Genomic DNA, 47,240 nt, shown 5'->3' with positions numbered 1-47,240 from the left:
CACGTTCATCCCGGCCAGCACCCGGCCGTTCTTCATCCAGAACGCGATGAACTCCCGCTTGCCGACGTCCCCACGGATCACCACCTCGTCGTACGACCCCTCGGGCGCCCACCCCACCGACCCCAAGTCCCCGAAGTTCGGCGTCTACGAGGACGACAGGCCCGTCTTCGACTGGGTCCGCAAGGACGCCCCCGGCTCCCGCACCACCTTCGAGGCCCAGGTCATGGACTGGTCCGACGACGTGGCGTACTCCGTGCACGACGTGGAGGACGGCCTGCACGCCGGCCACATCGACCCCAACTGCCTGCACGCCGACCCCGAACGCCGCGAGATCTTCGCCGTGGCCATCGGCCGCTACGTCCCCGAGGACACCGACCCGGCCGAGCTCGCCGCCGCCCTCGACCGGCTCCAGGACGCACCGTGGTGGCCGCACGGCTACGACGGTTCCGCCGTCGCGCAGGCCCGCCTCAAGGACGCCACCAGCCAGCTCATCGGCCGCTTCTGCCTGGCCGCCGAGAGCGCCACGCGCGCCGCGTACGGCGACGGACGGCTCACCCGCTACGGCGCCGAACTCGTCGTACCGCACGAGACCCGTCTGGAGTGCGCGGTCCTCAAGGCCGTCGCCGACCGGTACGTCATGCAGCGCGCCGAGCAGGAGCGGCTGCGCGCCGACCAGCGGATCGTCGTCGCCGAACTGGCCGAGGCGCTCACCGCCCGCGCGCCCGAGGGACTGGACCCGCAGTTCCGCGCCCTGTTCGACGAGGCGCCCGACGACCGCGCCCGCAAGCGCGTGATCGTCGACCAGATCGCATCCCTGACGGACGCGTCGGCGCGCACCCTGCACACGCGGCTCACCGCGCGGGCCTGAGCGCGGTGCCCGTCACCCGCGCGCGACGGGTGAGACACCGGGGGCGAACGGGCACTCGAAAGTGACCCTGCGTGGCCTGATCGGGTCACCCCCTCTTCCCGCATCACGCTGCGTGCGGGACGCTCATGTGGCGGCACGCTTACGAGGAGGCATCAAGTGGTCGACGCGGATCAGACATTCGTCATCGTCGGAGGAGGACTCGCCGGCGCGAAGGCGGCCGAGACGCTCCGAGCGGAGGGCTTCACCGGGCGGGTGATACTGATCTGCGACGAGCGCGACCACCCGTACGAGAGGCCGCCGCTGTCCAAGGGCTTCCTCCTCGGCAAGGAGGAGCGCGACAGCGTCTTCGTCCACGAACCCGCCTGGTACGCGCGCAACGACATCGAACTGCACCTCGGCCAGACCGTCGATGCGATCGACCGTACGGCGAAGACGGTGCGGTTCGGCGAGGACGGCACCGTCGTCCACTACGACAAGCTCCTGCTGGCCACCGGCGCCGAGCCGCGCCGCCTCGACATCCCGGGCACCGACCTGGCCGGCGTCCACCATCTGCGCCGCCTCGCGCACGCCGAGCGCCTCAAGGGCGTCCTCAGCTCGCTGGGCCGGGACAACGGGCACCTCGTGATCGCCGGCGCCGGCTGGATCGGCATGGAGGTCGCGGCGGCCGCCCGTGAGTACGGTGCCGAGGTCACCGTCGTCGAGCCGGGCCCGACCCCGCTGCACGGCGCCCTCGGCCCCGAGCTGGGCGCGGTCTTCGCCGAGCTGCACCGTGAGCACGGGGTGCGGTTCCACTTCGGGCGGCGGCTGACGGAGATCGTCGGCCAGGACGGCATGGTGCTGGCCGCGCGCACCGACGACGGCGAGGAGCACCCCGCGCACGACGTCCTCGCGGCGATCGGCGCGGCCCCGCGCATCGGCCTCGCGGAGGCGGCGGGGCTGGAGATCGCCGACCGCGCCCACGGCCGTGGGGTCGTGGTCGACGAACGGCTCCGCACCTCCGACCCCGACATCTTCGCGGCCGGCGATGTGGCGTCCTTCCCGCACGCCCTGTTCGACACCCGGCTGCGGGTGGAGCACTGGGCCAACGCGCTCAACGGCGGACCGGCGGCGGCGCGGGCGATGCTCGGCCGGGACGTCACCTACGACCGGGTGCCCTACTTCTTCTCCGACCAGTACGACCTGGGGATGGAGTACAGCGGGTGGGCGCCCGAGGGGTCGTACGACGAGGTGGTGATCCGTGGGGACGTCGGCAAGCGGGAGTTCATCGCGTTCTGGATGAAGAACGGCCGGGTGCTGGCCGGGATGAACGTGAACGTGTGGGACGTCACAGAGCCGATCCAGCAGCTGATCCGGTCGAGGGCCCAGGTGAACACGGACGCCCTGGCGGACCCGCACGTCGGCCTGGAAAACCTGATCGCCTAGTCGTCTGCCGGGTTCGCTCGTGGTGCGGGTGCGGGTGAGCTGCGGCCCGTCGCGGTTCCCCGCGCACCTTCGGGCGTGAAGCTCGCCCCGGATGTGTCAGTCCACCACCGTAGAATCACCTCGTGGCAGGACGGATCAACGACGAGGACGTGAAGGCGGTACGGGACGCGGTCCCGATCGACGCCGTGGTGTCCGAGTACCTCCAGCTGCGCAGCGCGGGCGGGGGCAACCTCAAGGGGCTCTGCCCGTTCCACGACGAGAAGTCGCCGTCCTTCCAGGTCAGCCCGAGCAAGGGGCTCTTCCACTGCTTCGGCTGCCAGGAGGGCGGCGACACCATCACGTTCGTGATGAAGGTCGACCACCTCTCCTTCTCCGAGGCGGTCGAGCGGCTCGCCGCCCAGGCCGGCATCACCCTGCGCTACGAGGAGGGCGGCTACAACCCCTCCCATCAGCGCGGCGAACGCATCCGCCTGGTCGAGGCCCACAAGATCGCCGCCGACTGGTACGCCGAGCAGCTGGCGACCAGCCCCGAGGCGGACACCGGCCGCATCTTCCTCGCCGAGCGCGGCTTCGACCAGGCCGCCGCCGTCCACTTCGGCGTCGGCTACAGCCCCCAGGGCTGGGACCACCTCACCCGCTATCTGCGCGGCAAGGGCTTCACCGACAAGGAGCTGCTCCTGTCCGGGCTGTCGCAGGAGGGCCGGCGCGGTCCCATCGACCGCTTCCGGGGCCGCCTCATGTGGCCGATCCGCGACATCGCCGGGGACGTCGTGGGCTTCGGCGCCCGCAAGCTGTACGAGGCGGACAACGGGCCGAAGTATCTGAACACGCCCGACACGGCGCTCTACAAGAAGTCCCAGGTCCTCTACGGCATCGACCTGGCGAAGCAGCACATCGCGAAGAGCAGCCGGGCCGTCGTCGTCGAGGGCTACACGGACGTCATGGCCTGCCACCTCGCCGGGGTCACGACAGCGATCGCCACCTGCGGTACGGCCTTCGGCGGCGACCACATCAAGATCCTGCGCCGCCTGCTGATGGACAACGGCTCGGCCCGCGTCATCTTCACCTTCGACGGCGACGCGGCCGGCCAGAAGGCGGCCCTGCGCGCCTTCGAGGACGACCAGAAGTTCGCGGCGGAGACCTACATCGCCATCGCGCCGGACAACATGGACCCCTGCGATCTGCGCCTGGCGAAGGGCGACGAGGCGGTCTCCGACCTCGTCGAACCGCGCACCCCGCTGTTCGAGTTCGCACTGCGCCAGATCGTGGTCCGCTACGACCTCGACACCCCGGCCGGCCGCGCGGCCGCGCTGGACGAGGCGGCGCCGATCGTCGCCCGCATCAAGAACAGCGGCGCCCAGCACGAGGTGGCGGTCCAGCTCGCGGGCATGCTCGGCATCCTGGACACGCAGTTCGTGGTCAAGCGGGTGGCCCAGCTGGCGCGCTGGGCGCGCGAGCGCGGCGGCAGGGGCCAGGCGCCCACCTCCCGCGGCTCACAGCAGCAGTACGACGCCGCCCCGACGCCCCGCGCCTCCGGCCCGGCCCTGACCCTGCGCAACCCCGTCTACGCCACCGAACGCGAGCTGCTCAAACTCGCCCTCCAGCGCCCCGAGTTGGTCTCCCCGGCTTTCGACGCGTACGGCGTCGACGAGTTCACGGCCGTGCCCTACGCCGCCGTACGCCAGGCGATCATGGACGCGGGCGGCGCGGAGTACGGCATCAAGGACGGGCAGGAGTACCTGGTCCGCGTCCGCGACGCGGCCCCCGACGACCAGGTCCGCGCGATGGTCACGGAGCTGGCCGTCGAGGCGATCCTGCGCAGGACCGTCGATGAGAACTACGCCGGCGAACAGCTCGTCACCGTCCGCCGCCGTGCCGTGGAGCGCCGCGTCCGCGACGTCCAGAGCCAGCTCACCCGCCTCGGCGCGGGCGGCGACCCTGCCCAACTGGCCGCCGTGCAGAACGAACTGTGGGTGCTGCAGCAGTACGACCAGGCATTGCGGGGGCGGGGCGCGGCAGCGCTCTGAGCCGCGCCGCGCTTTCCCGTACGGCAGGGTAACCGCGGGGTCACGGACCGATTGCAAAAAGTCACCGCACGCCCCTCGTGGCGGCGATGTGTCGTACTCCACACTGGGTTCCGGTGCCTGAGTCCTCGGAGCGCGGCCGATCCGTTCCCCACGGGTCCCACACCCCCGCGGTTCCGCTCATCGCGTACGGGACGGACAGCGGCAAGGCCGCCGACTCCGCCCTCGAAGCAGCGCTGCCGTACGCCTCGGCAGCGATCATCCTGGAGGTCGCCCCCGTGCAGACCCAGACCCTCATTCAGACCGACACCGGTACGGACGGCGCGGAGCCGGACGCGGAGCCCGACGTTCTCGTCGCGGTGCCGCCGCAGAGCCGCGTCGTGCACCACCCCGAGTCGGAGCCGGAGGCCCCGGCCGAGCCGGCGGAGCCCCCGGCCGAGGCGCTGGACGCCCCCGAGGCCGCCGAGCCGGTGGAAGCACCGCTGCCGGCCCGCAGTCGCGCCGCCGACAACAGCGGTCCCTCCTCCGACCTGTTCCGCCAGTACCTGCGGGAGATCGGCCGCATCTCGCTGCTCACCGCGGCCGAGGAGGTCGACCTCGCCCGCCGCGTCGAGGCCGGCCTGTTCGCCGAGGAGAAGCTCGGCAGCACCCCCGACCTGGACAGCCAGCTCGCCCTCGACCTGGACCGCCTGGTCGTGATGGGCCGCATGGCCAAGCGCCGCCTCATCGAGGCGAATCTGCGGCTCGTGGTGTCCGTGGCCAAGCGGTACGTCGGCCGCGGGCTGACCATGCTCGACCTGGTCCAGGAGGGGAACCTCGGCCTGATCAGGGCGGTCGAGAAGTTCGACTACGCCCGCGGCTACAAGTTCTCCACGTACGCCACCTGGTGGATCCGCCAGGCCATGTCCCGCGCCCTCGCCGACCAGGCCCGCACCATCCGCGTGCCGGTCCATGTCGTCGAGCTGATCAACCGCGTCGTCCGGGTCCAGCGCCGCATGCTCCAGGAGCGCGGCTACGAACCGACGCCGGACGAGGTCGCCGCCCACCTCGACCTGGCGCCCGAGCGGGTCAGCGAGGTGCTGCGGCTGGCGCAGGAACCGGTGTCGCTGCACGCGCCCGTGGGCGAGGAGGACGATGTCGCCCTCGGTGACCTGATCGAGGACGGCGACGCGGCGTCGCCGGTCGAGTCGGCGGCGTTCCTGCTGCTCAGGGAGCACCTGGAGGCGGTCCTGTCCACCCTCGGCGAACGCGAGCGGAAGGTCGTCCAATTGCGGTACGGCCTGGCGGACGGCCGCCCGCGCACGCTGGAGGAGATAGGCCGGATCTTCGGCGTGACGCGGGAACGCATCCGCCAGATCGAGTCGAAGACTCTCAACAAGCTGCGCGACCATGCGTTTGCGGACCAGCTGAGGGGCTATCTGGACTGACGCCGTCCGCGGGCCGGTGGGGGCTGGTCGCGCAGTTGTCCGTGCCCCTCGGGTACGTGCGGCCGACGCCCCTTCAGGGGCGCGGGGAACTGCGCGACCAGCCACAACGGACCCGCAGCCGCCCCACGACACCACGTGGCACACCCGAACGCGACTCAGTCCACCTCGGCCACCGCCTGGGCGAACTGCGCCTTGTACAACCGCGCATACGCCCCGTCCGCCGCCAACAGCTCCCCGTGCGCGCCCTGTTCGACGATCGAGCCGTTCTCCATGACGAGGATCGTGTCCGCGTCCCGGATGGTCGACAGCCGGTGCGCGATCACGAACGACGTACGCCCGTGCGCCAGCTTCGCCATGGCCTTCTGGATCAAGACTTCCGTACGGGTGTCGACGGACGACGTCGCCTCGTCCAGCACCAGAATCACCGGATCGGACAGGAACGCCCGCGCGATGGTGATCAGCTGCTTCTCGCCCGCGCTGACCCCCGACCCCTCGTCGTCGATCACCGTGTCGTACCCGTCGGGCAGCGTGCGGACGAACCGATCGGCGTGGGCGGCCCGCGCCGCCTCCTCGATCTCGCCGCGGGTCACGTCCCGGGACGCCCCGTACGCGATGTTCTCCGCGATCGTGCCGCCGAACAGCCAGGTGTCCTGCAGCACCATCCCGATCCCGGCCCGCAGCTCGTCCCGGGACATCCGGGAGATGTCGACGCCGTCGAGGGTGATGCGCCCGGACGACACGTCGTAGAACCGCATCAGCAGGTTCACCAGCGTCGTCTTGCCGGCCCCCGTCGGGCCGACGATGGCGACCGTGTGCCCCGGCTCCACCGTGAGGGACAGGTCCTCGATCAGCGGCTTCTCGGGGTCGTACCGGAAGGACACGCCCTCCAGCGCCACCCGGCCCCGAAGCTCCTCCGGCCGCACGCCCGGCACGGGATCCGCCTGCTGCTCCTGCGCGTCGAGGAGCTCGAAGACCCGCTCGGCCGAGGCGACACCCGACTGCACGAGGTTCGCCATCGACGCCACCTGCGTCAGCGGCATCGAGAACTGCCGCGAGTACTGGATGAACGCCTGCACGTCACCGATCGACAGCGAGCCCGACGCGACCCGCAGACCGCCGACCACCGCGACCAGGACGTAGTTGATGTTCGACACGAAGAGCATCAGCGGCTGCATCACACCACTGTTGAACTGCGCCTTGAAGCCCGCCTCGTACAGCGCCTCGTTCTGCTCGGCGAACTGCCTGGCCGACTCCTCCTGCCGCCCGAACACCTTCACCAGGGTGTGCCCGGTGTACATCTCCTCGACGTGCGCGTTGAGCTTGCCGGTCGTGCGCCACTGCTGCACGAAGTGCGGCTGCGAACGCTTGCCCACGCGCGTGGCGACGACGAACGACAGCGGCACGGTCACCAGCGCGACCAGCGCCAGCAGCCACGACACCCAGAACATCATCGCCAGCACACCGATGATCGTCAGCACCGAGTTGATGAGCTGCCCCATCGACTGCTGGAGCGTCTGCCCGATGTTGTCGATGTCGTTGGTCGCCCGGGAGAGCACCTCGCCGCGCCGGCTCTTGTCGAAGTACGACAGCGGCAGCCGCGACAGCTTCGTCTGCACGTCCTCGCGCATCCGGTACATCGTGCGGTTCACGGCCCGGTTCACCAGCCGCGTCGCCACCGCCATCAGCAGACCGGCGACGACGAACACGGCCACCGCGAAGAGCAGTACGTTCCCCACCGCGCCGAAGTCGATGCCCTGGCCCGGCGTGAAGTCGGTGCTGCGCAGCATGTCGGCGATCTGCCCGTCGCCGCGCTCCCGCATGGCCGCCAGGACCTGATCCTTGGTCATCCCGGACGCGAACTGCCGCCCGACGATGCCCGCGAAGACCAGGTCGGTGGCCTCACCGAGGATCTTCGGCCCGGCGACCGACAGTCCCACGCTCACGACCACGCAGAACAGCAGCACGTAGATCGTCAGCCGCTCGGGCTTGAACCGGGCGACGAGCCGCCTGCCCGACACCTTGAAGTCCAGCGAACGCTGATCGGGACCGCCGCCGGCCATCATCCGTCCCATGGGCCCGGCCATCAGGCAGCCTCCGCTTCCGTCAGCTGGGAGAGCACGATCTCCCGGTACGTCTCGTTGTCCGCCATCAGCTCGTGGTGCCGGCCCGCGCCGACGACCCGGCCCTCGTCGAGCACGACGATCCGGTCCGCGTCCCGGATGGTCGCCACCCGCTGGGCGACGATCACGACGGTCGCCTCGGACGTCTCGCGCCCGAGCGCCGCACGCAGGGCGGCGTCGGTGGCGTAGTCGAGCGCCGAGAAGGAGTCGTCGAAGAGATAGATCTCCGGACGCTGGACCAGGGTGCGAGCGATCGCGAGCCGCTGGCGCTGACCGCCCGAGACGTTCGTCCCGCCCTGCGCGATGGGCGCGTCGAGCCCGCCCTCCAGCCGCGACACGAACTCCTTGGCCTGCGCCACCTCCAGCGCCTGCCACAGCTCCTCGTCCGTCGCGTCCGGATTGCCGTAGCGAAGGTTGGTCGCGACGGTCCCGGCGAACAGGTACGGCTTCTGCGGTACGAGCCCGACGGTCCTGGCCAGCACCTGGGGATCGATCGTCGCGACGTCCTCCCCGTCCACCAGCACCCGGCCGTCGGTCGCGTCGAACAGCCGGGGGACGAGCCCCAGCAGGGTCGACTTGCCGCTGCCGGTCGAGCCGATCACGGCCGTCGTCTCACCCGGCCGTGCGACCAGATCGATCGACTTCAGCACCGGCTCCTCGGCACCCGGATAGCGGAAGCCCGCGCCCTGGATCTCCAGGTGACCGTGCCTGCGCAGCTCCCGCACGGGCGCGACCGGCGGCACCACGCTGGAGGAGGTGTCCAGGACCTCCTGGATGCGCTCGGCGCACACCTCCGCGCGCGGCACCATCATGAACATGAAGGTGGCCATCATCACGGACATCACGATCTGCATCAGATAGGCGAGGAACGCGGTCAGGTCACCGATCTGCATCCCGCCGCTGTCGATGCGATGGGCGCCGAACCACACCACCGCGATGGACGACAGGTTCACCACCGTCATGACGATCGGGAACATCAGCGCCAGCAGATTGCCGGTGCCCATCGCCATCTCGGTGAGCCCCGTGTTGGCCTTGCCGAACCGGTGCTGCTCGTACTCGTCGCGTACGAACGCGCGGATCACCCGGTTGCCGGTGATCTGCTCGCGCAGCACCCGGTTCACCGTGTCCAGGCGCACCTGCATGGTCCGGAACAGCGGCCGCAGCCGCCGCACGATCAGGTACACGCTGATGCCCAGGGTGGGCACCACGGCCACCAGCACCGCGGACAGCGGCACGTCCAGACCGAGCGCCAGCACGATCCCGCCGACGCACATGATGGGCGCCGACACCATCAGCGTGAAGGTCATCAGCACCAGCATCTGCACCTGCTGGACGTCGTTGGTCGTCCGGGTGATCAGCGAGGGCGCGCCGAAGTGGCCGACCTCTCGTGCCGAGAACGACTGCACCCTGTCGAAGACGGCGGCCCGCACGTCCCGGCCGAGCGCCGCCGCGGTCCGGGCGCCGTAGTAGACGGCACCGATGTTGCACACGACCTGCGCCAGCGAGATGCCGATCATCAGGGCGCCGTAGCTGAGGATGTAGCCGGTGTCACCGGTGACGACACCCTCGTCGATGATGTCCGCGTTCAGCGTGGGCAGGTAGAGAGTGGCGCAGGTCTGCAGCAGCTGCAGCAGCACCAGCAAGGTGATGGGTTTTCGGTACGGACTGAGGTGGGTCCGCAGAAGTCGTATGAGCACGCTGCTTCTCTCGGAGTCGGCGATGGGGCCGCTTTGGTTGCCCCTGGCCCCTATCGTCGAACACTCCAGCGGTGTTACCTCAACCGATTAACCCGTCAGCGCCGCCCTGTACGGCCTTCCGGGTCCGGTTCCTACCGGGCTCTTACCTTCCGGGAGATCCGAAGCGCCCGGTTCCTACGACCGGAACGCCCCGGGATGCGTCTGCTCCCGCACCGACACGAACTGCTGGCGCACCGCCTGGCCCACCGCCAGCTCCTCGCCGGGATCCAGGACCTGCGCCGCCGCGCCCTGCCAGATCGGCGGGGTGCGCGGGTCGAGCGAGCCCTGCGACACACCGAGCGCCCAGGCCGCCTGGCGGGCGGCGCCGATCGCCGCGTAGTCCGCGGGCTGCGGTACGACGACCTGCGTCCCGAACAGCGCGGGCGCCGCCGCCTGCACCGCGGACAGCTCGGCGACCGCCCCGAGGAGGAAGACCCGCCGCACGTCGACACCCCGGCCGCGCAGCACGTCGAGCGCGTCCGCGAGCCCGCACAGCATGCCCTCGAACGCGGCCCGCGCCAGATGCTCCGGCTTCATCGACTCCCGCCGCAGCCCCGCCAGCGTGCCCGCGGTGTGCGGCAGGTTCGGCGTCCGCTCACCCTCCAGATAGGGCAGCAGCACCAGGCCGTGCGCGCCCGGCGTCGACTTCATCGCCAGGTCGGACAGGCCCTCCAGATCGGGCACGCCGAGCAGTTCGGCGGCGCCGCGCAGGGTGCGGACGGCGTTGAGGGTGGTGACGACCGGGAGGTGCATGCCGGTCGCGTCGGCCAGGGAGGTGATCATCCCGGAGCTGTCGACGAGCGCCTCGGGGTGGACGGCCATGACGGATCCGGACGCGCCGAGCGACACGACGGCGTCGCCCAGCCCGATGCCGAGCCCGAAGGCGGCGGCCATGGTCTCGCCGGTCCCCGCGGAGATCAGCAGCCCCTCCGGCGTCGTACCGGCCGCCTCGGCCGGCCCGATCACCTCGGGCAGCATCGCCTGGTGGCCGAGCGCCAGCTCGACGAGATCGCCGCGGTAGGTGCCGGTCGCCGCCGACCAGTAGCCCGTGCCCGAGGCGCCGCCCCGGTCTGTGGTCCTTCTCACGGGCCGGCCGAGCAGCTGCCACACCAGCCAGTCGTGTGCCTGCATGAGGACGGCGGTGCGTACCGCGTTCTCCGGCTCGGTCTTGGCCAGCCAGCGCAGCTTGGTCACCGGCTGCGGGGCCTGCGGCACACACCCCACGGCCTGAGCCCACGCCTCGCGCCCGCCCAGCGCGTCGATCAGATCCGCCGCCGCGACCTGGGCGCGCTTGTCGCCGCCCACCATCGCGGGGCGCACGGTGTTGCCCTGTGCGTCGAGCGGCACCACCGCGTTCTGCTGCGCCGACACGCCGATGGCCTGCACACCTTCGAGCAGCCCGCCGGTGGCCGCCTCACCGAGTGAGAGCAGCCAGGCCTGCGGGTCGACGTCGGAGGGACGCGCGCCGCCCTCCGGCGACTCCACCGGATGCGGGGCGTACCCCTGCCTGAGCACGGCGCCTGAATCCGTGTCGCAGACGACGATGCGCGTGAAATCGGGCGAACTGTCCAACCCGGCGACTATCCCCATGGCCCAAATTGTGCCTGAGTGCTGCGCCGGCTTGGGCCGTGGGCGCCGTAGGGGTGCGTGTTGGATTTCGGGTGCGGGTTGTGTGTGGCCTGTCGCGCGGTTCCCCGCGCCCCTGAGGGCGCGGCCGTCATCGGCATCCAGGACACGCCGCTAAGTGTTGCTGGTGCCCCAGTCGTCCTCCGCGCCTCCGTTGTGGGCGCTGCGCTCTCGTAGGGAGCGGACCCGTTGGGCCACGGTCTCGGGGACTCGGTCGCCCACCTTCTCGCTGACCGTGTGGTACGCCTTGCCCGCGAAGACGCGGCCCTGTTGTGCCGCCGACTCCGCGGTGTTGCGCACCGCGGGGTTCTGCGAGATCTCCCGGGCGGTCTTCTTCAGCTGCTCGTAGCGCTCGCGTCCGGCGCGTGTCCCGAGGACGTAACCGACGGCTACTCCGATGACGAACGTGAGCCGGTAGCGCATGGCTGCCACCCTTCCCTTTGAGTAGGTCCCTGGTGCGGCGTCGGTGCCGGAGGGAACCGATTGGCGGAGCACCCCCCTGCTTGCGCTAATGTATGTGTCGCAGCGAGCGCACGCCCCCTGGCGATTACCCAGGTAGGTACGTTCGATGCAACGAGGCATTCCTCCGTAGCTCAATTGGCAGAGCAGCCGGCTGTTAACCGGCAGGTTACTGGTTCGAGTCCAGTCGGGGGAGCTCGGTCCTCCGTAGCTCAATTGGCAGAGCAGCCGGCTGTTAACCGGCAGGTTACTGGTTCGAGTCCAGTCGGGGGAGCATGCTGAACGAGGACCCCCGTGGGGGTCCTTTTTCATGTCTGATCACCTGCAGCGGGAACCGTGCAGGTCGCGGCGGAGTCCTTCAGGGCATGCGAAGTCGACCATGCGAAGCAGGAGATCGTATGAGCGGCTATGCTGCGGCAGACGGCGCGCACACTTGTACGCGACACGCCGCTATGGGGCGGTAGCTCAGCCGGTTAGAGCAGCGGACTCATAATCCGTCGGCCGTGGGTTCGAGTCCCACCCGCCCCACCATTTGCTACGCGTGCAGAAACCTTCTGGCCTGCGAATACGCGGTTTTCGAGGGTGCGTGGCGTGCAGCGAACTCCGCTTCTTACAGGTCCAGGATGATGCCAGCACGGCTGTGACCTGTGATTTCGTCCCGAGCATGTGGGTGCCCCGCCCGTTGCCCTGGCTTCGCCCAGCGCGTTCGGCGCCACGTGCGTCGTCCGCCTCGTCTTTGTCCTCGACATGTTCGCCGTGTACATCGGCGTCTGCGTCTCGGTCACCCGCGGTCGACCGGCGTCCGCCTTATGGATGCTGAGGCGTTCACGGGCCCGTGGGCCGGCGGTCTCTTCCCGCACCCTCAGCCCGGCGCGTGAGTGCCGGCGTACTGCTGCGGCCCCTGCAGGGAACTGTGCAGGGGTCGCGGGTGCGTTCGGGTCCGGGGGCGGCTGCGGCCGGCGGCCAACGGGCGCCGCGCAGGCGCCTCAGACGCGTAGCCGTCGGGGCCGCGCTGCTCCTGGTCGCTGAGACCGCACTCGTCGCGGGCGCGACCGTCTCCACGAGCACCGCCTCCGCGAGCGGACCGGCGAAGGTTCAGCCGTCGCAGCCGTCGCAGACGGACATCTTCGAAGCCGACATGGCATGGGCCGCGAAGCGCGCCAAGGGCTCCAAGGCATGGGCCATCGTCGAGGCGAAGCGGACGAAGAAGAAGGTCGTCGTCTGTCGCTGACCACCGAACTGACCCCGGGCCCCGAGCGGGTGTGGCGGGACGGGAAGTGGCAGGCGGTCGACGCCACCCTGACCGCCGGTCCCGACGGCGCGGTCAGGGCTTCCAGTTGAGGTAGCGGGGTGGGCCCTCGTCCAGGCGGGGAACGTACCTGTACTGACGCGAGTACGGCATCGGGGATCCGGACTCCAGGGACTCGGCCATCAGCCGGAGCATCTCCCCGAGGTTCTGCCAGCGGACCGCGGTGACCTCGTTGCCCTCGTAGTCGACCTCGATGATGTTGCCCCAGGTGTCGCCGGGCCGGTGGTCGATGAGGAGGCTCTCCCCCGTGTTCGTACCGGCGATGGGCAGCCACAGCGGATCCGCCCACGGGTCCAGGATCCAGTTCTCGGGATCCTCCTCGCGCTGATCGTTGAACTCGTCGAGCATCTCGGCCATGTACTCCGGCCCGCCCTTGAGCGCGTCGATGCCGTAGGGGACATAGCCGCCCGGCCAGATCGGGGCGTCGTACATGGGGGCGCCGTCGTGGATGTGGAGCCACTGCACGAGGTGCGGATGGAGCGGGTAGGGGATTGCGTCCTGGACCGCGGCCCCTGCGCAGAACCGTGCAGGGGCGACGCGGCGAAGAGGACGCTGGGCGTGTTCGCCGCCCCACCAAGAGCAGGTCGGGCACGCGGCCCCGGCCGGTGAGGGTCAGGGCACCACGACGATCTTTCGTCCCTGGCCGGATGCGAAATGGGCCAGTGCCTCCGGGTACTGCGTCAGTGGCAGCCGATGGCTGATGAACAGCTGTGGATCGAGCACCCCGGTGGCGAACAGTTCGGCCGCGCGTTCGTAGCTGTGCAGCACCGCCATGGAGCCGGTGATGGTGATTTCCTGGTTGTAGATGCGGTACGGCGAAATGGTGGCCGTCGTCGCGTAGTCGGAGACGCCGAACTGGAGGAAGGTTCCGGCCTTGGCGACCCGGTCCAGGCCGTCCTGGATGGCGGCGGCGTTGCCGGTCGCGTCGACGACCACGTCCCAGCCGGCGGGGCGGCTCAAGTCCTCGGCCGACAGCGCGGTCTGGGAACAGCCCAGCTTCTGGGCCGTCGCCAGCCGTTCCGGGTTGATGTCGACGACGTCCACCGAGGCGGCGCCGGTGCGTTTGGCCAGCTCCAGCATCATCAGGCCCATCGTCCCGCTGCCGTAGATCAGCACATGGGAGCCGAGCCGGCTGCTGAGTACGTCGTAGCCGCGCACCGCGCAGGACAGCGGCTCGATCAGTGCCGCGTCCTGGGTGTCCACGTGGTCGGGCAGCCGTACGCAGTTGGCGACGGGCGCCAGGGCGTACTCGGCGGCGCCGCCGGACCGGGTCACCCCGATCGCCTGCCACCGGTCGCACAGGTTGTTGCGTCCGGTCCGGCAGTAGCGGCACTCGTTGCAGTACAGCGAGGGGTCCACGGCGACCCGGTCGCCGAGGGCGAGTTCGGTGACCTCGCTGCCGAGGCCCACGACCTCGCCGGCGAACTCGTGGCCCGGCACCACCGGCAGGGTCGGGGCGAACTCGCCCTGGAGGATGTGCAGGTCGGTTCCGCACAGTCCGCAGGCCGCGACGTCGATCACGACCTCGCGCGGGCCGGGAGTGGGGTCGGGCACCGTGGTGACGGTGACCTTGCCGGGGGCTTCGATGACAGCGGCTTTCACTTGACTGCTCCTAGGGAAAGGCCGCGGACCAGTTTGTCCTGGGCGGCGAAGCCTGCGATGAGGACCGGCAGGGAGACCAGCGTGGCGGCGGCGCACAGCCGGGCTAGGAACAGGCCCTCGCTGGTGATGAAGCCGACGAGGAAGACCGGCGCGGTGGACGCGTTCGTCGCGGTGAGGTTCACGGCGAACATGAACTCGTTCCAGCTGAAGATGAAGCAGATCAGGGAGGTGGCGGCCAGTCCCGGCATCGCGACCGGCGCTACGACCCGCCACAGCACGGTCAGCAGGCCCGCGCCGTCGACCTCGGCGGCCTCCAGGATCTCCTTGGGCACCTCGGCGAGGAACGAGCGCATCATCCAGACCGCGATCGGCAGGTTCATGGCGGTGTAGAGGACGATCAGCGTCCACACGTTGTCCAGCATCCCGGCGTCCTTGACGATCAGGTACACGGGCAGCAGGGCCGCGATGGCCGGCAGGAACTTGGTGGACAGGAAGAAGAACATCACGTCGGTCCACTTCCTGACCGGCTTGATGGACAGCGCGTAGGCCGCCGGCACCGCCAGCGCGAGCACCAGCACCGTCGAAATGACGCTCGCCATAGCCGAGTTGAGAAGGAACGGGGTGATGTCCCGGCTGAACAGCAGCTTGTACTGGTCGAAGGTGACGGGGGCGAGCGGGGAGGGCGGATTGGTCGCCGCGTCGGCTTCCTGGTGGAAGGACGTCAGTACCATCCACGCCACCGGCGCGAAGAACGCCAGCGTCGCGAGCCAGGCCACGAAGGTCCACAGCGGCGACAGCCGCGGCGCACCGCCGTGGTCGTCGCGGCGGCGGACGAGCTTCTTGAGCCTCGCCCCGGGAGCGGCGGCTGCCGCGTGTGCGGTCATCGGGACACCTCCTCGCGGAACAGCGACGCGATGGTGCGCAGCGCGAAAGTCGCGATCACGATCGAACCGAGTACGACGACCACGCCGGCGGCGGCCGCCTGGCCGTACTCGTACTTGCGGAACATGGTCAGGTAGATCTCGTAGGGCAGGTTGGTCGTCCGGGAGCCGGGGCCGCCCTGGGTGATGGTGTAGACCGCGTCGAAGGTCTGCACGACGTAGATCGTGCCCAGCAGGACGCCCAGCTCGATGTACTGGCGCAGGTGCGGCAGGGTGATGAAGCGGAAGGTCGCCATGGCCGACGCGCCGTCCATGCGGGCCGCCTCCAGGACGTCACCGGGCTGCGCCTGCAGACCGGCCAGGAGGATCAGCATCATGAACGGTGTCCACTGCCAGACCAGCGAGATCACGACGGCGGGCATGGGGTACGTGGACACCCAGTCGATCGTGGGGCCGTTCTCCGCGCCGAAGAAGCGGTACACGGCGTTGAGGGTGCCGTTGAGCAGTCCGTAGTCGGGGTTGTAGATGGCGTGCTTCCACAGCAGCGCCGCCGCGACCGGCATGACGAGGAACGGCGCGATGAGCATCGTCCGCGCCAGACCGCGGCCCAGGAACCGGCGGTCGAGCAGCATCGCCAGACCGAGGCCGAGGACCACGCTGATGAGCACCACCGACGCGGTGAGTACGACGGTGTTGAGCACCGCCGTGCGCAGCCGCTCGTCGGTGAAGACGAACCGGAAGTTGGACAGGCCGACGAAGTGCCGCTCGCCCGGCTTGAGGACGTTCCACTGGAGCGTGGAGATGACGAGCGTGGCCACGAAGGGCAGTTGGGTGACGACGATGGTGAAGACCAGCGCCGGCAGCAGCGGGATGCGGCGCCGCCACTTCCCGGCGCCCGCGGACGTGCGCCGGCGGCTGGGCGGTGGTGCTGTCTTGGGTGGAGCGGTGAGCGTGGTCATGGCTTTCCTCTGCCGGTGACGGCGGGGGTGGGGAGGGGGCCCGGCCGGCGCCGAGGCCGGCCGGGCGGTGAAGGTCGCCGGTGGTCCGACGGTCACCGGTAGTTCTTGGCGACGTCCTCGGCGAGCTTCTGGCCGTCGTCGAGTGCCTTGTCCACGCCGCTCTTGCCGGCGATGGCGGCGGAGATCTCCTGGGTGACCTTGGTTCCCAGGTCCTGGAACTCGGGGACGGCCACGTACTGCACGCCCACGGTCGGCCTGGGCTGGAGGCCCGGGTTCGCCGGGTCGGCTCCCTCGATGGACTTCAGGGTGATGTCACCGAACGCCGCGGCCGCCTTCTGGTACTCCGGGATCTCGTAGGTGCTGGCCCGCTTGCCGGCCGGGACGCGCGACCAGCCGAGCTTCTCGCCGACGAGCTTCTCGTAGTCCTTGCCGGAGGCCCACAGCATGAACTTCGAGGCGGCGTCGGCCTTCTTCGTGGTCTTGGGCATGGCCCACGCCCAACTCCACAGCCAGCCGCTGCTCTTGGTCTCGACGGTCGGCGCGTAGGCGTAGCCGACATGGCCGGCGATCTTGCTGGCGTTGGGGTCCTCCAGCGACCCGGCCGCGCTGGTCGCGTCGTACCACATCGCGACCTTCTTCTGGCTCATGGCGTTCAGGCACTCGGTGAAGCCGGCCTGTGCCGCTCCCGCCTCGCCGTGCTTCCTGACGAGGTCGACGTAGAAGTTCGTCGCCTTCTTGAACGCCGGGCTGTTGACCTCGGCCTTCCAGTCCTTGGTGAACCAGGTGCCGCCGAAGGTGTTGACCACGGTCGTCAGGGACGCCCCGAGTTCGCCCCAGCCGGCCAGACCGCGCAGACAGATGCCTCGCATGCCGGGTTCGGCGCCGTCGACCTTGGCCGCGATGTCGGCTATCTGCTGCCAGGTGGGGTGTTCGGGCACCGTGACGCCCTTCGCCTGCATGACGTCCTTGTTGTACATGAGGAAGGAGGACTCGCCGTAGAACGGCAGGGCGTAGAGCTTGCCGTCGGAGCCGGACAGGGAGGTGACCATCGGCTTCAGCAGGTCGGCCTTGTCGAAGCTCGTGTCCTTGTCGGCGTAGGAGCTGAGTTCGTGCAGCCAGCCGTTCTTCTCCCAGATGGGTACCTCATAGGCGCCGATGGTGGCGACGTCGTACTGGCCGGCCTGGGTGGCGACGTCCTGGGTCACCTTGTCGCGCAGCTCGTTCTCGGGAAGGATCGTGAAGTTCACCTTGATGCCGGTGTCCTTGGTGAAGGTGTCCTTCGTGAGCTTCGCGATGTCCTCCATCTGCGGATTGCCGACCATCAGCACGTTGATGCTCTGCCCGCCGCCGCCGGAGCCGCCGGAGCCCCCCGCCCCGCTGCAGGCGGCGAGCAGCGAGCCGGTGGCGGTGGCCGTGATGAGGATGTGGGTGATTCTTCGTGCGCGCATGACTGACTCCAGGGTGTTGCGAGGGCGTGGGGGACCAGGCCCCCGGCCTGCGAGGGTGGGATGGGGAGGAACTGCGGCTCAGACCCGGATGACCTCGGGGCCCAGCAGTGAGTAGCGGTGTGCTTCGGAGGCGGGCAGCCCGGTATCGGTGACGATCGCCTCGAACTCGGTGACGTCCGCGAAGCGGCAGAAGCTCACGCCACCGAACTTCGTATGGACCCCGGAGAACACCCGGCGCCGGGCGGCCCTGAGGACCTGGGCCTTGACCTCGCTGACCGCGGGGTCGGGCGTGGTGAGTCCGTGTTCGCGGGAGATGCCGTTCGCGCCGACGTACGCCAGGTCGATGACGAAGCCGGACAGCATGCGGGTCGCCCAGTGGTCGACCGTGGCCAGCGTCCCGCCACGGACCCGGCCGCCGAGCAGCAGCACGCTGATGTTCTCGGCCGAAGCCAGGTCACCGGCGGTGGCCAGCGAGGAGGTGACCACGGTCAGTGGCCGGTCGCGGGGGAGTGCGGCGGCGATGAGCTGCGGGGTGTAGCCCTCGTCGATGAAGACGGTCTCGGCGTCCCCGAGCAGTTCGGCGGCGGCGGCCGCGATCCGCGACTTCTCGGGGACGTGCATGGTCGTACGGAAGGAGAGGGTGGTCTCGAAGCCCGCGCTCTCCACGGGATGGGCACCGCCGTGGGTGCGGCGGACCAGCCCATGCCTTTCCAACAGGCTCAGATCGCGCCTCACGGTCTCCTTGGAGACCCCGAGGTCGGCTGCGAGTTCTCCGACATCCACGGATCCGGAACGGCGTGCCGTTTCCAGAATTCCGCGTCTTCGTTCTTCGGCGTCCACGGCGACACCTTTCGTTTCAACGCTCTGCGCGTGGCCAAATTTCTACAAGGCGATTGCGCGTACTGACAGGTTCGTCGTAGAGCGGTTCATGACCGAAAGCGCCCGTTTTTCGGACGGTAAAGTGCCTGGACAGTGCGGTGGGGGCGCTGTGGCGCGGGAGGACACTGCCCGTTCGCCGACCGAAGTGGATCCGCTTTATGCCCGCCTTTCCGAGTGGATCAGGAAACCGGCCCGGATCCGGCACGGAAATCCGGCCACCCGCGCGGGGATTTCATCGAAAAGGCGACGCGCAGCGCAATGTCACTGCGTCGACGGGCCCGGCGCCAGCAGCACGAGCGTGTCACCCGGCCCCGCCGGCGGTGTCCCGGCTTCCGTGACCGGATCGAGGCGACCGTCCGGGCGTACCACGAACAGCAGGTCGCAACCGGGCGGCAGCGCACCCTCGTCGGCGGGCCGCGACAGCACGGCCGCCCCCTCCTCGTACCGGCGGGCGAGGACCGGCCAGGTCAGATGCGCGCCGAACAGGACCTCGCCGCCGATGAACGGCGCCACCACGCCGTGGCTCTCGGGCGGTGCGCCGAGCTGGTGGACCGTACCCTCCACGCTGCCGCGCAGAATCGCCGCCGCCAGTGCGTTGAAGTCGTCCTCGGAGGTGAGGAAGAGCACCGTCGTGATGCCCTCCAGCTCCGCCCGCTCACCCGTGACGGCGGCGAGCAGCTCGCCGGACGCGAGCTCGATCCCGGCCTGCTCGATGCGTTCGCGCTGCTGCTCGTGCCCCGCCCACATCAGGACCTCCAGTCCCGCCGACTTCAGGGCCAGACCGAGGTCGATCACCCATGGGTCACCGCCGACCAGCAGCGGACGCGAGCGGGAGGGACGTACGACGTCCAGGCGCCGGGCCACGACGGAAGCGGTCAGGCCGTAGAGCGTCACCGTCGTCACGATGACCACGAACGTGGCGGGGAGGATCTTCGACGCGCCGCCGATCCCCTTGGCGGCGAGGGTGGCCGAGAACGTGGACGCCGTGGCGGCCGCCACGATGCCGCGCGGCGCCATCCAGCCGACGAAGCCCCTCTCGCCGCGTGTCAGGTCCGTGCCGAGGGTGGACACCGCGGCGACCAGCGGTCGGACGGCCAGCACCAGGATGGCGGCGAGCGCGAGGGCGGGCAGGCCCACGTGGCGCAGTGACTGCGGGGTGACGGTGGCCGAGATGGAGATGAAGAGCAGGCCGATGATCAGGCTGACCAGGGTCTCGAAGAACGGCCGGCGGACCGGGACGTCCATGCCGGGCAGGTTGGCGACGGCGAGCCCCATCAGCACGGCGGCGATGAGTCCCGCGTCGTCGCGCAGGACGTCGCAGAAGGCCGCCACACCGATGACCGCGGCGAGTTGAGCCGTGGTGCCGAGCACCTCGCCGAGCCGCAGCACACGGAACAGACCCCACAGCAGGGCCGCCCCGACCACTCCACCGGCCGCCCCGATGCCCACGCTGGCCAGAAAGCCCAGGGTTCCGCTGCCGACGTGGTGCTTCGCGTTCGCCACGACCTGGTGGAAGACCAGCGCCCCGAGAATGCCGCCGATCGGGTCGATCAGCGAGCCCTCCCAGACCAGGATGTGCTGGAGCCGGTCGTTCGGTCGCACGAAGCTGAGCAGCGGTCCGACGACCGTGGGCCCCGACACCACGAGGATCGCGCCGATCATGACGGCCGCCGACCGGGACATGTCCAGCAACGGCGCGGCGAGCAGCGCACCGAGAAGCCAGGTGATGAGGATCCCCATCCAGATCAGCCTGACGACGACGCGGCGGGTGTGCCCCTTCAGCCTCGCCAGGTTCAGCCCCAGGCCGGCGTGGTAGAGGATCACGGCGACGGCCAGTGACACCAGAGGCGAGAACGCCGACCCCAGCAGCCGCTCCGGGTTGACCTCGTCGATCAGCGCACCGGCGGCGAAGCCGACCGGCAGCAGCACGATGAGGGCGGGGATGCGCAGGCGGCTCGCCAGGACCTGTGACCCGACCGCCAGGACCAGGGTCAGGCCCACTCCCACGAGCACCTGGTTCGTCGTCACGGGTGACCCTTTCGGTTCCGCTTCAGGAGTGCCCGCTGCGCCGGCCGATGGAGCGCCAGACGGCCCGCTGGAATCTGAGAGCCAGTACGCCCACCAGGATCAGCAGCACGATGTTGAGGAGGAGCTGGATCAACGCTCCGCGCGCCTCGCTCCAGCTGGAGAACGCGCACGAGACGCCGACGTCGGCGGCGGCGGGGATGGTCGTGACCGAGATGAAGACGCCGAGCAGGGAGCTCGTGCGGGCCTGGGTCAGCGACATGATCCCCACCACGCCGGCCAGGACCGCGACGACGACGGAGAAGAAGTTGGGGGCGTCGATCAGGGTGGAGACCGGTCGGATGCCCAGCTCGAACGCCTTGGGCTGAAAGTCGAGCCCCCGGATCGCCCAGGAGAAGAGGAAGGTCACCGCGATGGCCAGCAGGAATCCCGCGGTCAGGGCGAACAGGCCCTGGCGGACCCTGGTGCGACTGCCGCGGTCGATGCCCAGCGCGACGCTGGTGATGGCGCCGTACTCCGGCCCGACGACCATCGCCGCGACGATCAGGATCTGCGAGTTGGTGATGATGCCGACGGCCCCGAGGACGCCGGCGATGGCCAGGTAGACGTAGAAGCTCGGGCGGTAGGTGCCCTCGGCGCGAATGCGCGCTTCGACCTCCTCCCAGACGGGCGCGTGAGCGAGCGCTCCGAGCTGCTTCTGCTCCGCCTCGGCCGCGGAACCGGACAGCGCCATCTCCACCGGCTCGATCACGATGGATCCGCGGCGGTCGAGGTCCAGCTCGCGCAGTTTGCGCAGTACGGCGTTGGCGGCGCCGGTCAGGATGTCGCACGTGATCGCGTCGCCGTCGGGGTTCTTCGCCAGTCCGTGCAGAACGACCAGGTTGAAGACGTAGCGGTCATCGCTGAGCAGCCCGACCGCCCGAGGAGTGAGATCGACCGGGCTCACCAGGCGGAGGTGAATCATCTCCATCCACGGCCTCCGTTGTTCACCGTCAGTAACCCCCGGTGGTGGAGGGGCAGCAAGCTGAGGGCGGCCGGCCGAGGGTGTACGCGACTGGGTCGACATGGCAGGGCCGATGGGATTACCGGATAGTGGACAAAGAGGCCTTTGCCGACATCCGGGAGCAGTAATGGACCGCTACCCTCCCATCGCCGAGCACGGCCTGGTGGGCGACCTGCAGACCGCGGCACTGGTCTCGTCGCAGGGCGTCGTCGACTGGTTCGCCGCTCCCAGATTCGATTCGCCCAGCATCTTCGCGGCCCTGCTCGACCACGACGGCGGCGGGTACCTGCGGCTGGCACCCGAACACCCCGCGGGGACGTGCAAGCAGCTCTACTACCCCGACACCGCCATCCTGGTGACCCGGTTCATGTCACCGGACGGGGTGGGCGAGGTGATGGACTTCATGCCCCCGGACCGCACGCGCACCGCCACCGACCGGCACACGCTGGTCCGCGTGATCCGTGCCGTCCGGGGGACCGTCGACTTCACGCTCGACTGCCGGCCGCGCTTCGACTACGGCCGCGCCGAGCACGAACTCGAACTCGGCCAGAACCACGCCGTGTTCCGGTCCGCCGGGATCGACGGGCACCTGCGGTGCACGTTCCCGCTGGAGCGCGACGGCAAGGACGTGCGCGGAAAAGTGACGCTGAAGTCCGGTGAATCCGGCGGCGCGGTATTCACCGTCTGCGCCTCGGGCGGCGCCGCGCCCGCACCCCCCACCGTCGACGGGCTCGACGAACAGGTCCAGGAAGTCTCCCGGTTCTGGCAGACCTGGCTGCGTCAGTCCCGCTACCGGGGACGCTGGCCCGAACTGGTGCACCGCTCGGCCATCACCCTCAAGCTCCTCACCTACGCCCCCACCGGTGCTCTGGTCGCGGCGGCCACCACGGGCCTGCCCGAGCAGGTCGGCGGAGAGCGCAACTGGGACTACCGGTTCACCTGGGTGCGCGACGGCTCGCTGTCCGTGCGGGCCATGCTGGACCTGGGGTTCGTCGAGGAGGCCACCGCCTTCGTCCACTGGCTGGCGGACCGGCTGCGGGAGCGCGAGGGCAAGGACGAGCCGCTGCAGACGATGTACCGCATCGACGGCAGCCCCGACCTGCCCGAGCAGACACTCGATCACTTCGAGGGCTACCGGGGTTCGTTCCCCGTACGCATCGGCAACGGAGCCGCCGACCAGCTCCAGCTCGACATCTACGGCGAGGCCCTGTACGCGCTGAACGAGGGACGCGAGATCGCGCAGCAGGCCAACTTCGAGGCATGGCAGGCACTCACCAGGACGCTGGACTGGTTCGCCGACGCCTGGGACCGGCCGGACGAGGGCATCTGGGAGACCCGCGGCGGCCGTCAGGACMTCACCTACAGCCGGGTGATGGCGTGGGTCGCCTTCGACCACGGGATGCGCCTGGCCGAGTACTTCCGCAAGCCCGCCGACCTGGAGCGGTGGCGCAAGGCCAGGGACGCCGTGTTCGACCAGGTCATGGAACGCGGCTGGAGCGAGAAGGAGCGCGCCTTCGTCCAGCACTACGACGGTGACGTCCTGGACGCCTCGCTGCTGCTCATGCCCAGGGTCGGGTTCATCGCTCCCCGCTCCAGGGCCTGGCTTTCCACCCTCGACGCGATGGACCGCAAGCTCGTCTCCGACAGCCTCGTCTACCGCTACGACCCGACGGCATCGCCGGACGGGCTGCGCGGCTCCGAGGGCACCTTCAGCCTGTGCACCTTCCTCTACGTCGACGCACTGGCCCAGGCCGGGCGGACGGAACAGGCCCGCTACACCTTCGAGAAGATGCTGACCTACGCCAACCCTGTCGGACTGTTCGCCGAGGAGGTCGGCCCGAGCGGGGAGCAACTGGGCAACTTCCCCCAGGCGTTCACCCACCTGTCGCTGATCATGGCCGCCAAAACCCTCGACGAGGCGCTCGACGCGGAGGACGGACGCTGACCCCATGGCCCCTCATGCCGGCCCCGCAGGACAGACGCGGTTGACCGCGGCCGAGTTCGAGGCGCAGTACCGGCGCCTGGCCTCGCGTGCCGCCTGGGCCGCCGGCGCCCGGGGTGCCCTGGAGGCACTGACTCCCGCCAGGGTGCTGGCCGCCACCCGCGAGGTCAGTACCGGCCGGACGGTCACGCTCGCCGCGCCGGTGGAGACGCAGACCGGCCCGGACAATCCGGAGCCGGCGAGGCACCGGATGAACGGTCAGCCGGAGGAACGCGCCTCGGACGGGCTCGACTTCGCGATGGACCGCTTCGCGATGAACGTGCACGGCGACGCGGACAGCCACATCGACGCCCTGTGCCACGTGATCTACGACGGCACCCTGCACGGCGGCGTGGCCGCGAGCAGCGTCACCTCGCGTGGCGCCACGGAGCTCTCCATCGAGGCGGCCCACGACGGGATCGTCGGACGCGGTGTGCTGCTGGACATCCCGCGCACGCGCGGCGTGGCCTGGCTCGAACCGGGCGACCATGTGAGCGCCGACGACCTCACGGCGGCCGAGACCGCAGAGCACGTCCGTGTGTCCGAGGGAGATCTCCTGTTCGTCCGGGTCGGTCACCGCCGACGCCGCGCCGAACTGGGCGCATGGCACGCGGCGCAGGCACGCGCCGGACTCCATCCGTCCGCGCTGGAGTTCCTGGCCGACCGGCGGGTCGCCGTGCTCGGCGGCGACGGGAACAACGACACCGCCCCCAGTTCCACCGAGGGCGTCGACTTCCCCGTCCATGTGCTGGCGGTCCACGCCATGGGTCTTCATCTGCTGGACTACCTGCAGTTCGAGGATCTGGCGCCGGCCTGCGAGGCGGAGGGGCGCTGGTCCTTCCTCTGCGTGATCGCCCCGCTGAGGCTGCCCGACGCCACCGGCTCACCGGTCAACCCGATCGCCGTCCTCTGAGGTGCGAACGAGGTGCGAATGAGGTGCGAACAACTCCCGGGATGCCCACGGTCGTCGTGGTCATGGGTGTCTCGGGATCGGGGAAGTCCACCGTGGGCAGACTGCTCGCGCACCGGATGACCCTGCCCTTCCTGGAGGCCGACGACCTCCACCCGCCCGCGAACCGCGCCAAGATGGCCGCCGGCCGCCCACTCGACGACGAGGACCGCCGGGCGTGGCTGCTGTCCCTCGCCGCATGGATCCGGCAGGCCGCCGACTCCGGCCGGGGCGGGGTGATGGCGTGCTCGGCGCTCAAGCACGAGTACCGGGATCTGTTCCGCAGGACGGGCGCGGACGTGTGGTTCCTGCACCTGGCGCTCGACCGGACGACCGCCCGCCGACGGGTCGCCGCACGCAGGGGCCATTTCATGCCCGCCGGGCTGATGGACTCCCAGTACGCCGCCCTTGAACCGCTGCGACCGGGCGAGCCGGGGCTCACCGTCGACGCGACGGCCGACCCGCAGGTCATCGTCGACGAGGCGGCGAACGCCCTGCGAGCGCTCGGGTGAACGGGCGCCGGTTCGGCTCCCGCCGAGTCGCCGGTACGGGGACCGCCCCTTAGCGTGAACGAAGGTACGGAATATTCCGATGTGCGCGGGCGCGTGCCCCCGAACGACTACTGGAACGGGACCTTCGCATGGCCGGCGATCAGCACTACGACGTCGTCATCATCGGTACGGGAGCGGGCGGCGGCACACTCGCCCACCGTCTGGCTCCCACCGGCAAGCGGATCCTGCTCCTGGAGCGCGGCGACTACCTGCCGCGTGAGCGGGACAACTGGGACTCCACCGCCGTCTTCGTCAAGGGCAAGTACCGTGCCCCCGAGTTCTGGTACGACAAGCACGGCAACGAGTTCCCCCCAGAGGTGAACTACTACGTCGGGGGCAACACCAAGTTCTACGGCGCCGCCCTGTTCCGGCTGCGGCCCGAGGACTTCGGAGAGTTGCGCCACCATGACGGCATCTCACCGGCCTGGCCGATCCGCTACGAGGATCTGGAGCCGTACTACACCCAGGCCGAACAGCTCTACCTGGTGCACGGCCGGCACGGCGAGGACCCCACCGAGGGCCCCGCCAGCGGTCCTTACCCGCACCCGCCCGTGGCACACGAGCCGCGTATCCAGCAGCTCAGCGACGACCTGGAGAAGGAGGGGCTGCATCCCTTCCATCTGCCCATCGGCGTCAACCTCACCCAGGACGACGACGGCCGGGCCACGCACTCCAGTGTCTGCATCCGCTGCGACCGCGTCGACGGCTTCCCGTGCCTCGTCGGGGCCAAGTCGGACGCGCAGGTCATCTGCGTCGATCCGGCGCTGAAGCACCGCAACGTCACGCTGATGACGGGCGCCAACGTACGACGCCTGGAGACCGACGCGAGCGGGAACACCGTCACCAGGGTCGTGGCCGAGCTCGGGGACGGAACGACCGAGCGGTTCAGCGCCGACATCGTGGTCGTCGCCTGCGGTGCGGTCAACTCGGCCGCGCTGCTGCTGCGTTCGGCCAACGAAAGGCATCCGAACGGCCTGGCCAACGGCTCCGACGTGGTGGGACGCCACTACATGCGGCACAACAATCTCGCCCTGATGGCGGTGTCGAAGGAGCCGAACCCCACGAAGTTCCAGAAGACCCTTGCCCTGCACGACTGGTATCTGGGCGCGGACGACTGGGACTATCCGCTCGGTGGCATCCAGATGCTCGGCAAGTCGGACGCCGACCAGATCCACGGCGAGGCACCGCGCTGGGCCGGCGCGGCCGCGCCCGACATGCCGTTCGAGGCGCTGGCCCACCACGCCGTCGACTTCTGGCTCTGCGGAGAGGACCTCCCGCTGCCCGAGAGCCGCGTCACCCTGGACGGCAACGACGCCATCCATCTGGCGCTCGACGAGAAGAACAACATCGCCGGGCTCAAGCGCCTCCAGCACAAACTGCAGGGGATGCTGAGCCGCTTGGGCATGCACGAGCACCATCTGCTGTCGCACAGCATCTACCTGCACAAGGGCATGCCCATCGGCGCCACGGCGCACCAGGCCGGCACCGTACGGTTCGGCGACGACCCGGCCGGCTCGGCTCTGGACATCAACTGCAAGGCCCACGAGCTCGACAACCTCTACGTGGTCGACACGAGCTTCTTTCCGAGCATCGGCGCGGTCAACCCGTCACTGACGGCCATCGCCAACGCCCTGCGCGTCGGCGACCAGATCGCCGCCCGGCTGCGCTGACGCCGCTACAGGTCGTCCCCGGGTGCCCGGGCGGCCCGGGTGTCGGCGTCGGTGAGCGGTTCGAGCCTGCCCAGGGTGTCGAGCCGGTAGAGCAGGACCAGCGCGGGGCCGACCAGCACGATCGCGATGAGGGTGACGAGGGCCAGCCAGCGCAGGGTGTGCGCGGCGCCGGCCGCCTGCTCCACCGTCAGCGAGGTGGGCAGCAGGTAGGGCCGCTGGGCGAGGCCCCAGGCGCAGACGACCAGGGCCACGCTCGCCACCGCCGTGTAGCGGCACCAGCGGTACTCCCGGCGCAACAGGAGCACAACCGTCGCGAGACCGCAGACCCCGGCCAGGATGACCAGGCACAGGCCCCATCCTCCGGTGAGGCCGTCCCAGACGTACCTGGCGTCACTGCGGGTGACGGGCAGGGCGATGAGTGCCAGGACGACGACGGCGCCGAAGGCCAGGAAGGCACGTAGCCGGAAGTAGTCCACGAGGTCGTCGGCACCGAACCGGCGGGCGTCGGCGCACAGGAACACCGCCCCGAGGAACGCGGTGGCCGCGACGGTCAGCAGACCCGTGAGGACGGAGACCGGGTTGGCCCAGGCGTCCGCGGAGGCGGTCGTCCCGACCTTCACCCGGCCCGCGGCGATCCCGCCCAGGACCGCCCCGAGGAAGAAGGGCGTGAGCAACGACGCGACGGCGAACATCGCACCGTAGAGCCGCCGTCGGGCCAGGCGCCGGGCGGGCTTGCGCAGGGCGAACCCGGCACCGCGCAGGACCAGGCCGACCGCCGCGAGCGTGAGCGGCAGCCACATCGCCTCGAAGATGGCCTGGAACACGGTCGGAAAACCGGTCCACATGACGACGAAGACGAAGATCAGCCAGACGTTGTTGGTCTCCCAGACCGGCGCCATGGCGTGATCGATGAGCCGGCGGGGCCGCTTGCCGCGATCGGCGCCGCCGGCCACGAGGTCCCAGAAGCCCGCGCCGTAGTCGGTGCCGCCGGCGCAGGCGTAGGCGGCGATCGCGAGGACCATGACCCAGGCGATGAGATCGGCCATCAGGACGCACCGCCCGAGGCGCCGTCGGATCCGCCCGCGCGCCCCGCCCCTGTGGGCTCGGGCTCGCTCCTGGGCCCGTACGGGGTGTCGGTCTCGGGCGGTGGTGCGGCGCCCGGTGCGGCCGGACTCTCGTCGGCGATGCGCCAACGGGTGCGCATCTTCAGCACGACCGCGAGGAACGAGGCGAAGACGGCCACGTACACGACGATCACGACGCCGAGCATCGCCCACAGCGATCCGGCGCCGGTGTCGGTCACCGCCTCCGAGACCCTCATGTGGTTGTAGACGATCCAGGGCTGCCGGCCGACCTCGGTGGCGATCCAGCCGCACTCGACGGTGATCAGGCACGCGACGCCGGCAACCGCCGCACAGCGGAAGAACCAGCGGCTGCGCGGCAGGTCCCGGTGGCGCAGCCAGCACCAGCCGTACCAGAGCGCGAGCAGGATCAGCAGGCTGCCGACGGTGGCCATGATGTCGAAGGCCCAGTGGGCGATGGTGGCCTGGACGGCGGTGGGGCGGTCGGAAGCCGGTACCGAGGTCAGTCCGGTGACCTGGGTGCTGGGCTTGAAGCCGGCGAGGATGGAGTCCAGCTGGGGGATCTTCAGTCCGCCGGCGATCGTCCCGTCGGAGTTCAGCCGCCCGAACAGGTACTCGGGTACATGGGTGTCCGTCTTCCAGACCAGCTCCATGGCCGCGAACTTGACCGGCTGCTTGTGGAACACGGAGCGAGCGGCCGAGTCACCGAGCATGAACTGCACCGGGGTGAGGATCGCCGCCACCGTGAAGGGGAGCGTGAAGCCCAGCCGGTGGTACCGGTCACGGCGCCCCCGCAGCCAGCCGACCGCGTACACACCGGCGACCACATAACCGGCCGTCAGGAACATCGCGACGACGAAGTGCCAGTACTCCGGGCCGAACATCGGAGTGAAGATCGACTGACGCACATCGACGTCGACAGGGTTGCCGTCGGCGTCGAGCCGGAACCCCTGCGGGGTGTTCATCCAGGAGTTCGCCGCGATGATGCCGAACGCCCCCATCAGCGCGGTCAGCGGCAGCGGCACCGCCAGCCAGAAATGGGTCCAGGGCTTGAGGCGGCGCCAGCCGTAGAGGTAGATCGCGATCAGGATCGCCTCCAGGAAGAACGCCCAGGCCTCGACGCCGAAGCCCAGGCCGAAGACGTCGCCCCAACGGCCCATCATGCCGGGCCACAGCAGCCCGAGTTCGAAGGACAGTACGGTGCCGGTGACGACGCCGATGGCGAACTGGACGGCCATCACGGCCGACCAGCGCCGCGCGAGCTGCAGGGCGACGGCGTCGTCGCGGCGCAGCGCCCGGTAGTGCATGAGCACCGTGATGAACGGCAGTGCCACACCGAACGGGACCAGCAGGATGTGCGAGGCCAGGGTGAACGCCATCAACTCCCGGGCCGGCAGGAGCTGGGGCGGGGTGGTCGCCAGAAGGGCCGCTGTGCTGAGCATGTGCGCCTCGAAGGTCTGCGGGGAACGGTCAGGCAGACGGCGAGGGCGCCTTCTGCTCGGGTGCCGGCTCGGCCGGTGCGTCGGCGTCGGACATGGCGAAGGCACGTTCACGCCGTGCGTTGGTGGCGAACGCGACGGACCAGCTGAGGACGGCTCCCAGCCGGCTGCGGAAGCCGGTGAGGAAGGCCACGTGGATGAAGAGCCAGGCGAGCCAGCCGAGGAAACCCGACAGGTGCAGCGGGCCGGTCTTGAGGACGGCCCGGCCCCGGGAGATATAGGCGGCGCTGCCGAGGTCCACGTACTTGAACGGCTTCTGCTTCTTCGTCCGGCCCTCCACGGCATGGCGCACGGACCGGCCGGCGTAGGCACCCGACTGCATGGCGACCTCGGCCAGACCCGGCAGCTTGTTCAGGCTCATCACATCGCCCGTGACCCGGATCTCCGGGTGGCCGGGGAGGGTCAGATCGGGCTCGACCGCAATGCGTCCCGCCCGGTCCTGGGTGGCGCCGGTGGCCCGCGCCAGCGCGGTGGCGACGGGCGGCGCCTCGACCCCGGCCGTCCACAGCACGGTGCGGGCCTCGTACCTGGTGACCGCGCCGTCCTTGTGCCGCACCATCAGACCGTGGGCATCGATGTCGGTCACTCTCGTGCCGAGGTGGAGCTCCACCCCCAGTCCCCGCAGGGTTCGGGCCGCGCGCTCGGCGAGGGGGCGGCCGAACGCGCCGAGCACCTCGTCGGAGCCCTCGAAGAGCAGCACCCGCGCCTCGGCGGAGTCGATCGTGCGGAACTCGCGCTCCAGTGTGTGGCCGGCGATCTCCCTGATCTGCCCGGCGAGTTCGACACCGGTCGGCCCGCCGCCGACCAGCGCGAAGGTGAGCCACTGCTGTCGTTCCCGGGCGCTGGTGGCCGTCTCGGCCATCTCGAACGCCTGGTAGATCCGCCGACGGATGTCCAGCGCGTCGTTCAGCGTCTTCATGCCCGGGGCGTGGGCGGCGAACTCGTCGTGGCCGAAGTAGGACTGCCGCATACCGACGCCGACGATCAGGTCGTCGTAGGGAAGCTCCATGGCCCTGCCGTCGGGTAGGCGCAGGTGGACCAGCCGGGCCTGCACGTCCACGTCGGTGGCTTCGGCGAGCAGGCAGCGCACGTTGTGGTGGCGGCGCAGAATGTCGCGCAGCGGCTGTGCGATCTGTCCCTCGGAGAGGATTCCGGAGGCGCACTGGTAGAGCAGGGGCTGGAAGAGGTGGTGGGCGCGCCGGTCGACGACGGTCACCGAGACCGGAGACCGGCGCAGCGCGCGGGCCGCGAACAGCCCCGCGAACCCCCCGCCGAGGATCACCACCCGGCGGGGCGTGACGTGATCCTGCATCGGGGATCAGCCCCCGGTGGCGAAGCCGGGGAAGAGCGTCATTCCGCCGTCGACGTAGAGCGTGGTGCCCACGACGTAGTCGAGCAGGTCGGACGCCACGGCGACGACGGCGTTGGCGATGTCGTCCGGGTCGCCGACCCGGCGGTAGGGGATGAGGCGCAGCAGGTCGGCCTCGGCTTCCGGGGTCGACCAGGCGTCCCGGTTGATGTTGGTGCGGATCGCGCCGGGGGCGACCGCGTTGACCCTGATGCGCTTGGGGGCCAGCTCCTGGGCGAGGGTCTGCATCAGCAGGCTGACGCCGCCCTTGGAGGAGGCGTAGTTCACATGCCCCGACCACGGAACGAGCTGGTGGACGGAGCTCATGCAGATGATCTTCCCGGCCGACCGGGACACTTCCTCCACCACTCCGCGCCGCATGAACTCCTTGACGGCCTCGCGCGCGCACAGGAACTGGCCGGTCAGATTGACGTCGATGACCTTCTGCCACTGGGCGAGCGTCATGTCCACCACGGCGGCGTCCCGTTGGAGCCCCGCGTTGGCCACCATGATGTCGATGGTGCCGAATTCCTCGATCATCCGCGCCACCATGGCGACCACCTGCGCCTCGTCGGAGACGTCGGCCTGGTGGGCGTAGGAACGGACCCCGAAGCCCTTGATCTGGTCCACGACCTGCTCGGCCTCGTCCTGACCGGCGACGTAGTTCACCACGACGTCCGCTCCGGCCCGGCCCAGGGCGACGGCGGTCGCCAGGCCGATACCCGAGTTGGCACCGGTCACCAGGGCCTTCTGGCCCCTCAGCAGCTGCGCGGACATCACCCGGCCGCTGTCCTCGACACTTCCTGCCGCCACGGTCTCTCCTTCGGCGTATCGGAACGCAAGCGCGCCCCGACATAAGCACCCGGCACCGCGGGGGCGGCAGACCGGCGCGCCACGCGGCCGTGTTCGGCGGGGCACGCCACACGATCGGCCCACGAGCCGGACCGGGCTCCCACCCGGGGCGTCACTCGCAGACGATCTCGTCGCGGGGGTCGTAGTGCGTGCGGAACGGCTCGCGCTTCACCACGTCGCCGCCGACGACGAAGACGCGTTGCACGGTGACGTCGAAGCCCTCCAACGGAGTCTGCGGGACGCACCGTTCGTCGGTGCTCACCTTGCGCTCCGGCTGCTTCACGTTCGTGCGAGGGCCCTTGACGGAGCCGATGTCGTCGTACTTGCGGGTGCCGAGGAAGGAGATGGTCACGGAGGAGGCGGTGGAGTGGGCCTGGATGTAGATGGCGTTGCCCGAGTCGTTGTTGAACTTCAGGTCCAGGCTGCCCCAGGCGACCGTCGCCTCACGGCCCTCCGGGTAGCGCTCGATGTAGAACGAGTGGGCGCCGTGCTCCACGGGCTTGACGCCGGCGAAGAACATCGCGTTGAAGACGGTCGTGGCCACGGCGGAGACACCGCCGCCCTGGGCCTTGGTGAACTCGTCGTTGAGGATCATCACGCCCTCGACGAAGCCGTTGGCCTCGGTGCGCTCGCCGACCGTCCTGTTGAAGCTCCAGGTCTTGCCCGGCATCACGACGGAGCCGTTGATCAGATCCACCGCCCGGCCGATGTTCCTCGTGCGGTACGGCGCCGGTTCGAAGTTGACGGTGAAGGAGGACATCTCCTCCCGCAGCCCCAGCCGCTCGACGTTCGCGCGGGTCACCTGCGGCTCGGCCACCAGCGTGGCGATCTCGCCGCTGCGGGCGGCGCCCCGCTGCGTGAGCAGCGGCAGTACGGCCTTGCCCAGCGCCTTGTCGGTGACGACATGGCCGGCCCGGCCGTCCTCGGCCACCCCGACCCGGTTGCCGACGAGACGCAGCTCGGCGTTGTGCGCCCGGGCGGGCAGGCCGGACAAGGGGCGGGCCACCGCGGGGTCGGCGCGCAGGCCCTCGGCGTCCAGCTTCGGCGTGAGCCGGCCGGCGCCGTCCGCGCGCATCGCCAGGTGCTCGCCCAGCACCGGCTGCTCGATCGTGAAGCGCCGGTCGGCCACGCTGAGGGTGACCGGCGCCGACATGGCCGGCTCGGCGAACTCGCTCATCGCCCGGCGCAGCTCCCGCTCGGTGACCTTGGGCTTGGTCTCACGGGTGGGCAGGGCCGTGACGGAGCTGCCGTCACCCTTGAGGAAGGCGGCGCGCAGGGGGTCGACGGCGGCGTCCGTGTCGAGCGCGTAGCCGCTGTGCGGGGTGACCGGCCGCGCCTGGCCGTCCTCGAACGTGACGGCGCCCTCGCGGACCTTCTGATCGAGCGCCTTCGCCATCCTCTTCAGGGTGGCGTGGGCCTTGTCCTCGTCGACGCGTACGGCCGGCTCGACCGCGCCGCCCGAGCTGAAGAGGCCGCCGATCACGCTGAACGGGTCGGCGTTCTCGGTGCGGCCCGCGCGGTCCACGGTCCTGTCGTAGTCGAAGGTGATGCCCACCTGCCGCGGTTCGACCGTGGTCCTGCGGTCACCGACCGTCACGGTCAGGTCGCGGGCGTCGGCCGGGCCCAGCCGGTCCTCCAGCCTTTTGACGGCCTCCGCGCGGCTCAGCCCCCCGATGTCCACGCCGCGCACCGTGGTGCCGTGCTCTATGTCCCCGCCCGCGACCAGTAGCCCGGCGAGATACAGGCCGCCGATGCCGACGGTGAGGGCGCCGCCGGCCAGGGCCAGGGGCGGAAGAGAGGTGATCCGGCGAGCCGAGAAGGTTCGCGGGACGGAGGGGGCGCGCAGGCGCATGGGTCTCCCGGGCGGGCGATCGACGGAGGCAAACACATCCAGCTAGCCATAATCGGGCGAAAACGCCTATGTCGTACGCCACGTATGTTTCGGATCACGCCTCGTGTCCCGCCCGGGAGCCCGGTCGGCCTCTCACGCCCCTGACGGCACCTGAGCCTTCTCGTCCTCCGCGTCCCTCTCGTCCGGCGTCGGCCCGTCCGCCTCCGCCTCTGCCCCTGCCTCTGCCAGCGTCTTGTTGCGGCGGACGGAGGCCAGGAAGGACGCGGCGATCAGGACGACGCCGATCAGGCCGGTGACGATCTCGCTGATCTGGTGCTGGATGGTGATCAGCAGGATCGCAGCGAGGGCGCCGATGGCGTAGTGGGCGCCGTGCTCCAGGTAGACGTAGTCGTCGAGGGTGCCCTTGCGGACCAGGTAGACCGTGAGGGAGCGGACGTACATCGCGCCGATGCCGAGGCCGAGCGCCATCCAGAAGATGTGGTTGGTGATGGCGAAGGCGCCGATCACGCCGTCGAAGGAGAAGGACGCGTCCAGGACCTCCAGGTAGAGGAAGAGGAAGAACGCGGCCTTCCCGGCGAGGGCGACCGCCGAGACCGGTTTGCCCTCGGCCCTGGCCCTCTCCTCCTCCTCGTGCTCGTGCTCCTCCTCCTGTTCGAGCCGGTCCTCGAAGTGGCCGGACAGGCCGCCGACCACGAGGTAGGTGATGAGCCCCGCGATGCCGGAGAGCAGGACGGTCGCGGACTTGTCCGCCTGGCCGGTGCTGACGTGGGCGTGGGTGGCGAAGGTCAGCGCCGTGGCCAGCAGGGCGACGAGCGCGAGGCAGACCGCCAGCATGTCGATCTTGCCGAGCTTCGCGAGCGGGCGCTCCAGCCAGGCCAGCCACTTGATCTCGCGGTCCTCCAGGATGAAGTCGAGGAAGATCATCAGCAGGAACATGCCACCGAAGGCCGCGATCGCCGGGTGGGCGTCGGTGACCAGGTCCTGGTAGCGGTCGGGGTCGTCCAGGGCGAGCCGGACCGCCTCGATCGGGCCCACCTTGGCGCTGATCGCGACGATCACGACCGGGAAGACCAGCCGCATGCCGAACACCGCGATCAGGATGCCGAAGGTGAGGAAGACGCGCTGCCAGAAGGCGTTCATCTTCTTCAGGATCCCGGCGTTGACGACCGCGTTGTCGAAGGACACGGAGATCTCCAGGATCGACAGGATCAGGACGATCCCGAACGCCTCCCAGCCCCACTGCCACCCGGCGAAGGCGAGGCCGAGCGCCGTGACGGCGAACGACCAGCCGAAGGTCCGCAGCACCATCAGCCCTCCGCCTTCACCGCGAGGACCGGGCAGTCCACGCCCAGCAGGATCTGCTGGGCCGCCGAGCCCATGATCAGCTTGCCGACGGCGCTGCGCCGGCGCAGGCCGATCACCACCAGCGACGCGTCCATCGTCTCCGCCAGGTCGATGATCTCCGCGGCGGCGTCGCGGGCGCCGAGGACCTGGCGGATGTCGAAGTCGATGCCGAGGGCGGCGAGGTCCTCGCGGACGTGGCTCAGATCGGGTTCCTGGGCGAAGCGGGGGTCGACCAGGGAGTCGCCCCGGGTGGTGTTCACCACCAGCAGTTTCTCGTCGCGGCGGCGAGCCTCGTCGATCGCCGCGCGCAGGGCCGCCTCGCCCTCGGGGGAGGGGACGTATCCCACCAGGATGGTCATGCTCGAACTCCCTCACGGGACAGGGGACGTTTGACGAACCGGCCTATCAGCGGCCACACCAGGACCAGCGTGACCGCGGCGTACACCGTGTACGACACCGGCCCGCCCAGCAGCCCCGACAGCTCGCCGCCGGACAGCTGGAGGGAGCGCCGGCCCTGCAGCTCCGCGCGCGGGCCCAGGATCACGCCGACGATCAGCGGCAGGACCGGCAGCCCGAAGCGGCGCATGGCGAAGCCGAGGAGGCCCAGGGTGAGCAGGATGGGCTGCTCTGACATCAACTGCCTGCAGGGATCCGCGCTGTTGAGCTGAGCCGGGAACTTAGCCGCCATTATACTTGTCACGTATGTATAGTGATCACGTGACTGTGGCCAGGAAGGTTCGCCGGTTCTCTGGCGGCGTGTACGACCTTGGGCTCCACCTGGTGTGGTGCCCAAAGTACCGCCGTCCGGTCCTCGGCGGGCGGGTCGCGGAACGCCTGGACGAGTTGATCCGGCAGAAGGCGGAAGAGCGCGAGTGGAAGATCATTGCGCTCGAGGTGATGCCCGACCATGTGCACCTGTTCGTCAAGCACGACGCGAAGTCGTCGGCGTCGTACGTTGCGAACCAGTTCAAGGGCTTCACCTCCCGCGTGCTGCGATCAGAGTTCCCGCACCTGAAGTCGCGGGTGCCCACGCTGTGGTCGTCGTCGTACTTTGCCGCCTCGGTCGGCGCCGTGTCGGCGGCCACAGTGGAGAATTACATCAACACCCAGTGGGAACGTCCCAGGAAGAAGGATGAGGAGGCGCGGGATTGATACGCGCCTATAAGTTCCTTCTTCGCCCCACAGTGCGCCAGGAGCAGGCACTGCGGGACATGCTCCGGGATCACTGTTCCCTCTACAACGGCGCACTTCAGGAGCGCCGGGACGCCTATCGGCACAGCTCGAAGACGAGCATCAAGTACGGCGAGCAGTCCGCTCAGCTCAAGGCGATCAGGGCATGCGACCCGGAGCGTCAGGGCCGCTGGTCATTCTCCTCGCAGCAGGCGACGTTGCGGCGGTTGGACAAGGCGTTCCAGGCCTTCTTTCGCCGCACCAAGGCCGGTCAGACCCCCGGATACCCGCGCTTCAAAGGTGTCGGGCACTTCGACACGGTGGTCTTCCCGAAGGATGGTGACGGCTGCCGCTGGGACTCCACGCCGCACGATATTCAGACCCGCGTACGCCTTCAAGGCATCGGGCATATCCGGGTGCACCAGCACCGGCCGGTGAAGGGCAGCGTCAAGACGGTCGGCGTCAAGCGGGAGGGTCGCCGCTGGTACGTCATCCTTGCCTGCGACCAAGTGCCTGCTGAGCCGCTTCCAGCTACCGGGTCGATTGTCGGCATCGATATGGGCACGGTGCACTTCTTCACCGACTCAGGCGGCAGCCACAAGGAGAACCCGCGCTTCCTGGAGTCGATGGCCAAGGAGCTGGCCGCCGCGCAGCAGCACCTTGCGACGTTCCCCAAGTGCACGAAACGACGGACGAAGAAGCACCGGGCCGCCGCCCGCAAGGTCGCGAAGATCCACGTAAAGATCCGGCGGCAGCGCCTTGACCACCACCACAAGACCGCGAACGAGCTGATCCGCGACCACGACGTGGTCGGCCACGAGCAACTGAACACAGCGGGCATGACCAAGGCGCCCGCGCCCAGGCCCGACCCCGAGCAGAACGGCGCGTTCCTCCCCAATGGGGCTGCCGCGAAAGCGGGCCTGAACCGCAGCATCCTGGATGCGGGTTGGGGGCTGTTCTTCGGAATCCTGGCGAACAAGGCTGAGAGCGCCGGTCGCCGAGTGATCCCGGTAAACGCCCGCAACACCTCCCGCACCTGCCCCGAATGCGGGCACGTCAGCGCGGAGAACCGCATCACCCAAGCGAAGTTCGAGTGCACAGCGTGCGGGTTCGCCGCGAACGCTGATCACGTGGGCGCGCTGAACGTCCTGCACAGGGCCGGGCTGGTCCTCTGCGCGGAGGCTTAGCCACCGACGCAGGAAGCGCGCGACTTAGTCGTGGGTGGAGTCACCTGCATGGCCATCTTGCTTGCTTTTGTGACTTTGCGTGGCGGTGTGGCGTCGCGCGCGCCGCCTCCTAATCATGGTTTCCAACACCCCGGCAGCGGATACGACCTCACCGCCCGCGCCGTCTCCCAGGTGATGCAGGACGCCGAGTTCGCCTTCGGCGTCCAGGTGTTCAACCTGCCCGGCGTCCGCGACATCGTGTGCCTGCAGCGCAGGGTCAACGAAAAGGGTAACGGTAAGCGGCCAGCAGCGTTGCGGATCTCGCATGCGCTGCCCGGCCGTGCGCGACCCCACCGCAGCCCGCGCCCACCGGATCATCCGCTCTGCGAACGCCAAGGCGTCCCGATCCTCGCCGACCGTGCCTACATGGGAGTCAGACTGCGGGTGGCGACCCCCCTTAGACGCCCGCCGGCCGCGGCCTCGCACCGACACAGCAAACCGTGCGATTGTGTCGCTGTGGGGCTAAGTGCAGCAGATCGATCGCGTATTGCCGCGCTCAATCAAATTAGCCTTGACATAAGTTGCGGACGTGAGCTCAAGGAACCTGCCTTCTGTGAAGTCCTTGTTGCAAACTCCCCAGTTCCCCGACCCCAATTTGTTGACACACGAACCCGTTCTGCCGTTACTGCCGTCGGGATATCCCCATTCGGCCACCGCGGAATATCCATCCTTCACGGTGTCCTTGATGTACAGTAGATCACCTTCGGGCTTGAAGCAAGAATATGCACCTGTGAACGCATCGGCATCCGTGCAGTAATAGGTTCCAGTCGGTCCACCGGATGCTGCGGCAAGGTCAACTTCGCCACCGTGATACTCAGCGAAGGCTGCGGTGGAATTCATTAGAGTCAGTGCCGCGCCAGCCATGGCGGCTAGAGCAAGTAGCCTTGGTTGGGATATACGCATGGGGAATCTCCTTTGTTGAAGTTCGCCATGCAGATTGCCGCAGCACCTCTGGGCTGTCAATGGATAATCAATCCGTTAGGGTCTTTGTCTATTTTCTCCGGATTCGCCTTGCTTGCCAACTTTAGAGGTGATATGTCAAAGTGTGATCCAATAATTCTTGAGCGAATCTGAGTGCCCATGCACGTCTTCCGCTGCTATGGTCAGTCACCAATCACATCAAGTGAGGGAGGAAGTAGTTGATATCTCCGCTTCATCGCAGATTGCGCGGGCGTTTCGGTGTCGTACTCGCCGCTGTGGCTGCTCTGGTGGTGTTCGGTGCCCCACCCGCATCCGCGAATAGCTTCGACGGGCCCTACTATAATTCCCTTAAAGGTGGCGATTACGAAGGGTACTACAGCTGGTCCGACGGCAATAACACCGTCACAGTCAGCAACATAAGCAATGGGCACCATGTTCGGGTAAGAGTGCAGGCGTATGTGAATGGGGCTTACTATAGCTATCTGGATAAGTACAATAACGACGGCACTACGCTGAAGTCTTATGTGCCTGACGCCATGCCTAAAGTTAAGATGCGAATCTCTCTCTGCTATTATAGTTCCAGTTGGAATTACCTCGGTGGCTGCACCTATCACTACGGTTACAATACGTAGCCGCCTTAACCTCGGTATTTCATGACGGCTCGTCAGTTCATCTGGCGGGCCGTTCCGGTTTGTTGGGTACTTTCGGGCAGGGCGGGTGCCCGGCTGTCGCGTCGGGTTCCACGGCTCCGGTCAGGGTTGTGCTGTTCGCAGGGGCAGACGGGAGGCTCGTGGTCGGCCGGGGTTCGGGAGGGCTTCCAGTCCAGGCGAGGACGTCGGTGAAGGACCGGTGCCCCGTGAGGCGGACGATGTGGCGCGGTCCGGTGGTGGCGAGTTGGGCGGCGGCGGAGAACAACTGCTTGCGCAGGCGGCGGGGTTCCCGTCGGCGGGCGATGCTGTTCGGGATCGCCGAGGGCGTGGTGGCCCTCGACCCGCACCAGCGGCTGACCCTGGTGAACGCGGTCGGCCGCAGACTGCTCGACCTCCCCGAGAACTGCGTCGGGATGAGCCTCGCCGACCTGGAGATCGAGGGGCGCCTGTACGACGTCCTGGCCGGAACCGCGCCCGAGGCCGAACCCGGCGAGGACCTCGCGCGGCGCGACGAGGTCGTCGTACGCCGCGGCCGGGTCCTGGTGATGAACCGGATGGACGTCACCAAGGACGGCCGCCGCCTCGGCTCGGTGACGACCCTGCGCGACCGCACCGAACTCGCCCAGCTGGAACGGGAGTTGGGATCCTTCCGCAGCACCACCGAGCTGCTGCGCGCCCAGGCCCACGAGTTCTCCAACCAGCTGCACACCATCTCCGGGCTCATCCAGATCGGCGAGCACGACGAGGTCGTACGGTACGTCCGCGCCCTGCGCAAGCACCGCGAGTCGCTCGACGTGAGCATCACCAGCCGGGTCCGGGACCGGGCCGTCGCCGCGCTGCTCATGGCCAAGTCGGCGCTCGCCGCGGAACGCAAGGTGCGCCTGAAGATCTCCGAGCGCACCTCCCTGGACCGGCTGGAGCCGACGGACTCCGCGGACGTGGCGACCGTGCTCGGCAACCTCGTGGACAACGCGGTCGACGCGGCCACGAGCGGCTCCCGGGCGGGCGACGGCGACCCCGACGCGTGGGTGGAGGTGGAGCTGCGCCAGGACGCCTCCAGCGTGGAGATCGTCGTACGGGACTCGGGGCCCGGCGTGGCGCCCGAGCTCGCGCAGGAGGTGTTCTCGCACGGGTTCACCACCAAGGCCGCGCAGGGCGGTGACCGGGGGATCGGCCTGGCGCTGACCCGGCTGGTGTGCAAACGCCGGGGCGGTGAGGTGTCGGTCGCCAACACGCTGGCGGGCGCCATGTTCACCGCCCGGATGTCCGTCGGCCGACCGGCCGACCGAGCGACGGAGACAGTCCGATGATCGATGTGCTGATCGTGGAGGACGACTTCATGGTGGCGCGGATCCACCGCGGATTCGTCAACGATGTCGACGGGTTCCGGGTGATCGGCACCGCGAACTGCGGCGAGCAGGCGCTCACGGCGGTCGGCGAGCTGCAACCGGACCTGGTGCTGCTCGACCTCTACCTGCCCGACATGTTCGGCCTGGAGATCATCCCCCGGCTGCGTACCGCCGGGCACGACTGCGACGTCATGGTGATCAGCGCGGCACGCGAGTCCGAGGCGGTCCGGGGCGCCGTACGCCAGGGCGTCGTCGACTACCTGCTGAAGCCCTTCGACGCGGAGGACCTCAGGACGCGCCTGGAGCAGTACGCCGCCCGGCGCAGCAACCTCCACGCCGCGGTGGTCAGCGGACAGTCCGACGTCGACCGGGCGCTGGCCCGGGGCGCGGCGCCGACCGCGGCGCCGGCGGCCCTGCCCAAGGGCATGAGCGTGGAGACCGCCGAACTCATCGAACGCGAGCTACGGGCGGCCGAGGGCACCCTCTCCGCCGCCGAGTGCGCGGCCCGCTCCGGGGTGTCCCGGGTCAGCGCCCGACGGTACCTGGAGCACTTCAGCGTCACCGGCCGCGCGGAGGTGTCCCTCAGGTACGGGCAGGCGGGGCGGCCGGAGCGGCGGTACAGCTGGGCTGCCGACTAGGTGTTTCCCGTCATCCCGGTTTCCTGTCACCCCGGCTTCCCGTCATCCCGGCTTCCTGTCACCCCTCGACGGGGCCGGTCAGCTGGACGATGTCGTCGGACGCGAGGTCGTGCAGCCTGGTGGCCAGGTCCTCCAGGGCTCGGCCGGCGGCGAGTTCGTCGCCGATCCCGGGCACGGGCCGGTCGATCGGATTGCGGTGGGCCACGCCCCGGCCGGTGACGGCCAGCATGTCCTCGGGCGTGTCCTGAGTGGTCAGCACGGCCTCGGCGCGGGTGTCGTCGCCGTCCTCGATGATGTGGATCCGGACGGTCCAGTGTTTGTCTTCCATCGAGATCACCTCCGTACACCGGTGGGCGGCCCGGGGCCCTACTGACGAGCGTGCGCCTGTTCGCGGGGCGGGTCCAGCGCGGGGCGCCGGGTGGCGTGCGCGGTGGTACCCCGAGGTGAGTCGGGGGCGTCCTCCTCCCTTGGAAGTAGCCCGGCAGGCATCCGCTCCTGCCGCGGAGGCATGACAAGTGCCTCCGTGGGCACGATGTGCCGAAAGGTTGCGGAGAGAAGGCTGGTCGCAACGGACTTGAGATACGAGGAGGGCGCCATGAACCGCCAGACCCACGTTCGCGTTCGTGTCACCCGCCGGCCCGCCGCTCCCCGTGACACCAGGGGCGAGATCGACCGGCGCACCCCCTCGGGGCGGATCCTGCCGTACTGACACCGGGCCGGCGGGCCCTCGCCGACGTAGCGTGAGGGCATGCGGGTGCTGGTCGTCGAGGACGAGGAGCGGTTCGCCGCCGGGCTCAGGGACGGGCTGGAGGCCGAGGGCTTCGCCGTCGACATCGCGCTCGACGGCGTGGACGGGCTGTGGCTGGCCCGCGAGAACAGTTACGACGCGATCGTCCTCGACGTCATGCTGCCGAAGCTCAACGGCTACCGCGTCTGCCGGACCCTGCGCGCCGAGCGCTGCTGGACGCCGATCCTCATGCTCACCGCCAAGGAGGGCGAGTGGGACGAGATCGAGGGCCTCGACACCGGCGCCGACGACTATCTGACCAAGCCGGTCTCCTACGCCGTACTCCTGGCCCGGTTGCGGGCACTGCTACGGCGCGAGGCACGGGAGCGGCCCGCCGTGCTCGCCGCCGGTGATCTGCGGCTCGACCCTGCCGCCCGGACCGTCAGCCGGGCCGGCCACGACATCGAGGTCACCGCGCGGGAGTTCGCGGTGCTGGAGTTCCTGCTGCGGCGGTCCGGGGAGGCGGTGACGAAGCGGACCATCCTCGACCACGTGTGGGGCGACGACTTCGAGGGCGACCCGAACATCGTCGAGGTGTACGTACGGCGGCTGCGCAACAAGGTCGACCGGCCCTTCGGCCGGCAGTCGCTGCTGACGTCGCGGGGGCACGGGTACCGGCTCGTGCCCGATGACGGGTGACGGGAGCTCTGGCGCCCGATGACGGACGAACGGTACGAGCACCGGCTGCGGGCGGTACGGGTCCGGGCCACGGCCGTCGCCGTGCTCGCCGTGGCCGTGGCCCTGGTGGCCGCCGGGATCGGGCTCGTCGTGGGGCTGCGCGCCGAGCTCAGCGCGGACGTCCGGGACGCCGCCCGGGCCCGGGCCTCCGACGTGGCCCGGGTCATCGAGGCGGGACGCGGGGTGCCCGCGCCGACCGTGTCCGCGCCCGACGAGGAGTTCTTGCAGGTCGTCGACGCGGACGGCGCCGTCGTCGCGGCCAGCGAGAACGTGGCGGGACAGCCGGCGCTGGCCCGCCTGGACCCCGGCGAGAGCGCCTCCGTCCACACCCCGCTCGACGAGGACCCCTTCATGGTGGTGGCGGTCGGCGCCCGGGACGACGGCCGCGAGCTGGTCGTCCTTGCGGGGCGGGACGCCGCGGGCGTCTCCGACGCCACGAACACGGTCACCTGGCTGTTGCTCATCGGCCTGCCGGTCCTGCTCGTCCTCGCGGCCGCCGCCACCTGGATCGCCGTCGGCCGCGCCCTGCGCCGCGTCGCCCGCGCCGAGGCGGCGCAACGCCGGTTCGTCTCCGACGCCTCCCACGAACTGCGCTCACCCGTGGCCACCGTCCGCCAGCACGCCGAGGTCGCCCTCGCCCACCCCGAGCGCAGCGACACCGGATCCCTGGCCGGGACCGTGCTCGACGAGGCCGTACGCATGCAGCGCCTCGTCGACGACCTGCTGCTGCTCGCCCGCGCCGACGAGAGCGCGCTGCTGCGGGGCGGGCGGCGGCCGGTCGACCTCGACGACCTGGTCCTCGCGGAGGCGGGGCGGCTGCGCTCGGCCTCCCCCGGCATGCGCGTCGACAGCACGGCGGTGGGCGCGGCCCGGGTGACCGGCGACGAGGACGCGCTGGGGCGTCTGGTGCGCAACCTCGGCGAGAACGCGGCGCGGCACGCCCGCACGCGGGTGACGTTCGCGCTGACGGACGCCGGGGACGGGTGGGTACGGCTGCTGGTGGAGGACGACGGCCCCGGAATTGCGGCCGCCGACCGGGAGCGGGTCCTCGACCGCTTCGTGCGCCTCGACGACTCCCGTGCGCGGGGCGCGGGAGGCGTCGGAGACGAACCGGCGTTGCGCCGCCTCGGCGCGGGCGACGCGGCGCAGGGCGCGGCCGACGGCGATCCAGGTGGATCCTGCGATGGCTGTTCATGGCGGCCTCCTCGATGCCGGTCCGCCCCGGTCTCGACGCCGGTCCGATACGCCGAGGGTCCCCCGCGACCGCTGAACATCCCCTGAWCCGGAGTTGATCCGCCGTCGCCTCCACCTCCCCCGGCCCCCGCTTCAGGATCGCCGCCGCCAGTTCCGGGGCGATCACCGAGAAGTAGCTGTCGGGTGTGGCCCAGGTGTTGCCCGGTGCCGCGAGGGCCAGTGCGCCGCCCGAGCCGCCCTCGCCGATGAGGAGGGTGGTGATCGGTGTGCGTGCGGACGCCACCGCCCCGAACAGGTCCGCGATGGCCGCCCCGACCCCCTGCCGCTCCGCCTCCGCGTCATTCGCGGCGCCCGGCGTGTCCACCAGCGTCAGCACCGGGATCCCGAGCCGGTCCGCGAGGCGGATCAGGCGGGCGGCGGTGCGGTAGCCGGCGGGGCGGGTGGCCGTGCCGGTCTGCGCGGCGTAGGCGACGCTGCGGCCGTCGTGCTCCCCGAAGCCGCACAGCATGCCGTCGGGGTCGGTACCGCCGCAGCGGTCGCCGCTGATCGCGACGCGGTGGGTGAAGTAGGCCGACAGGTAGGCCTCCGCGCGCGGACGCCGGGGCGCGCGGGCGCTGCGGACGGCGTCCCAGCCGGTGGCGGGGAGATCCGACACGCCGAGGGCGGCGGGAAGCGGCGCCGGCCCGTCGGCCGGGGTGGCTGCCGGGCCGGGCCTGCCGTCTGCCCCCGGAGCCGTCGCCCCCGGCGTCGGTTGACGCGGCTCGGCTGTCCCACCGGGCGTCGCGGACGGTGGCCGGGTCTGGGACGGTCGCCGCGTCGCGGACAGCGGGCGTCGGTCCGTCGGGGGTACGCCCGCACCCCCCGTCGGCCCCGCCAGCAACCGCAGCCACACCCCGAGTACCTTCCGCACCTCCCCCGGCCGCACCACCGCGTCCACCGCCCCCGCGGCCACCTGCGCCTGCGCCGTGTACGCCGCCGGGTCCGCGTCGGGCGGGCGGACGCGGGAGCCCGCGAAGCCGACCTGGGCGTCGGGGAGGGCGAGGATCACGTCGGCGCCGGCGCCGAGGGTGGCCCAGCCGCCGCCCGTCGTCGGGTCCCGGAGTACCGCGATCTGAGGCAGGCCCGCCTCGCGCGTGAGCGCGGACTGCCGTGCCACGCGCTGGAGTTGGGTGAGGGCGAGCATGCCCTCCTGCATACGGCTGCCGCCCGTCGCCACCAGCGGCACGACGGGCAGGCGGCGGGCGCGGGCGTATGTGTACGCCGCCTCCAGCCGGTCCCCGGTGCGTTCGCCCAGCGAGCCGCCCAGGAAGCCGAACTCGAACGCGATGAGGACCGCGCGCGTGCCCTCGATCGTGGCGGTGCCGCAGACCACCGACTCCTCCTCGCCGGTGCGCTGGACGGCACGGGCGCGCGAGGCGTCGTAGCCGTGCCAGCCGAGGGGGCCGTCCGGCCCGGAGTCCCGTTCCGGGTAAGGGAGTTCGGTGAAGGAGGAGCCGTCGGTGATCAGGGCGATGACCTGCCGTGCCGCGAGCCGTTCCGTCATGAAGTCAGCGCCCGCTTCATGATCTTCCCCATGTCGTTGCGGGGGAGGGCGTCCAGGTAGTGGACCCTGCGCGGGCGCTTGTGCGGCGCCAGGCGGGCGGCGACATGGTCCGCCAACTCGGCCGCGGAGGGCGGGGACTGGGGGTCCGCCGGGACGATCCACGCCACGATCCGCTCGCCCAGGTCCGCGTCCGGCTCCCCGGTCACCGCCGCCTCCCGCACCCCCGGGTGTTCGAGGAGCGCGTTCTCGATCTCGCCCGCCCCGATCTTGTAACCCCCGCTCTTGATCAGGTCGGTGGCCTTGCGGCCGACGATGCGGACGTACCCGTCGGGCTCGCGCACCGCCATGTCACCGGTCCGGAACCAGCCGTCCGTCGTGAAGGCGGCGGTCGTCGCGTCAGGGCGGTTCAGGTACTCCGTGAAGAGGTTCGGGCCGCGCACCTGGATCTCGCCCACGGTCTCGCCGTCGTACGACGCGATCGGCGACCCGTCCTCCTCCACCAGCCGCAGCTCCACGCCCGGCAGCGGCACGCCGACCGTCCCGGCCCTGGCCTCGCCGTCCGCGCGGACGCTGGTGTTCATCAGCGTCTCCGTCATGCCGTACCGCTCGACGACCCGCTGCCCGGTCGCGGCCGTGATCCGCTCGTGGTCGTGCACGGGAAGCGCCGCCGAGCCCGAGACCAGCAGGCGGGCCTTGCCCAGCGCCTGCGCAAGCCCCGGGTCCTCGGGGAGGGCCTGGGCGACGCGGTGGTACATCGTCGGCACGCCGAACATCATCGTCGCGCCGTCGTTCAGCTCGCGGGTCACGCCCTGCGTGCTGAAGCGGCCCAGGTGGCGTACCGAGCCGCCGCGGCGCAGCGGGCCGAGGATGCCGAGGACCAGGCCGTGCACATGGAACAGGGGCAGGCCGTGGACCAGTACGTCCTCGCCGGTCCACTGCCAGGCGTCGGCGAGCGCGTCCAGCGTGTGGGCGACGGCCCGGCGGGGGATGACGGCGCCCTTGGGCGGGCCGGTGGTACCGGACGTGTAGACGATCAGGGCGGGATCCTCGCCGGACGCCTGCCGGTCGGGGAGCGGGCCCACGCCCCGCACGTCGACGTCGACGCGCTCCAAGTCGCCCAGCGCGGCGGGCAGTTCGTCCCCCGCGGCGGCCAGCACCACCGTCGGCGCACAGTCGGACAGGATGTGCCCGAGCTCCTTCTCCCCGGACTTCGGGTTGAGCGGTACGGCGGCGACACCGGCCTCCAGCGCCGCCACCACCGCCACGGCGGTCTCCAGCGCCGGCGTCGCCCAGACGGCCACGCGGCCCGCCCCGCCGATCCGCGCCGCGAGCGCACCGGCGGCGGCGCCGAGCTCGCCGTACGTCAGGGAGCGGTCGCCGAACCGCAGTGCGGCTCGCTGTGCCGGAGCGCCCGTCAGGGCCGGGAAGAGAGAGGACACGCGTCGTACTCCTTAACTGTTCAACGGACACCGAGTGTTGTCGTCCACCAAGTGTTGTCGTCCACCGGCCTACCCCCAGCCCGGCACGACCAGCACCAGCCACACCACCGCGGGCACGACCGCCACCACGATCCCTCCGTACACCATCAGCTGCCGGAAGAAACGCTCACGGTCCACGTCCGGTGCCGCGGCCAGCACCAGCGCGCCGTTCGTCGAGAAGGGGCTCACGTCCACGACCGTCGCCGACACCGCGAGCGCGGCCACCATCCCGACCGCCCCGATCTCGCCCTGCGCCAGGAACGGCACGGCGAGCGGGATGAGCGCGCCCATGATGCCGACGGACGAGGCGAACGCCGAAACGATCGCGCCGATGTAGCAGAGCAGTACGGCGGCCAGCAGCGGTACGCCGATGCCGCTGACGCCCTCGCCGGCCCAGGTGATGGTGCCCATCTCGTCCAGTACGCCGACGTACGTCAGCACACCGCAGATCAGCAGCACCGTCGGCCAGGCGATCTCGCCGACCGCCTGGCGGCTGTCCTGCGGCCAGGCGGTGCTCAGGACGACGGCGAGGGTGATCGCGGTCAGACCGGCGTCCAGGTCGAAGACGAGGACGGCGATGACGAGGGCGACGAGGGAGACGAGGGTGGCGCTGCTTGGCCATGGGGCGCAGGGCGTCGGTCACGGGGTCCCCCTTCTCGTCCGGAGCGTAACACCTGGCGGGTGCGCGGT

The 47,240-nt window shown here is 70.1% G+C and carries 35 protein-coding genes, 3 tRNA genes and 6 pseudogenes; 18 read left to right on the top strand and 26 right to left on the bottom strand.

Annotated elements, in window-relative coordinates; translation table 11 throughout:
• The 4 genes and pseudogenes from EAO75_RS34325 to EAO75_RS34310 form a co-directional block, all read left to right on the top strand.
• A pseudogene (locus EAO75_RS34325) lies at positions 1 to 868 on the top strand (deoxyguanosinetriphosphate triphosphohydrolase); the annotation flags it as partial.
• A 156-nt stretch (positions 869 to 1,024) separates the two neighbouring features.
• Positions 1,025 to 2,290 carry an NAD(P)/FAD-dependent oxidoreductase gene (locus EAO75_RS34320; RefSeq protein ID WP_147999071.1) on the top strand — a complete coding sequence of 422 codons (1,266 nt, stop codon included), beginning with the start codon at positions 1,025 to 1,027 and terminating at the stop codon, positions 2,288 to 2,290.
• Between the two features lie 122 nt (positions 2,291 to 2,412).
• Positions 2,413 to 4,317: a DNA primase gene (dnaG, locus tag EAO75_RS34315; RefSeq protein WP_147999070.1), complete on the top strand. Its 1,905-nt coding sequence runs from the start codon at positions 2,413 to 2,415 to the stop codon at positions 4,315 to 4,317.
• A 113-nt stretch (positions 4,318 to 4,430) separates the two neighbouring features.
• Positions 4,431 to 5,741, top strand: coding sequence for an RNA polymerase sigma factor (locus EAO75_RS34310; protein ID WP_147999069.1), 1,311 nt, complete (start codon positions 4,431 to 4,433; stop codon positions 5,739 to 5,741).
• 155 nt (positions 5,742 to 5,896) lie between these two features.
• On the opposite strand, the gene EAO75_RS34305 is transcribed toward EAO75_RS34310, so the two are convergent.
• The 4 genes from EAO75_RS34305 to EAO75_RS34290 all read right to left on the bottom strand — a co-directional run bounded on the left by EAO75_RS34305 (position 5,897) and on the right by EAO75_RS34290 (position 11,646).
• A complete protein-coding gene (locus EAO75_RS34305; RefSeq protein ID WP_147999068.1) occupies positions 5,897 to 7,825 on the bottom strand; it encodes an ABC transporter ATP-binding protein in 1,929 nt (642 codons plus the stop codon).
• Entirely contained in the window at positions 7,825 to 9,558 is a 1,734-nt protein-coding gene (locus EAO75_RS34300) for an ABC transporter ATP-binding protein (RefSeq protein ID WP_147999067.1), read from the bottom strand. Before EAO75_RS34300 ends, EAO75_RS34305 begins: the two co-directional genes overlap by 1 nt.
• Before the next feature lie 174 nt (positions 9,559 to 9,732).
• On the bottom strand, positions 9,733 to 11,187 hold the full coding sequence (locus EAO75_RS34295; protein WP_147999066.1) for a xylulokinase: 1,455 nt from the start codon (positions 11,185 to 11,187) through the stop codon (positions 9,733 to 9,735).
• A 150-nt stretch (positions 11,188 to 11,337) separates the two neighbouring features.
• On the bottom strand, positions 11,338 to 11,646 hold the full coding sequence (locus EAO75_RS34290) for a YtxH domain-containing protein (protein WP_107906708.1): 309 nt from the start codon (positions 11,644 to 11,646) through the stop codon (positions 11,338 to 11,340).
• 159 nt (positions 11,647 to 11,805) lie between these two features.
• Between EAO75_RS34290 and EAO75_RS34285 the strand changes: the two genes are divergently transcribed.
• From EAO75_RS34285 to EAO75_RS46190, 4 genes are all read left to right on the top strand, one after another.
• Positions 11,806 to 11,878 (top strand) — tRNA-Asn (locus tag EAO75_RS34285).
• A 5-nt stretch (positions 11,879 to 11,883) separates the two neighbouring features.
• Positions 11,884 to 11,956, top strand: a tRNA-Asn gene (locus EAO75_RS34280).
• Between the two features lie 180 nt (positions 11,957 to 12,136).
• Positions 12,137 to 12,213, top strand: a tRNA-Ile gene (locus tag EAO75_RS34275).
• A 343-nt stretch (positions 12,214 to 12,556) separates the two neighbouring features.
• Positions 12,557 to 12,913: a hypothetical protein gene (locus EAO75_RS46190; RefSeq protein WP_222724014.1), complete on the top strand. Its 357-nt coding sequence runs from the start codon at positions 12,557 to 12,559 to the stop codon at positions 12,911 to 12,913.
• 93 nt (positions 12,914 to 13,006) lie between these two features.
• On the opposite strand, the pseudogene EAO75_RS34270 reads toward EAO75_RS46190, so the two are convergent.
• The 8 genes and pseudogenes from EAO75_RS34270 to EAO75_RS34235 form a co-directional block, all read right to left on the bottom strand.
• Positions 13,007 to 13,486, bottom strand: a pseudogene (locus tag EAO75_RS34270) (SMI1/KNR4 family protein); the annotation flags it as partial.
• Positions 13,487 to 13,603: 117 nt separating this feature from the next.
• On the bottom strand, positions 13,604 to 14,593 hold the full coding sequence (locus EAO75_RS34265) for a zinc-dependent alcohol dehydrogenase family protein (RefSeq protein WP_147999064.1): 990 nt from the start codon (positions 14,591 to 14,593) through the stop codon (positions 13,604 to 13,606).
• Complete coding sequence (locus EAO75_RS34260; protein WP_147999063.1) at positions 14,590 to 15,477, bottom strand: carbohydrate ABC transporter permease; 888 nt, start codon at positions 15,475 to 15,477, stop codon at positions 14,590 to 14,592. Before EAO75_RS34260 ends, EAO75_RS34265 begins: the two co-directional genes overlap by 4 nt.
• On the bottom strand, positions 15,474 to 16,433 hold the full coding sequence (locus tag EAO75_RS34255; RefSeq protein ID WP_147999062.1) for a carbohydrate ABC transporter permease: 960 nt from the start codon (positions 16,431 to 16,433) through the stop codon (positions 15,474 to 15,476). The genes EAO75_RS34260 and EAO75_RS34255 overlap by 4 nt, the downstream gene beginning before the upstream one ends.
• A 92-nt stretch (positions 16,434 to 16,525) precedes the next feature.
• The gene (locus EAO75_RS34250; RefSeq protein ID WP_147999061.1) at positions 16,526 to 17,881 is read right to left on the bottom strand and encodes an ABC transporter substrate-binding protein; all 1,356 of its coding nucleotides are present in this window, start codon (positions 17,879 to 17,881) and stop codon (positions 16,526 to 16,528) included.
• A 78-nt stretch (positions 17,882 to 17,959) separates the two neighbouring features.
• Entirely contained in the window at positions 17,960 to 18,721 is a 762-nt protein-coding gene (locus EAO75_RS34245) for a DeoR/GlpR family DNA-binding transcription regulator (protein WP_147999060.1), read from the bottom strand.
• 300 nt (positions 18,722 to 19,021) lie between these two features.
• Entirely contained in the window at positions 19,022 to 20,788 is a 1,767-nt protein-coding gene (locus tag EAO75_RS34240; RefSeq protein ID WP_147999059.1) for a cation:proton antiporter, read from the bottom strand.
• A gap of 22 nt (positions 20,789 to 20,810) precedes the next feature.
• Positions 20,811 to 21,755 (bottom strand): DUF389 domain-containing protein, encoded by a 945-nt coding sequence (locus EAO75_RS34235; RefSeq protein WP_147999058.1) that lies wholly within the window; start codon positions 21,753 to 21,755, stop codon positions 20,811 to 20,813.
• Between the two features lie 160 nt (positions 21,756 to 21,915).
• On the opposite strand from EAO75_RS34235, the gene EAO75_RS34230 reads away from it, so the two are divergent.
• The 4 genes from EAO75_RS34230 to EAO75_RS34215 all read left to right on the top strand — a co-directional run bounded on the left by EAO75_RS34230 (position 21,916) and on the right by EAO75_RS34215 (position 26,939).
• A complete protein-coding gene (locus tag EAO75_RS34230; protein ID WP_147999057.1) occupies positions 21,916 to 23,733 on the top strand; it encodes a glycoside hydrolase family 15 protein in 1,818 nt (605 codons plus the stop codon).
• Between the two features lie 4 nt (positions 23,734 to 23,737).
• Positions 23,738 to 24,682, top strand: a complete 945-nt coding sequence (locus EAO75_RS34225) for a cyclase family protein (protein WP_147999056.1) — start codon at positions 23,738 to 23,740, stop codon at positions 24,680 to 24,682.
• A gap of 41 nt (positions 24,683 to 24,723) precedes the next feature.
• Positions 24,724 to 25,230: a gluconokinase gene (locus EAO75_RS34220; protein ID WP_147999055.1), complete on the top strand. Its 507-nt coding sequence runs from the start codon at positions 24,724 to 24,726 to the stop codon at positions 25,228 to 25,230.
• A gap of 128 nt (positions 25,231 to 25,358) precedes the next feature.
• Positions 25,359 to 26,939: a GMC oxidoreductase gene (locus EAO75_RS34215; protein WP_147999054.1), complete on the top strand. Its 1,581-nt coding sequence runs from the start codon at positions 25,359 to 25,361 to the stop codon at positions 26,937 to 26,939.
• Between the two features lie 5 nt (positions 26,940 to 26,944).
• Here EAO75_RS34215 and EAO75_RS34210 read toward each other — a convergent pair whose 3' ends face one another.
• From EAO75_RS34210 to EAO75_RS34175, 8 genes and pseudogenes are all read right to left on the bottom strand, one after another.
• Positions 26,945 to 27,985, bottom strand: a complete 1,041-nt coding sequence (locus tag EAO75_RS34210) for a cytochrome d ubiquinol oxidase subunit II (RefSeq protein ID WP_147999053.1) — start codon at positions 27,983 to 27,985, stop codon at positions 26,945 to 26,947.
• Positions 27,985 to 29,463, bottom strand: a complete 1,479-nt coding sequence (locus EAO75_RS34205; RefSeq protein WP_147999052.1) for a cytochrome ubiquinol oxidase subunit I — start codon at positions 29,461 to 29,463, stop codon at positions 27,985 to 27,987. Before EAO75_RS34205 ends, EAO75_RS34210 begins: the two co-directional genes overlap by 1 nt.
• A 28-nt stretch (positions 29,464 to 29,491) precedes the next feature.
• Entirely contained in the window at positions 29,492 to 30,832 is a 1,341-nt protein-coding gene (locus tag EAO75_RS34200; protein WP_147999051.1) for an NAD(P)/FAD-dependent oxidoreductase, read from the bottom strand.
• Between the two features lie 6 nt (positions 30,833 to 30,838).
• Positions 30,839 to 31,645: an SDR family oxidoreductase gene (locus tag EAO75_RS34195; protein ID WP_148000446.1), complete on the bottom strand. Its 807-nt coding sequence runs from the start codon at positions 31,643 to 31,645 to the stop codon at positions 30,839 to 30,841.
• 187 nt (positions 31,646 to 31,832) lie between these two features.
• Complete coding sequence (locus EAO75_RS34190; RefSeq protein WP_147999050.1) at positions 31,833 to 33,572, bottom strand: VanW family protein; 1,740 nt, start codon at positions 33,570 to 33,572, stop codon at positions 31,833 to 31,835.
• Positions 33,573 to 33,704: 132 nt separating this feature from the next.
• Complete coding sequence (locus EAO75_RS34185) at positions 33,705 to 34,880, bottom strand: DUF475 domain-containing protein (protein WP_147999049.1); 1,176 nt, start codon at positions 34,878 to 34,880, stop codon at positions 33,705 to 33,707.
• A complete protein-coding gene (locus EAO75_RS34180) occupies positions 34,880 to 35,275 on the bottom strand; it encodes a universal stress protein (RefSeq protein ID WP_147999048.1) in 396 nt (131 codons plus the stop codon). The genes EAO75_RS34185 and EAO75_RS34180 overlap by 1 nt, the downstream gene beginning before the upstream one ends.
• A pseudogene (locus EAO75_RS34175) lies at positions 35,272 to 35,535 on the bottom strand (tripartite tricarboxylate transporter permease); the annotation flags it as partial. The gene EAO75_RS34180 and the pseudogene EAO75_RS34175, both read right to left, overlap by 4 nt.
• A gap of 83 nt (positions 35,536 to 35,618) precedes the next feature.
• Here EAO75_RS34175 and tnpA point away from each other — a divergent pair.
• On the top strand, positions 35,619 to 36,068 hold the full coding sequence (tnpA, locus tag EAO75_RS34170) for an IS200/IS605 family transposase (protein WP_261989550.1): 450 nt from the start codon (positions 35,619 to 35,621) through the stop codon (positions 36,066 to 36,068).
• Positions 36,065 to 37,273 carry an RNA-guided endonuclease InsQ/TnpB family protein gene (locus EAO75_RS34165; protein WP_147999047.1) on the top strand — a complete coding sequence of 403 codons (1,209 nt, stop codon included), beginning with the start codon at positions 36,065 to 36,067 and terminating at the stop codon, positions 37,271 to 37,273. The genes tnpA and EAO75_RS34165 overlap by 4 nt, the downstream gene beginning before the upstream one ends.
• A 24-nt stretch (positions 37,274 to 37,297) precedes the next feature.
• Here the strand turns inward: EAO75_RS34165 and EAO75_RS46185 are convergent, their stop codons facing one another.
• Both EAO75_RS46185 and EAO75_RS46180 read right to left on the bottom strand, forming a co-directional pair.
• Complete coding sequence (locus EAO75_RS46185) at positions 37,298 to 37,648, bottom strand: hypothetical protein (RefSeq protein ID WP_187284701.1); 351 nt, start codon at positions 37,646 to 37,648, stop codon at positions 37,298 to 37,300.
• Positions 37,649 to 37,774: 126 nt separating this feature from the next.
• The gene (locus tag EAO75_RS46180; RefSeq protein ID WP_187284700.1) at positions 37,775 to 38,215 is read right to left on the bottom strand and encodes a hypothetical protein; all 441 of its coding nucleotides are present in this window, start codon (positions 38,213 to 38,215) and stop codon (positions 37,775 to 37,777) included.
• Between the two features lie 961 nt (positions 38,216 to 39,176).
• Here EAO75_RS46180 and EAO75_RS34155 point away from each other — a divergent pair.
• Together EAO75_RS34155 and EAO75_RS34150 are read left to right on the top strand one after the other, a co-directional pair.
• A pseudogene (locus EAO75_RS34155) lies at positions 39,177 to 40,193 on the top strand (sensor histidine kinase); the annotation flags it as partial.
• Positions 40,190 to 40,870, top strand: coding sequence for a response regulator (locus tag EAO75_RS34150; protein ID WP_147999046.1), 681 nt, complete (start codon positions 40,190 to 40,192; stop codon positions 40,868 to 40,870). The pseudogene EAO75_RS34155 and the gene EAO75_RS34150, both read left to right, overlap by 4 nt.
• A 58-nt stretch (positions 40,871 to 40,928) precedes the next feature.
• On the opposite strand, the gene EAO75_RS34145 is transcribed toward EAO75_RS34150, so the two are convergent.
• A complete protein-coding gene (locus EAO75_RS34145; RefSeq protein WP_147999045.1) occupies positions 40,929 to 41,198 on the bottom strand; it encodes a DUF1876 domain-containing protein in 270 nt (89 codons plus the stop codon).
• Positions 41,199 to 41,618: 420 nt separating this feature from the next.
• Here EAO75_RS34145 and EAO75_RS34140 point away from each other — a divergent pair, with 420 nt between their 5' ends.
• Complete coding sequence (locus tag EAO75_RS34140) at positions 41,619 to 42,296, top strand: response regulator transcription factor (RefSeq protein ID WP_147999044.1); 678 nt, start codon at positions 41,619 to 41,621, stop codon at positions 42,294 to 42,296.
• A gap of 18 nt (positions 42,297 to 42,314) precedes the next feature.
• Positions 42,315 to 43,616: a sensor histidine kinase gene (locus EAO75_RS34135; RefSeq protein WP_222724013.1), complete on the top strand. Its 1,302-nt coding sequence runs from the start codon at positions 42,315 to 42,317 to the stop codon at positions 43,614 to 43,616.
• Here EAO75_RS34135 and EAO75_RS34130 read toward each other — a convergent pair.
• The 3 genes and pseudogenes from EAO75_RS34130 to EAO75_RS34120 all read right to left on the bottom strand — a co-directional run.
• Positions 43,612 to 45,072 (bottom strand): annotated as a pseudogene (locus EAO75_RS34130) (carboxyl transferase domain-containing protein); the annotation flags it as partial. The gene EAO75_RS34135 and the pseudogene EAO75_RS34130 sit on opposite strands and share 5 nt — an antisense overlap.
• Complete coding sequence (locus EAO75_RS34125) at positions 45,069 to 46,511, bottom strand: acyl-CoA synthetase (protein ID WP_147999043.1); 1,443 nt, start codon at positions 46,509 to 46,511, stop codon at positions 45,069 to 45,071. The pseudogene EAO75_RS34130 and the gene EAO75_RS34125, both read right to left, overlap by 4 nt.
• A gap of 69 nt (positions 46,512 to 46,580) precedes the next feature.
• Positions 46,581 to 47,159: pseudogene (locus tag EAO75_RS34120) on the bottom strand (SLC13 family permease); the annotation flags it as partial.
• Between the last annotated feature and the right edge of the window lie 81 nt (positions 47,160 to 47,240).

The organism is Streptomyces sp. UW30 (assembly GCF_008042075.1).
Classification (GTDB): domain Bacteria; phylum Actinomycetota; class Actinomycetes; order Streptomycetales; family Streptomycetaceae; genus Streptomyces.
This window is presented reverse-complemented; position numbering and strand designations above follow the sequence as displayed.

Coding starts and splice junctions, on each gene's coding strand:
- EAO75_RS34150 (WP_147999046.1), top strand. CDS start 40,190: ATGATCGATGTGCTGATCGTGGAGGACGACTTCATGGTGGCGCGGATC.
- EAO75_RS46180 (WP_187284700.1), bottom strand. CDS start 38,215: ATGCGTATATCCCAACCAAGGCTACTTGCTCTAGCCGCCATGGCTGGC.
- EAO75_RS34250 (WP_147999061.1), bottom strand. CDS start 17,881: ATGCGCGCACGAAGAATCACCCACATCCTCATCACGGCCACCGCCACC.
- EAO75_RS34235 (WP_147999058.1), bottom strand. CDS start 21,755: ATGGAGATGATTCACCTCCGCCTGGTGAGCCCGGTCGATCTCACTCCT.
- EAO75_RS34140 (WP_147999044.1), top strand. CDS start 41,619: ATGCGGGTGCTGGTCGTCGAGGACGAGGAGCGGTTCGCCGCCGGGCTC.
- EAO75_RS34295 (WP_147999066.1), bottom strand. CDS start 11,187: ATGGGGATAGTCGCCGGGTTGGACAGTTCGCCCGATTTCACGCGCATC.
- EAO75_RS34180 (WP_147999048.1), bottom strand. CDS start 35,275: ATGACCATCCTGGTGGGATACGTCCCCTCCCCCGAGGGCGAGGCGGCC.
- EAO75_RS34215 (WP_147999054.1), top strand. CDS start 25,359: ATGGCCGGCGATCAGCACTACGACGTCGTCATCATCGGTACGGGAGCG.
- EAO75_RS34135 (WP_222724013.1), top strand. CDS start 42,315: ATGACGGACGAACGGTACGAGCACCGGCTGCGGGCGGTACGGGTCCGG.
- EAO75_RS34145 (WP_147999045.1), bottom strand. CDS start 41,198: ATGGAAGACAAACACTGGACCGTCCGGATCCACATCATCGAGGACGGC.
- EAO75_RS34210 (WP_147999053.1), bottom strand. CDS start 27,985: ATGGCCGATCTCATCGCCTGGGTCATGGTCCTCGCGATCGCCGCCTAC.
- EAO75_RS34225 (WP_147999056.1), top strand. CDS start 23,738: ATGGCCCCTCATGCCGGCCCCGCAGGACAGACGCGGTTGACCGCGGCC.
- EAO75_RS34255 (WP_147999062.1), bottom strand. CDS start 16,433: ATGACCACGCTCACCGCTCCACCCAAGACAGCACCACCGCCCAGCCGC.
- EAO75_RS34260 (WP_147999063.1), bottom strand. CDS start 15,477: ATGACCGCACACGCGGCAGCCGCCGCTCCCGGGGCGAGGCTCAAGAAG.
- EAO75_RS34290 (WP_107906708.1), bottom strand. CDS start 11,646: ATGCGCTACCGGCTCACGTTCGTCATCGGAGTAGCCGTCGGTTACGTC.
- EAO75_RS34190 (WP_147999050.1), bottom strand. CDS start 33,572: ATGCGCCTGCGCGCCCCCTCCGTCCCGCGAACCTTCTCGGCTCGCCGG.
- tnpA (WP_261989550.1), top strand. CDS start 35,619: ATGTATAGTGATCACGTGACTGTGGCCAGGAAGGTTCGCCGGTTCTCT.
- EAO75_RS34185 (WP_147999049.1), bottom strand. CDS start 34,880: ATGGTGCTGCGGACCTTCGGCTGGTCGTTCGCCGTCACGGCGCTCGGC.
- EAO75_RS34200 (WP_147999051.1), bottom strand. CDS start 30,832: ATGCAGGATCACGTCACGCCCCGCCGGGTGGTGATCCTCGGCGGGGGG.
- EAO75_RS34205 (WP_147999052.1), bottom strand. CDS start 29,463: ATGCTCAGCACAGCGGCCCTTCTGGCGACCACCCCGCCCCAGCTCCTG.
- EAO75_RS34305 (WP_147999068.1), bottom strand. CDS start 7,825: ATGGCCGGGCCCATGGGACGGATGATGGCCGGCGGCGGTCCCGATCAG.
- EAO75_RS34220 (WP_147999055.1), top strand. CDS start 24,724: ATGCCCACGGTCGTCGTGGTCATGGGTGTCTCGGGATCGGGGAAGTCC.
- EAO75_RS34195 (WP_148000446.1), bottom strand. CDS start 31,645: ATGTCCGCGCAGCTGCTGAGGGGCCAGAAGGCCCTGGTGACCGGTGCC.